General features: G+C 48.3%; 58 protein-coding genes, 1 other RNA gene, 1 pseudogene and 1 other annotated feature (2 of these 61 only partly in view). Of the genes and pseudogenes, 18 read left to right on the top strand and 42 right to left on the bottom strand.

Annotated elements, in window-relative coordinates:
• From holB to tadA, 9 genes are all read right to left on the bottom strand, one after another.
• Positions 1-660 carry the 5' portion of a DNA polymerase III subunit delta' gene (gene holB, locus C1710_RS05635; RefSeq protein ID WP_102280951.1) on the bottom strand. Its footprint begins 339 nt before the window's first position, so only the first 660 of its 999 coding nucleotides appear in the window; it begins with the start codon at positions 658-660; its stop codon lies off the left edge, out of view.
• 19 nt (positions 661-679) lie between these two features.
• Positions 680-1,000, bottom strand: coding sequence for a cyclic-di-AMP receptor (locus C1710_RS05630; protein WP_102280949.1), 321 nt, complete (start codon positions 998-1,000; stop codon positions 680-682).
• A 17-nt stretch (positions 1,001-1,017) separates the two neighbouring features.
• Positions 1,018-1,662 carry a dTMP kinase gene (gene tmk / locus C1710_RS05625; protein WP_102280948.1) on the bottom strand — a complete coding sequence of 215 codons (645 nt, stop codon included), beginning with the start codon at positions 1,660-1,662 and terminating at the stop codon, positions 1,018-1,020.
• Between the two features lie 10 nt (positions 1,663-1,672).
• Positions 1,673-1,927, bottom strand: coding sequence for a YaaL family protein (locus tag C1710_RS05620; protein WP_102280945.1), 255 nt, complete (start codon positions 1,925-1,927; stop codon positions 1,673-1,675).
• Positions 1,928-1,940: 13 nt separating this feature from the next.
• Positions 1,941-2,540, bottom strand: a complete 600-nt coding sequence (gene recR / locus C1710_RS05615; protein ID WP_102280943.1) for a recombination mediator RecR — start codon at positions 2,538-2,540, stop codon at positions 1,941-1,943.
• Between the two features lie 3 nt (positions 2,541-2,543).
• The gene (locus C1710_RS05610; protein WP_102280942.1) at positions 2,544-2,852 is read right to left on the bottom strand and encodes a YbaB/EbfC family nucleoid-associated protein; all 309 of its coding nucleotides are present in this window, start codon (positions 2,850-2,852) and stop codon (positions 2,544-2,546) included.
• Positions 2,853-2,864: 12 nt separating this feature from the next.
• Positions 2,865-4,619, bottom strand: a complete 1,755-nt coding sequence (gene dnaX / locus C1710_RS05605) for a DNA polymerase III subunit gamma/tau (RefSeq protein ID WP_102280940.1) — start codon at positions 4,617-4,619, stop codon at positions 2,865-2,867.
• Positions 4,620-4,734: 115 nt separating this feature from the next.
• An RNA gene (ffs, locus tag C1710_RS05600) (signal recognition particle sRNA small type) lies at positions 4,735-4,821 on the bottom strand.
• A 47-nt stretch (positions 4,822-4,868) separates the two neighbouring features.
• Entirely contained in the window at positions 4,869-5,384 is a 516-nt protein-coding gene (tadA, locus tag C1710_RS05595) for a tRNA adenosine(34) deaminase TadA (RefSeq protein WP_268874819.1), read from the bottom strand.
• Between the two features lie 279 nt (positions 5,385-5,663).
• Here tadA and nrdH point away from each other — a divergent pair, with 279 nt between their 5' ends.
• The 3 genes from nrdH (at position 5,664) to nrdF (ending at position 9,200) form a co-directional block, all read left to right on the top strand.
• A complete protein-coding gene (gene nrdH, locus C1710_RS05590) occupies positions 5,664-5,885 on the top strand; it encodes a glutaredoxin-like protein NrdH (RefSeq protein ID WP_102280939.1) in 222 nt (73 codons plus the stop codon).
• A gap of 93 nt (positions 5,886-5,978) precedes the next feature.
• The gene (gene nrdE, locus C1710_RS05585) at positions 5,979-8,156 is read left to right on the top strand and encodes a class 1b ribonucleoside-diphosphate reductase subunit alpha (protein WP_102280936.1); all 2,178 of its coding nucleotides are present in this window, start codon (positions 5,979-5,981) and stop codon (positions 8,154-8,156) included.
• 63 nt (positions 8,157-8,219) lie between these two features.
• Entirely contained in the window at positions 8,220-9,200 is a 981-nt protein-coding gene (gene nrdF / locus C1710_RS05580; protein WP_102280933.1) for a class 1b ribonucleoside-diphosphate reductase subunit beta, read from the top strand.
• A gap of 51 nt (positions 9,201-9,251) precedes the next feature.
• Here nrdF and C1710_RS05575 read toward each other — a convergent pair whose 3' ends face one another.
• A complete protein-coding gene (locus tag C1710_RS05575) occupies positions 9,252-10,553 on the bottom strand; it encodes an ISL3 family transposase (protein ID WP_102280930.1) in 1,302 nt (433 codons plus the stop codon).
• Positions 10,554-10,791: 238 nt separating this feature from the next.
• Here C1710_RS05575 and C1710_RS05570 point away from each other — a divergent pair, with 238 nt between their 5' ends.
• A complete protein-coding gene (locus C1710_RS05570) occupies positions 10,792-11,355 on the top strand; it encodes a TIGR01440 family protein (RefSeq protein ID WP_102280928.1) in 564 nt (187 codons plus the stop codon).
• Between the two features lie 101 nt (positions 11,356-11,456).
• On the opposite strand, the gene C1710_RS05565 is transcribed toward C1710_RS05570, so the two are convergent.
• From C1710_RS05565 to C1710_RS05530, 8 genes are all read right to left on the bottom strand, one after another.
• The gene (locus C1710_RS05565; RefSeq protein WP_180961312.1) at positions 11,457-12,095 is read right to left on the bottom strand and encodes a pyridoxamine 5'-phosphate oxidase family protein; all 639 of its coding nucleotides are present in this window, start codon (positions 12,093-12,095) and stop codon (positions 11,457-11,459) included.
• Between the two features lie 59 nt (positions 12,096-12,154).
• The gene (thiD, locus tag C1710_RS05560; RefSeq protein ID WP_102280924.1) at positions 12,155-12,967 is read right to left on the bottom strand and encodes a bifunctional hydroxymethylpyrimidine kinase/phosphomethylpyrimidine kinase; all 813 of its coding nucleotides are present in this window, start codon (positions 12,965-12,967) and stop codon (positions 12,155-12,157) included.
• A gap of 131 nt (positions 12,968-13,098) precedes the next feature.
• The gene (rplL, locus tag C1710_RS05555; RefSeq protein ID WP_102280922.1) at positions 13,099-13,464 is read right to left on the bottom strand and encodes a 50S ribosomal protein L7/L12; all 366 of its coding nucleotides are present in this window, start codon (positions 13,462-13,464) and stop codon (positions 13,099-13,101) included.
• Positions 13,465-13,538: 74 nt separating this feature from the next.
• Positions 13,539-14,039 (bottom strand): 50S ribosomal protein L10, encoded by a 501-nt coding sequence (gene rplJ / locus C1710_RS05550; RefSeq protein WP_102280920.1) that lies wholly within the window; start codon positions 14,037-14,039, stop codon positions 13,539-13,541.
• 29 nt (positions 14,040-14,068) lie between these two features.
• Positions 14,069-14,185 (bottom strand) — a sequence feature (ribosomal protein L10 leader region).
• Between the two features lie 109 nt (positions 14,186-14,294).
• Positions 14,295-17,501 (bottom strand): carbamoyl-phosphate synthase large subunit, encoded by a 3,207-nt coding sequence (gene carB, locus C1710_RS05545; protein WP_102280918.1) that lies wholly within the window; start codon positions 17,499-17,501, stop codon positions 14,295-14,297.
• Entirely contained in the window at positions 17,485-18,585 is a 1,101-nt protein-coding gene (locus C1710_RS05540) for a carbamoyl phosphate synthase small subunit (protein ID WP_102280916.1), read from the bottom strand. Before C1710_RS05540 ends, carB begins: the two co-directional genes overlap by 17 nt.
• Positions 18,582-19,886: a dihydroorotase gene (locus C1710_RS05535; RefSeq protein WP_102280913.1), complete on the bottom strand. Its 1,305-nt coding sequence runs from the start codon at positions 19,884-19,886 to the stop codon at positions 18,582-18,584. Before C1710_RS05535 ends, C1710_RS05540 begins: the two co-directional genes overlap by 4 nt.
• Positions 19,887-20,843, bottom strand: a complete 957-nt coding sequence (locus tag C1710_RS05530) for an aspartate carbamoyltransferase catalytic subunit (protein ID WP_102280910.1) — start codon at positions 20,841-20,843, stop codon at positions 19,887-19,889.
• Positions 20,844-21,094: 251 nt separating this feature from the next.
• On the opposite strand from C1710_RS05530, the gene C1710_RS05525 reads away from it, so the two are divergent.
• Positions 21,095-21,589, top strand: coding sequence for a GNAT family N-acetyltransferase (locus tag C1710_RS05525; protein WP_102280907.1), 495 nt, complete (start codon positions 21,095-21,097; stop codon positions 21,587-21,589).
• Positions 21,590-21,644: 55 nt separating this feature from the next.
• Here the strand turns inward: C1710_RS05525 and rplA are convergent, their stop codons facing one another.
• Both rplA and rplK read right to left on the bottom strand, forming a co-directional pair.
• Complete coding sequence (gene rplA, locus C1710_RS05520; RefSeq protein ID WP_102280904.1) at positions 21,645-22,337, bottom strand: 50S ribosomal protein L1; 693 nt, start codon at positions 22,335-22,337, stop codon at positions 21,645-21,647.
• Positions 22,338-22,425: 88 nt separating this feature from the next.
• A complete protein-coding gene (rplK, locus tag C1710_RS05515) occupies positions 22,426-22,851 on the bottom strand; it encodes a 50S ribosomal protein L11 (protein ID WP_102280902.1) in 426 nt (141 codons plus the stop codon).
• A gap of 449 nt (positions 22,852-23,300) precedes the next feature.
• Here rplK and C1710_RS05510 point away from each other — a divergent pair, with 449 nt between their 5' ends.
• Positions 23,301-24,602: an ISL3 family transposase gene (locus C1710_RS05510; protein ID WP_102280900.1), complete on the top strand. Its 1,302-nt coding sequence runs from the start codon at positions 23,301-23,303 to the stop codon at positions 24,600-24,602.
• A 47-nt stretch (positions 24,603-24,649) separates the two neighbouring features.
• Here the strand turns inward: C1710_RS05510 and C1710_RS05505 are convergent, their stop codons facing one another.
• From C1710_RS05505 to pdhA, 15 genes are all read right to left on the bottom strand, one after another.
• Positions 24,650-25,465 carry an immunoglobulin-like domain-containing protein gene (locus C1710_RS05505; RefSeq protein ID WP_102280897.1) on the bottom strand — a complete coding sequence of 272 codons (816 nt, stop codon included), beginning with the start codon at positions 25,463-25,465 and terminating at the stop codon, positions 24,650-24,652.
• 117 nt (positions 25,466-25,582) lie between these two features.
• The gene (gene nusG, locus C1710_RS05500) at positions 25,583-26,131 is read right to left on the bottom strand and encodes a transcription termination/antitermination protein NusG (protein WP_102280895.1); all 549 of its coding nucleotides are present in this window, start codon (positions 26,129-26,131) and stop codon (positions 25,583-25,585) included.
• A 108-nt stretch (positions 26,132-26,239) separates the two neighbouring features.
• The gene (secE, locus tag C1710_RS05495; RefSeq protein ID WP_102280893.1) at positions 26,240-26,410 is read right to left on the bottom strand and encodes a preprotein translocase subunit SecE; all 171 of its coding nucleotides are present in this window, start codon (positions 26,408-26,410) and stop codon (positions 26,240-26,242) included.
• Positions 26,411-26,415: 5 nt separating this feature from the next.
• On the bottom strand, positions 26,416-26,565 hold the full coding sequence (gene rpmG, locus C1710_RS05490; RefSeq protein ID WP_102281770.1) for a 50S ribosomal protein L33: 150 nt from the start codon (positions 26,563-26,565) through the stop codon (positions 26,416-26,418).
• A 62-nt stretch (positions 26,566-26,627) separates the two neighbouring features.
• The gene (locus tag C1710_RS05485) at positions 26,628-27,209 is read right to left on the bottom strand and encodes an RNA polymerase sigma factor (RefSeq protein ID WP_102280891.1); all 582 of its coding nucleotides are present in this window, start codon (positions 27,207-27,209) and stop codon (positions 26,628-26,630) included.
• 280 nt (positions 27,210-27,489) lie between these two features.
• Positions 27,490-28,251 carry a 23S rRNA (guanosine(2251)-2'-O)-methyltransferase RlmB gene (gene rlmB / locus C1710_RS05480; protein ID WP_102280889.1) on the bottom strand — a complete coding sequence of 254 codons (762 nt, stop codon included), beginning with the start codon at positions 28,249-28,251 and terminating at the stop codon, positions 27,490-27,492.
• Complete coding sequence (locus tag C1710_RS05475) at positions 28,241-28,657, bottom strand: Mini-ribonuclease 3 (protein WP_102280887.1); 417 nt, start codon at positions 28,655-28,657, stop codon at positions 28,241-28,243. The genes rlmB and C1710_RS05475 overlap by 11 nt, the downstream gene beginning before the upstream one ends.
• Position 28,658: 1 nt before the next feature.
• A complete protein-coding gene (cysS, locus tag C1710_RS05470) occupies positions 28,659-30,074 on the bottom strand; it encodes a cysteine--tRNA ligase (RefSeq protein WP_102280884.1) in 1,416 nt (471 codons plus the stop codon).
• 68 nt (positions 30,075-30,142) lie between these two features.
• Positions 30,143-31,495 (bottom strand): flavocytochrome c, encoded by a 1,353-nt coding sequence (locus tag C1710_RS05465; protein WP_102280881.1) that lies wholly within the window; start codon positions 31,493-31,495, stop codon positions 30,143-30,145.
• 19 nt (positions 31,496-31,514) lie between these two features.
• Positions 31,515-32,645, bottom strand: coding sequence for an SGNH/GDSL hydrolase family protein (locus C1710_RS05460; RefSeq protein ID WP_102280879.1), 1,131 nt, complete (start codon positions 32,643-32,645; stop codon positions 31,515-31,517).
• 51 nt (positions 32,646-32,696) lie between these two features.
• Positions 32,697-33,716 (bottom strand): lipoate--protein ligase, encoded by a 1,020-nt coding sequence (locus C1710_RS05455; RefSeq protein WP_102280877.1) that lies wholly within the window; start codon positions 33,714-33,716, stop codon positions 32,697-32,699.
• A gap of 26 nt (positions 33,717-33,742) precedes the next feature.
• Positions 33,743-35,149, bottom strand: coding sequence for a dihydrolipoyl dehydrogenase (gene lpdA / locus C1710_RS05450; RefSeq protein WP_102280875.1), 1,407 nt, complete (start codon positions 35,147-35,149; stop codon positions 33,743-33,745).
• A gap of 16 nt (positions 35,150-35,165) precedes the next feature.
• Positions 35,166-36,452, bottom strand: a complete 1,287-nt coding sequence (locus C1710_RS05445; RefSeq protein ID WP_102280873.1) for a dihydrolipoamide acetyltransferase family protein — start codon at positions 36,450-36,452, stop codon at positions 35,166-35,168.
• Between the two features lie 15 nt (positions 36,453-36,467).
• Positions 36,468-37,445, bottom strand: a complete 978-nt coding sequence (locus tag C1710_RS05440) for an alpha-ketoacid dehydrogenase subunit beta (protein WP_102280870.1) — start codon at positions 37,443-37,445, stop codon at positions 36,468-36,470.
• 1 nt (position 37,446) lies between these two features.
• Complete coding sequence (gene pdhA, locus C1710_RS05435; RefSeq protein WP_102280867.1) at positions 37,447-38,538, bottom strand: pyruvate dehydrogenase (acetyl-transferring) E1 component subunit alpha; 1,092 nt, start codon at positions 38,536-38,538, stop codon at positions 37,447-37,449.
• Between the two features lie 254 nt (positions 38,539-38,792).
• On the opposite strand from pdhA, the gene C1710_RS05430 reads away from it, so the two are divergent.
• Both C1710_RS05430 and C1710_RS05425 read left to right on the top strand, forming a co-directional pair.
• Entirely contained in the window at positions 38,793-40,193 is a 1,401-nt protein-coding gene (locus C1710_RS05430; protein WP_102280864.1) for a DUF2252 domain-containing protein, read from the top strand.
• Between the two features lie 135 nt (positions 40,194-40,328).
• Positions 40,329-41,030 (top strand): Bax inhibitor-1/YccA family protein, encoded by a 702-nt coding sequence (locus C1710_RS05425; protein ID WP_102280862.1) that lies wholly within the window; start codon positions 40,329-40,331, stop codon positions 41,028-41,030.
• Between the two features lie 61 nt (positions 41,031-41,091).
• On the opposite strand, the gene C1710_RS05420 is transcribed toward C1710_RS05425, so the two are convergent.
• Positions 41,092-41,733, bottom strand: a complete 642-nt coding sequence (locus C1710_RS05420) for an NAD(P)-binding oxidoreductase (protein ID WP_102280859.1) — start codon at positions 41,731-41,733, stop codon at positions 41,092-41,094.
• Between the two features lie 153 nt (positions 41,734-41,886).
• Here C1710_RS05420 and C1710_RS05415 point away from each other — a divergent pair, with 153 nt between their 5' ends.
• The gene (locus C1710_RS05415; protein WP_102280857.1) at positions 41,887-42,525 is read left to right on the top strand and encodes a pyridoxamine 5'-phosphate oxidase family protein; all 639 of its coding nucleotides are present in this window, start codon (positions 41,887-41,889) and stop codon (positions 42,523-42,525) included.
• Positions 42,526-42,592: 67 nt separating this feature from the next.
• Here C1710_RS05415 and C1710_RS05410 read toward each other — a convergent pair whose 3' ends face one another.
• Positions 42,593-43,585 (bottom strand): LacI family DNA-binding transcriptional regulator, encoded by a 993-nt coding sequence (locus tag C1710_RS05410; RefSeq protein ID WP_102280854.1) that lies wholly within the window; start codon positions 43,583-43,585, stop codon positions 42,593-42,595.
• A 259-nt stretch (positions 43,586-43,844) separates the two neighbouring features.
• Between C1710_RS05410 and C1710_RS05405 the strand changes: the two genes are divergently transcribed.
• The 7 genes from C1710_RS05405 to C1710_RS05375 are packed head-to-tail and all read left to right on the top strand — an operon-like array spanning position 43,845 to position 49,009.
• Entirely contained in the window at positions 43,845-44,102 is a 258-nt protein-coding gene (locus tag C1710_RS05405) for a hypothetical protein (protein ID WP_102280852.1), read from the top strand.
• Between the two features lie 13 nt (positions 44,103-44,115).
• Positions 44,116-44,865: a sugar phosphate isomerase/epimerase family protein gene (locus C1710_RS05400; protein WP_102280850.1), complete on the top strand. Its 750-nt coding sequence runs from the start codon at positions 44,116-44,118 to the stop codon at positions 44,863-44,865.
• 35 nt (positions 44,866-44,900) lie between these two features.
• Positions 44,901-46,190: a transporter permease gene (locus tag C1710_RS05395; RefSeq protein ID WP_102280848.1), complete on the top strand. Its 1,290-nt coding sequence runs from the start codon at positions 44,901-44,903 to the stop codon at positions 46,188-46,190.
• A gap of 17 nt (positions 46,191-46,207) precedes the next feature.
• Positions 46,208-47,173: a sugar kinase gene (locus C1710_RS05390; protein WP_102280845.1), complete on the top strand. Its 966-nt coding sequence runs from the start codon at positions 46,208-46,210 to the stop codon at positions 47,171-47,173.
• The gene (locus tag C1710_RS05385; RefSeq protein ID WP_102280842.1) at positions 47,173-47,796 is read left to right on the top strand and encodes an orotidine 5'-phosphate decarboxylase / HUMPS family protein; all 624 of its coding nucleotides are present in this window, start codon (positions 47,173-47,175) and stop codon (positions 47,794-47,796) included. Before C1710_RS05390 ends, C1710_RS05385 begins: the two co-directional genes overlap by 1 nt.
• Entirely contained in the window at positions 47,796-48,338 is a 543-nt protein-coding gene (gene hxlB / locus C1710_RS05380) for a 6-phospho-3-hexuloisomerase (RefSeq protein ID WP_102280840.1), read from the top strand. Before C1710_RS05385 ends, hxlB begins: the two co-directional genes overlap by 1 nt.
• Positions 48,339-48,355: 17 nt before the next feature.
• Positions 48,356-49,009, top strand: a complete 654-nt coding sequence (locus C1710_RS05375; RefSeq protein WP_102280838.1) for a bifunctional 2-keto-4-hydroxyglutarate aldolase/2-keto-3-deoxy-6-phosphogluconate aldolase — start codon at positions 48,356-48,358, stop codon at positions 49,007-49,009.
• Positions 49,010-49,150: 141 nt separating this feature from the next.
• On the opposite strand, the gene C1710_RS05370 is transcribed toward C1710_RS05375, so the two are convergent.
• On the bottom strand, positions 49,151-50,320 hold the full coding sequence (locus C1710_RS05370; RefSeq protein WP_102280836.1) for an MFS transporter: 1,170 nt from the start codon (positions 50,318-50,320) through the stop codon (positions 49,151-49,153).
• Between the two features lie 120 nt (positions 50,321-50,440).
• Complete coding sequence (locus tag C1710_RS05365) at positions 50,441-50,752, bottom strand: hypothetical protein (RefSeq protein WP_235857976.1); 312 nt, start codon at positions 50,750-50,752, stop codon at positions 50,441-50,443.
• Between the two features lie 249 nt (positions 50,753-51,001).
• Between C1710_RS05365 and C1710_RS05360 the strand changes: the two genes are divergently transcribed.
• Positions 51,002-52,021: a zinc-dependent alcohol dehydrogenase family protein gene (locus C1710_RS05360; protein ID WP_102280834.1), complete on the top strand. Its 1,020-nt coding sequence runs from the start codon at positions 51,002-51,004 to the stop codon at positions 52,019-52,021.
• Positions 52,022-52,099: 78 nt separating this feature from the next.
• On the opposite strand, the gene gtfA is transcribed toward C1710_RS05360, so the two are convergent.
• The 3 genes and pseudogenes from gtfA to C1710_RS05345 all read right to left on the bottom strand — a co-directional run bounded on the left by gtfA (position 52,100) and on the right by C1710_RS05345 (position 55,854).
• Positions 52,100-53,557, bottom strand: a complete 1,458-nt coding sequence (gene gtfA / locus C1710_RS05355) for a sucrose phosphorylase (protein WP_102280831.1) — start codon at positions 53,555-53,557, stop codon at positions 52,100-52,102.
• A 53-nt stretch (positions 53,558-53,610) separates the two neighbouring features.
• Positions 53,611-54,824 (bottom strand): annotated as a pseudogene (locus C1710_RS05350) (MFS transporter).
• A gap of 130 nt (positions 54,825-54,954) precedes the next feature.
• Positions 54,955-55,854 carry a GIY-YIG nuclease family protein gene (locus C1710_RS05345; protein WP_102280829.1) on the bottom strand — a complete coding sequence of 300 codons (900 nt, stop codon included), beginning with the start codon at positions 55,852-55,854 and terminating at the stop codon, positions 54,955-54,957.
• Positions 55,855-55,954: 100 nt separating this feature from the next.
• On the opposite strand from C1710_RS05345, the gene C1710_RS05340 reads away from it, so the two are divergent.
• Positions 55,955-56,344 carry the 5' portion of a nucleoside 2-deoxyribosyltransferase gene (locus C1710_RS05340; protein WP_102280827.1) on the top strand. The gene runs 69 nt beyond the window's last position, so the window shows 390 of its 459 coding nt (coding positions 1-390); the start codon lies at positions 55,955-55,957; its stop codon lies off the right edge, out of view.

Below are 56,344 nucleotides of genomic sequence, written 5' to 3'. Positions count from 1 at the left end.
TACTACAGCCTGATACGCATTGAGCAACCAGTCATCAGCCAGCCACTCCTTCGCCTGGTCAACCGAGTCAGTCAAGCCGCTGACCACCGGACGAAGTTCCTTTGCAATGCCTGCTTTTTTCAGGGATTGTTGCAATTTTGCCGGTGCCAGCGGTTGCAACTCTAATAGCTGCGTTCGCGACTGAATCGTCGGCAAGATCGCATTGCGATTAGTAGTCAGCAGCAAGATGTAGATTCCTTCACCCGGTTCCTCGATGAATTTCAATAAGCTATTGGCGGCGCTAACGGTCATTTTGTCAGCGTCTTTAATAATGAAAACTTTTTGGTTTCCTTCGAGCCCACTTTTGGTGAACTCTGATTTCATCTGCCGGAGCGTGTCAACCTTAATCTGCCTGCCAGTTGGTGCTGCAACGAGGACGTCTGGATGGTTCCCACTAATAATTCGCTGGCATTCTGGACACGTTCCGTCCGGTTGCCCATCATGCACATGGGAGCAAAACAATCTCATTGCCAGCCAGCGAGCGAGGGCTGTTTTTCCACTCCCACTGGGCCCCGTTATCAGGTAGGCATGCGCCAGCTCATCTTGTTCAATTATTCGCTGCAATCGCTCAATAATTGCCGGCTGCAGCTCGCTAGCTCTTTGGACTGCTGCTGACGTCATGCCGTTTCCTCCTTATTGGCTAGAACTGAACAAACTTATCGACGGGAAGAACGAAGACCGTCGCCCCACCAATTGTTACCTTAATAGGAATTGCCGATGCGTTTGTCCCCACCGTCTCCTGAGCAGTAATATACTCCTCACGTGTTTTGGCGTTGTTATCGATAATGCTGAGCACTTCATCGACTCGTTCATCTTCGACCCCCATCATAAAGGTTGTGTTGCCTTCACGGAGAAAGCCACCAGTTGAGCTCAACTTGGTTGCCCCGATGTTGGCCTTCACAAATGCTCGGAGTAAGCGACTGCTATCTTTTGGTTGAACAATTGCTAAGATCAGTTTCATAAGTATGTTCCTTTCTGTCAATTGCTAAACAAGTCAGCGAAGCGGTGATTAATCACTCGCTTGGTGTCCGCAATAACTTCCGGTAATGGTTGGTTGGCATCGATTATTCGAATTCGTTGTGGATGCTGATGATAAAGCCTTAAGTAAGCCGCATGAACCCGGTGGTGAAAATTCATTGTCTCTTCATCCAGCCGGTTAATCTGGTCAGTCCGGTGTGATTCAATCCGTGAAATTCCCACCTCTGGTGGCAAGTCAAAGTAGATCGTCAACTGGGGCATCGTTCCGTTAGTTGCAAAGGTATTAATGTCCCATACTTCCTTTTCACCCAGTTGACGGCCGGCACCCTGGTAAGCCACCGAACTATCAACGTAGCGATCACACAAGATCGTTTTATCGGCTGCCAGTGCAGGTTCAATAGTGCTGACAACATGGTGGCGCCGGTCAGCCGCAAAAAGAAGTGCCTCCGTACGCCCATCCATTCCCTTATTGGCATCGTCAAAGAGAATCTGCCGCAGCTTCGCGGAGAAGTGGTCACCGCCCGGCTCACGGGTAACTACCAATTGATCACCCAAAACGGGCTGTAATTCAGCTACCAAGGCATCGATGACGCTGGTTTTCCCGGCACCGTCAGGACCCTCAAATGAAATAAACTTACCTGCCATTATGTTCCTCCTACTGGCTAATGACTCCCTGGTTCAACTGACCATGGGCTCCCCGGCGACGCGCTTTGGCGTACAAGTACAGGTACTTTTTTTCCTGCAGCTTGGTGCGGTAATAAAGCTCACTATTGACTTTCCCTTCATAAACCGCTTGTTCAGTCTCCCTTGCGTGGTCCCAACTAGCCTTCGTTGCGTAAATCAGTTCCATCAACTGGTAATTGCCAATTTTTTGCACTTGATGGCGATTTTTGTTCGTATGAAAGAACATCTTACATCCCTCTCTAGAGTTCAGTCCGGCCCTGCACTGCCTTGGTTAAAGTCATCGCGTCAGTATAATCGATATCAGCACCAGCAGACAAACCATGAGCAAGGCGGGTAACCTTAATCCCCGCCGGCTTGATTAACTTAGCCAAGTACTGGGCGGTCGTCTCACCATCAACCGAGGCGTTCGTTGCCACAATAACTTCTTTAACCTCTTTTTTTGTCTTTAGTCGTTCCAGCAACGAAGGAATATTAATATCCATCGGTCCTGTCCCGTTAGCTGGAGAAATGGTCCCGTGCAGAACGTGATAGAGACCATGGTAGCTGTTCATACTTTCCATGGCCATGATATCACGAGAATGTTCAACAACAATGATCTGCGACTGGTCGCGCGACGGGTCACGACAAATTTCACAAGGTTCCTCTTCAGTAATATTACCGCAAACATGACAATAGTGAAGATCCGCTTTAACTGCCAACAGCGAGTCAGCAAAGCCCTTCACATCTTCTTCCTCCATGCCCAGGGTATAAAAAGCCAAACGAGTAGCCGTTTTTTGACCAATCCCTGGCAACTTCATATAAGAATCGATCAATTTAGCGATTGGTTCTGGATACTGCATTCACTACATCCCCAGGCCTTTGGTGTACTTGCCCATCGATTTTTCAGTTGCATCATTCACCTTTTTTAAACCGTCGTTGACTGCCGCAACTACCAGGTCAGCCAGCATATCAACATCGTCTGGGTCAACGGCTTCCGGTTTGATTTGCAAATCAACCAGCTGACGGCTGCCATTAAAGGTGGCTTTAACCATCTCATCCGGCGACTCACCTACGAACTGCTGCTCAGCTAACGACTGTTGTTCTTTCATCATTTGCTTTTGCAGTTTTTTAGCCTGTTTCATCATCTGTTGCATATTCATTCCGTTCATCATTTGAAAATCTCCTTAATCATCTTCCACTTTAACAATGTCGCTGCCAAACAGTTGCTCAGCTTTACCTACCACGCCGTTATCAGCACTCTTCTTTTCTTCTTGAACCGCTACTTGCTGACTGGCTTTTGGCTGGTGCTGACTTGGCGATTGCTTCTGTTTACCCTTTAGATAACCATGAGCTACCAGGAAATCTTGTCGGATCTGTGGCCACTTATCAGTAGGGACAAATGTCACGGCAAAGTCCCCACCCACCAGCTTGCTGAAACACTTGCTAATGGAATCAGCTAATGAACTGTCATTAGCCCGTTCCAGCAAAAAGGCTTGGTCGAAGGAGAGAACCACCCCGTCAGCGCAGGCCGCCACCGGTTTTGTAAATTCCACCAGTCCCTGGTCGATCGGTTGCAGCATTGAAAGCATATCCGGCCACAGGTCAACCACCCTGTTAAGGTTATCTCGCGAAGCCTTTTCCAGAATCGGATAAATCTGGTGAACATTAAATTGTCGTCCTTTGTTGCTCTTGTGGTGGTGAACCTGGTTAGTTGCGGGGTTAACCGGAGCTTGCTTGGTAGTGTTTGAATTCTCTAGACGGTTGAGTTCCTGCTGGAGCTGATCCACTTGCTGTTTGAGCTGGTCGACCTCCTGGCTATCTGCTGCCGGCGCAGATTGCTGGGCAACAGGGTGCTGGTCCACCTGACTTAATTTAACAGTCATTACCTCTAAGTAGACATTGGGGTGCGTCGTAAAGCGCATTTCCTGTTCAGTCTCATTGAGGACGTCAATCATCGCATAAAGCATTTCTGGAGTGGTATCTTTTACCATTGATGATAGCTGCTCATCAGTCAGTCCCGTCTGCTCAACCTTCAACAATTCTGGCGACTCGCGATATAACAGCAAGTCACGGATTAAAGTGATGAGGTCTTCAATGAGCCGGTGACCATCCTTCCCGGCGGCCAGCAGATCAGCCAGCGATTGCAAGGCAGCACCACTATCGCCCTTCGCCGCTTGACTAAAGTAGGCGGTTAATTGCTGTTTTTCAACGCTCCCGGTAACCAGCAGAGCATCTGCCAATTTGACGTGGTTATCCGAAAAAGACATCACCTGGTCCAGGATACTCAAAGCATCACGCATTCCACCTTCAGCAGCGTTTGCAATAACCCACAACGCCTTTTCTTCATAGGTTACCTTCTTCTGGTCGAGGATGTATTTCATCCGCTCGAAAGCATCCTGAGCAGAAATTCGGCGAAAGTCAAACCGCTGCACCCGTGAAATAATCGTTAACGGAATCTTGTGCGGCTCGGTCGTTGCTAAAATAAAGATCACATTAGCCGGTGGTTCTTCCAGGGTCTTTAAGAGGGCATTAAACGCCCCAGTGGATAGCATGTGAACTTCATCAATAATGTATACCTTATAGTCGGCCTGGGTTGGTGCGTATTTCACCTTGTCACGAATATCACGGATTTCGTCAACGCTGTTGTTTGATGCCGCATCAATTTCAATCACGTCATTTAACCGTCCGGCAGTAATTGCCCGGCAAGTCTCACATTTATTACACGGTTCCCCATCTTTTTGGTGATGGCAGTTGACGGCCTTGGCAAAAATTTTAGCAGCCGACGTTTTCCCCGTTCCCCGCGGGCCCGCAAACAAGTAGGCGTGACTAATTTGCTTGGTAATAATTGCGTTTTTTAAGGTGGTGGTAATCAGCTGTTGACCAACAAGCTCGTCAAACCGCTGCGGCCGCCACACACGATACAATGCCTGATAACTCATCGCGCTGCTCCTTTTATATAGTCTTTATCATTATACTAGGTTTTTTCAGTCGTCCAAGAGTTTAACCCGGTAAAAAAGAAAAACCACCTGCAAAGACAGGTGGAGTTAATTATCATCATACTTAGGACACAAGGAATAACTAGCTTAGTGCTGCTTCCTTCCGGACCTGACACGGTTCACTAGCACTCCCTTGTCCTAAGGCCTTACGGCAAGTACTATCATACACTATCTTCAAGACATTGACCAGCACTACTTCTGCTGATCCATGTAGTGGCCGTAGCGACGCGCTCGTTTTTCTGCTTTTTTGCGCTGGCGAACTCGTTTGAAAAATGTTTTTAAAAGCCGACTGCACTGGTCACGATCGACACCACTCGTCACCGTTACCTGGTGATTTAATCGTTGGTCAGCTAGAAGATGATACAGGCTCTCTACCGCTCCCGCCTTCGGGTCTGCAGCCCCAAAGTACAAATGCCTGATACGTGAGTTGATAATGGCTCCACTACACATGATGCACGGCTCCAACGTAACATACAGGTCGCATTCCGGCAGGCGCCAACTGTGCAATGTGGAACAAGCTTCATCTAAAGCCATCATTTCGGCGTGGTAAGACACGTGCTGAAAATGCTCGGTGAGGTTGTGCCCCCGCCCAACAATTTGACCACGCCAAACGACAACCGCCCCGATTGGCACTTCATCAATGGTCATCGCTAACCGTGCTTCTTCAAGGGCAGCATCCATAAATTTTTGCTGAAATTCGTTTGCCAAAAGTTTCTCTCCGTTATCTTTAAATATCAATTTGTTTCTTTTTTAGTGTAACCGATCGTCCCTTCTGCGGCAAAATGATCTTCCTTTCATATCAGCTAGCAGTCGTTTTCTTTTAATCGGCCGATAGAACAATAAATAAGCCTGTGCCACTATATGTAGTGTTTATGACAAATTTTATAGCCATATCTTGTGGCTCTTTCTGCTTGATTTTCCTCTCCAGCTCGCTATACTATAAGCATCACTTAAAGCATTGATTGCATTAACGGGGAGGTTTTATAAATGGTTGAAGTATTTTCCAAAAATAATTGTATGCAATGCCGGATGACCAAAAAGTTCCTTAAACAACATAACGTGCCCTTCGTGGAGCACAACATTGACGAGCAACCCGAGTTCATTAAGACCCTCAAGTCGGAAGGCTTCTTATCCACGCCGGTTGTTAAGACTCCGGATGGTTCCGCTTTCTCTGGTTTTCGGCCAGACAAGCTGCAGGCGCTCGCCTAAGCGAGACACTGGAGTCAGAATGGACCGATCCTTCTTCGGTCTTTTTTTATTGTCTTAACTAACCCACCAAAGTAAGAAAGAGAGTATTTTATCATGGCCCTGTCAGATATTGATATCACGAAGACAAAGTACTATGACCTGAATAACCAAGTCAACATCCCAAAAGACGGTCAGATTCAACTGGATAAAGACCGCGAAGCCCTGGACAACTTTATTGAAACCAACGTTCGCCCTAATACCAAACGTTTTTCTTCATTAAAGGAGCGTTACTCCTGGCTGGTGGAAAATGACTACGTTGAAGCGGGTTTTTTAGCTAAGTATAGTGATGACTTTATTGAAAAGCTTTATGCCTACCTGCGTGACCAACACTTTCATTTCCATTCCTTCATGGCCGCCTACAAGTTTTATGCCCAGTACGCAATGAAGACTAATGATGGTGAATACTACCTGGAAAACTACATTGACCGGGTGGCTATGAATGCACTATTTTATGCTGACGGCAACGAAGACCTGGCAATGGACTTGGCCGATGAAATTATCCATCAGCGTTATCAACCAGCCACACCAAGTTTCCTCAACGTTGGCCGTAAACGGCGGGGTGAATTCGTTTCCTGCTTTGAAATTCAAACCACGGATAACATGAACACCATCGGTCGGACAATTAATTCTGCCCTTCAATTATCAAAGATCGGTGGCGGGGTCGGTATTAACTTATCTAACCTCCGGGCTGCTGGCGACCCGATCAAGCGGATCGAGGGAATGGCGAGTGGTGTCGTTCCCGTAATGAAGTTGCTGGAAGATAGCTTTACTTACTCCAACCAGCTGGGGCAACGGCAGGGTGCCGGAGTCGTCTATCTCAGCGTCTTCCACCCCGATATCGTTGCCTTTCTCTCTTCGAAGAAGGAAAACGCCGATGAAAAGGTCCGGGTGAAGACCCTTTCCCTCGGTGTAACGGTTCCAGACAAGTTCTATGAATTAACCGAAAAGGGGCTGCCAATCTACCTCTTTAGTCCTTACGATGTGGAGAAAGAATACGGCGTGCCGTTCTCTTACGTCGACATCACTGAGGAATACGATAAAATGGTTGCCAACCCGAACATCCGCAAAAAGAAGATGGATGCCCGTGAACTGGAAGATGAAATCAGCAAACTCCAGCAGGAATCTGGCTACCCGTACGTTGTCAACATTGATACTGAGAACCGTGACAACCCAATCGACGGGAAGATTGTAATGAGCAACCTCTGTTCTGAAATTGCCCAGGTTCAGACCCCGTCCGTTGTGGCTAACGACCAGTCTTACGAAACCCTGGGGACGGATGTCAGCTGCAACCTAGGATCAACTAACATTGCGAATATGATGGAAAGCCCCCACTTTGGTCGATCCATTAAGGCAATGATGCGAGCCCTCACCCACATTAGCGACATTGAACACTTGGACATCGTGCCGTCAATTGAAAAGGGCAACCAGGAATCACATGCCGTTGGTTTGGGTGCCATGGGACTTCACAGCTTCCTAGCCAAAAACCAAATTGAATACGGGTCACCAGAAGCCGTTGAATTTACCAGCGTCTACTTTATGATGCTGAACTACTGGACACTGGTAGCTTCCAACGAGATCGCCCGGGAACGTCACGAAACCTTTAAAGACTTCGGGAAGAGCGACTACGCCGATGGCTCATACTTTAACAAGTACGTCAGCCAGGATTGGGGACCACAATTGCCGCGCGTCAAACAATTATTTGCCGACGCTAAGATTAGCATTCCAACGGTCGATGATTGGAAACAGCTAAAGGCTAACGTGATGGCTGACGGCCTCTACAACCGTTACCGGCTCGCCGTCGCACCAAACGGCTCCACTTCCTACATTGGCGATTCTACTGCTAGCCTTCAGCCAATTATTAACCGCATCGAAGAACGTCAGGAAAAAATGATTGGTAAGATCTATTACCCGGCGCCTTACCTGAGCAATGAAACGATGAAATACTACCAATCCGCTTACGACATCGATATGCGGAAGGTAATCGACACCTATGCTGCCGCTCAGCAACACGTCGACCAGGCACTCAGCATGACCCTCTTCATGCGGTCCACCATTCCAAAGGGAATGTACGAGTGGAAAGACGGACGAACAGATAAGATGACCACCCGTGACCTCAACATCCTGCGCCACTACGCCCACCAAAAGGGTATTAAGTCTATCTACTACATCCGGACCTTTACCGATGATAAGGATGAAATTGGTGCAAACCAATGTGAGAGTTGCGTAATCTAGCAATTTGATTGATAATAAGTAAGCTATGTTTCGTTTCACAAGCTTGGAGGAGAACAACAAATAATGGCACTGAAAAAATACAAAGCGATTAACTGGAATGAAGTTTCCGATATGATCGATAAGGCGACCTGGGAAAAGTTAACCGAGCAATTTTGGCTCGATACACGGATTCCCGTCTCCAATGACATGGATGACTGGCGCAAGCTCGACGACGACCACCGTTGGGTTGTTAGCCACGTCTTTGGTGGTTTGACTTTACTGGACACGGTTCAGTCTGAAGCCGGCCTTACTGCCCTCAAGGAAGATGTCAAGACACCACACGAAACGGCGGTGCTGAATAACATTCAGTTTATGGAGTCAGTTCACGCTAAGTCCTACTCAACCATCTTTTCCACTCTGAACTCGGCTGAAGAAATCCACGAGATTTTCCACTGGTCGGATTCTGAAGAATTCCTCCAGAACAAGGCCGTCCGGATTGCCAACCTCTACTTAGACGATAGCGTTAACCCTCTGAAGAAGAAGATTGCCAACGTCTTTTTGGAAACTTTCCTCTTCTACTCTGGTTTCTACACGCCACTGTACTACCTGGGTCACAACCAGCTGAACAACGTTGCCGAAATCATTAAGCTCATCCTGCGGGACGAAAGCGTTCATGGTACCTACATTGGCTACAAGTTCCAGGTGGGGATGCACGACCTGACGGAAAAACAGCAGCAAGACATGAAGGACTGGATGTACGACTTCTTGTACGAACTGTACGACAACGAAGAAAAGTACACCCACACGCTGTACGATACCGTTGGCTGGACGGACGATGTTTTAACATTCATTCGCTACAACGCCAACAAGGCGCTGATGAACCTTGGTCAGGAACCACTGTTTCCGGACACGAGTTCTGACGTTAACCCGGTTGTGATGAACGGGATTTCAACGACAACTTCCAACCACGATTTCTTTAGCCAGGTCGGTAATGGTTACCGGCTCGGGGCTGTCGAAGCCATGCACGATAATGACTACCACGTTAAGGATCCTAACGAAAAATAATGAATTAAAAGCTGCTCTTTGTCAAATCCTGTTGACAGGTAAGAATCAAGCTTAAGCGGCTTGATTCTTTTTTTGTGCCATTTGGCGGAAATGAATGCGATATACCAAGTGATTGTAATTTCTGAAACCAAAGGCGGTGCGTTGAATTTGTTTAATCATCCGGTTGATCCCCTCAATAGTCCCGTTACTGTAGTCAAATCGTGAGGCGTTAAGGACGTACATGAGATTATGTCTGAGGGTGTGTAAAACAGCGGTCATTTGCGGACTAAGCTCGGTGCCCGGATAGAGACTTTCGGTCAGTTGATCGAGATTACGTTGTTTGAGGTTTTGCATAACATTTTGGAGAAACTGATAGTCGGCTCGTAAGCGATCATTAATAGCCAAACCTAAATCCACGCGTTCACCACTGGTAACCTTCTGACGAAGGTGACGATCATAATATTCATGCTCGTAAGAAAGATTCGTCGCAGATTTGAGATAGAGTTGCCAGCTAAACTTTAACAGTCGGTACTGGCGACTGGTTTTCGGGAATTGTTTCATGGCTTGGGCCCGATACTGATTGAAAGCACGAGTCATCATGGCAATAATATGAAAACGATCGATGATAATTTCGGCGTGGGGAAACAAGCGACGAGCGATGTCTTGGTAGTAACTGCTTAAGTCCACTGAAATGGTATATAGCCGGGATCTTTCCGCAGGGGTGAAGGTTAGAAAATAGTTCTCAATCGTCCGCTTAAAGCGATCCGGCAGGATCGTTTGAATGCGATGGTGATCGTTGTCAATACAGATAAAGTGCAGTTGACGATGAACACCGCGAAATTCGTCCATCGCGAGGTTAGTAGGCAACTGGCGTTGGTATAAGGGAGCGATGGAGCGACTAGCGTCTAAATAACGCAGGACCGTGCTTGGAGAGATCGTATTGTCACGGGCAATACTTTCTAGCGAGCGATCGTCTTGAAAACTCATGGTGACCTTAGCTCTGACCTTATTAGCGATATGGCAGTATTTACGGACCACATTCGATTGAGCCATAAAAGTTCGTCGACAATCTTTACAACGCAGGCGCTGCTTATGGATTCGTAGAAACACCGGATGACTGGCGTCATCGGTGGTAAAAACAGTTTGTACCGTAGAATACCCAAACTTTACCAGGCGGCGGTGATGACAGTTGGGGCAAGAGATTAGCTGATTGCGCAGTTTAAATTCGTAAATCCGACATTTACGAATATCGGGATAAAGCTTTTTGCGAGTGCCCTTAGCCAAATTGATAAAGGCATAGAAATAATCCATCCAAATCAGATTGGAGTCTTTCATTCCTAGTGCAAAACAGATAGAATCATTATTAGGAGTCATCCTGAATCATCCTTTCGATAGAAGCTATTTGGTCGTAGATTTTTCCTGAAGGGAGTCAGTGATGGCTCCCTTTTTGTACGAAAAAATCCCATTAACAGATTACCACGTTGGCAATCCATCAACAGGATTTAGTGTAGAGCCTTAAAAGCGAGATCGGTGTTAGTCCACCGGTCTTTTTTCTTTCTTGCTAGACAACGCTTTGATTCGTCGTTTATACTAGGAAAAAAGGGGTGAAATCATGACAGTTGATCTTACAACGGTTAAGGAGCAGGTCGCTCAAGGAGCTCACGAACTGCTTGAGCAGGCACAACTGCAAGCCGGCGACATCTTTGTCCTCGGCATTTCAACTAGTGCGATTGCTGGTGCGAAAATGGCGAGTGCACCGTCTGCCGAAATTGGCAAGGCAGTCGTTGACACGCTTTATGACATCCTCCATCCCCAGGGGATTGAGTTAGCTGTCGAGGGCTGTGTGGAAATTAACCGGGCGCTGACCGTCGAACGACGGGTGGCTGAAAAACACCACCTGGAAATCGTGACGGTTTACCCGTCAATGAACGCCAGTGGTGCCGCCCAAATTGCGGCTTTTCAGCGATTTAACGACCCGGTAGAAGTTGAACACATTACCGCAGATGCCGGAATGGATATCGGTGATTGCGACATCGGCATGCATATTCGTTTCGTCCAAATTCCGGTCAGGACTTCCGTCAGCACGGTGGGGGCAGCCCATACCCGTTACCTGCGTTGCCGACCGAAATTAATCGGTGGTGCCCGGGCAAAGTATACGTGGGACCCGTTTAACTAACCGTCATTACCTACTAAATTCAGCAAAACCGGCAAGTAAGGAAAAATCCCTGCTTGCCGGTTTTGTTATTAATTCAAATCATACTTATAGGACAACGACGCCTAGTCTTTCTTCTCATTAGATTTTTTATCATCTTCGCCGTCCCGGTAAACATCCGAATAATCAGCATTAACCGAGGCACTAGCCAGGGCGTCCAAGTCGACCTTCGTATTCGGGTCGCCGTAAACTATTTCCGTCCCACTCAGTTGGCCGTCATTGCTGCCATCCTTGATGGCTGCTGGGATATGGATCCGGGCAGAAATCTTATTAGCGTCGAGCCGCCAAACAGCGACCTTGCCCAACATTTTGTCAGTATATTGCGGGTGATTTTTAATGTAATGGTCAGTCATGACTTCTAGTCCGTGGATCATTTCGGCGTGATCAGTGACCTTGGTGACAATTCCCTGACCAATGACACTCTTAAACTTGGCACTGTAATGGAACGGTTTTGGCACTAACATGAATTCCTGACCGCCATCAAGTTCAAAACCGACATGCGGATCAGCTGCCAGTAAACGGCCAGTCGTGTGCGAATCATCACCATGGAACCAGAAAGTATACTGTCCATCGACTTCTTCATAGCCGAAATGAACTGGTGTCTGATAAATACTCTCACCATCATGCATCCCAATTACTAGGACTTCCATCTCATCTAGTACTTGGCTGATATGTTCGTGATCAAAATATGTATCTGCTTTCATGAATAACAACTCCTTGCTCATGCTTACTAACAATTCTTATTTTATCAGAAACTAGTCGGTTAATCATCCCCGCGCAACCAGTCCTGCCCCGCCCAGTGGTTGAGTGGTCCAAACTGCTTGCCAACTCCCGTGGGATGCCTGATGGCGGCGACCACAAAGTCGTTAGCACGTTCAATGGCTTCCATGACAGACCGCCCCTTAGCCAACTCGGCAGCGATAATTGCTGAGAAACTATCACCGGCGCCATTAGCTTTTTGGGCTTTAATGAAGGGATTATTAACCCAGAAACTTTCGCCGTCAGCTAACAAGACTAAGCTGGAAATCACCGGCTCCTCCCCAGTTTGCGGGTGTTTACCCTTGATAACAACGTTCTTGGCTCCCATCTTCTGAAGATAAAGAGCCGCATCAAGCAGCGCTTCCGGAGTCGCCAGGGTTTCGCCCACCAGGGTTGCGGCCTCAATAAAATTGGGTGTTAAAACGTCTGCCTGCGGGAGCAGACGCCGACAAAAAACCTCAAAAGCATCATCAGGAACTAAGCGGTCACCCTGTTTGGTGACAATCACCGGGTCGACAACTAGGGGCACTCCCTGAACTTGTTGAGCGGCATCGGCTACTGCCTCGATAATCCCCCGGTTAGCCAGCATCCCCGTCTTGGCGGCACCAATCGGAAAATCTGTCAAGGCATTTAACTGGTCCTTAACGAAGTCGACGGGCATCGTCTGCGTAGCCGTTATTCGTTTGCTATTTTCTGCCACCGCCGCCGTCAGGACCCCGTGACCATATACACCGTCAGCAAAAAAAGCGTGTAGGTCTGCTGCTAAACCCGCGCTACCATTTGAATCAAAACCAGCAATGGTTGCCACCTGTTTCATTAAAAGCACCCTCTTCGTTCATGCTGTTTTTACGATATCATATTCGCGCCTTTTCCGCAGAATTAATGCAAACAAAAACCGCGTGAGCATGATACTCACACGGTTTGAAAAGTGGTTAATTGCCAGCCTGATTACTTCAGGGTAACAGTAGCACCGGCAGCTTCCAGCTTTTCCTTGATGTCGTTTGCTTCGTCTTCCTTGACGTCTTCCTTAACAGCCTTAGGAGCACCGTCAACGAGGGCCTTGGCATCCTTCAGGCCAAGACCAGTGATGTCCTTAACAGCCTTGATAACCTTAACCTTGGCTTGGCCAGGTTCAGTCAGTTCAACAGTGAAGCTGTCCTTAGCAGCAGCGTCACCGCCAGCAGCACCAGCAACTGCAACTGGAGCAGCTGCAGAAACGTCAAATTCGTCTTCGATAGCCTTAACCAGGTCGTTAAGGTCAGAGATTGAAGCTTCCTTCAGGGAAGCAATGATAGCATCTTTATCAAAAGCCATGTTAAATTTCCTCCAATATTATTGGTTTATTGTTTTTGATTTGGTTAAATCCAAGGTAAAAACTAATGACCAGCTTATGCGGCTTCGTTTTCCTTGTCGGCAACCGCCTTGACGGCCCGTGCAATCTTCCGCATTGGGTCGGACAGTGCAGATGCAAGCATGGAAAGCAGTTCGTCGCGGCCTGGCATCGTTGCAAAGGTATTGATTTCATCGAGGGTCTTAACTTCCTTTTCGATGAACCCACCCTTGATGGACAACTGGTCGTGATCGTCAGCAAACTTCTTCAGAATCTTTGCTGGAGCGATTGGGTCTTCGTCAGAGAAGGCCACGGCAGTAGGACCAACGAAAGTATCCCGCAGGTCTTCGTAGTCAGTGCCTTCAACAGCCCGGTCCAGAACCTTGTTCTTGATAACGTGCATGTGCACATCAGCATCACGCAGTTGCTTACGCAAATCGGTAATTTCGGCAACTGACAAACCACGATAGTCAACAACAATAGCTGATTCAGCGTTGTTCAGCAGTTCAACCGTTTGCTTAACGATTTCCGCCTTTTTAGCAATAGCAGCTTCACTCATTGATTTCACCTCCTGAACGCAAATTGAAGATTAGGATTAAAAAATCCCTATGACCGCAGACATAGAGAAGGAATTTTATTCTTCCTCGGCAGGCAGAAGATTAAGGCTTGCGCCACCTGAGTCTTAGGCAGAGTCATATTTAAATCAACTACTAGACTTTACCATATTATCCGGTCCCTGACAAGGGAAAAGAAAAGGAATTTGACTCTGTCCCATAACGGAGTCAGATTCCCAGTCTTTAGTTTCAATTAGTAACTATTTTTCACCACGGTTAGTCTGGACTGGGTGAACATAAAAGCTACGTGATTCCAGCGCCTTAAGCAGCGCATCAACAGTGTCAAGCGCGGTCAGCAACGGTACATTGTAAGAAATTGCGACCTGCCGGATGATAAAGCCGTCCGATGTTTTTTCTAGGTCATGTCCCATCGTGTTGATGACCAAGTCAACCTTGCCATCTTCAATAGCCTGCAAGATGTTGTGGTGGCTGGTCCGATCTTCATGAACTTTTGTGACCATCTCGACATGCAGGCCGTGTCCTTGCAAGAACTTAGCAGTCCCTGCTGTGGCCATGATCCGGTAGCCGATAGTAGCAAAACGCTTAGCTAATGGCAGAATCTTCTGTTTGTCGTTATCTTCAATCGTCAGAAGAACCGTACCGTTGTCCGGAATTTGCATCTTTGCGCCAGCAAAGGCCTTCATCAGTGCTTTCTGGAAAGTCTGGTCAGCTCCCATGACTTCCCCAGTCGACTTCATTTCCGGTCCCAGGTATGAGTCAACGTCAGCTAGTTTATTAAAGCTGAAAACCGGTGCCTTGACATAAACATCAGCCGGCTCTGGCGCCAACCCATTCGGGTAGCCTTGTTCAGCCAGCGATTGACCCAGGATCACCCGGGTGGCAACTTGTGCCATCTCGATCCCAGTAATCTTGCTTAAGAACGGCACCGTTCGACTAGCACGTGGGTTAGCTTCAAGAACGTAAACCTGGCCGTGACTGACGATAAATTGGATGTTCATAATCCCGATGCACTTTAGGGCAATCGCTAACTTGCTGGTTGCTTCCACGATCTGTTGTTTAACGTCGGCGCTCAGTGTCTGCGAAGGATAAACGGCCATTGAGTCCCCAGAGTGGACCCCGGCATGTTCGATATGTTCCATAATGCCTGGCAAGAGGACCTGTTCCCCATCGCAAATAGCGTCAACTTCACATTCCGTCCCGTCAAGGTAGGAGTCAATTAAAATCGGGTGGTCAGTGGCAATATTAGCATTTTCCGCCAAGTATTCCTCTAACTCACTGTCGCTGTAAACAATTTCCATTGCCTTCCCACCAAGAACGTAGGATGGTCGAACCAGAACCGGGTAGCCAATCTGGTGAGCCGCATCGACCACCCCCTGGTGGGTAGTCGCGGTCATCCCAACTGGCTGATGAAGGTGCAGCCGTTTAATCGTTTCATCAAATTCTTCCCGGTCCTCGGCCTTATCAAGGTCTTCTACCGTCGTTCCCAGGATCTTAACGCCGTGAGCGTGAAGACCCGCCGCCAGGTTGATTGCCGTTTGACCGCCAAACTGGACGATGACCCCCAGCGGTTTTTCAATGTCAATAACGTTAAGGACCTCTTCCAACGTCAGCGGTTCAAAGTACAGCTTATCCGAAATAGAGAAGTCCGTTGAAACAGTTTCGGGGTTGGAGTTGATGACGATCGCCTTGTAACCTAGTCGTTGAATTGCCCGAACACTGTGGACGGTTGCGTAGTCAAATTCCACCCCTTGACCAATGCGGATAGGGCCGGAACCAATTACCAGGACGGACTTGTCAGATAGTTGCTGACTTTCGTTTTCCCGGTCGTAGGTACTGTACATATATGGTGTCTTCGATTCAAACTCAGCCGCACAAGTATCAACCATCTTGTAAACCGGCGCCAGTTGGTGCTGCAGTCGGAAGCGCCGCACATCATCGGCGGTCTGTCCCCATAAGTTAGCGATCGTCTGGTCGCTAAAACCGTAACGCTTAGCCTGCTTCAGCACATCCAGGTCGTTGGTCTTAGCAGCAATCTCTTTTTTGAGTTGGACCAGGTGGTCAATAATATCGAGGAAGTATGGCGTGATCTTGGTCAGCTCATGAACTGTCTCCAGAGAATAATTACGGCGGAAGGCTTCCGCAAGATAGAAGAGCCGGTCGTCTTGCGCGTGAACCAGCTTGTCTTCCAGGTCAGTATCCGAAGCAGCGTGCGCCATTGGTGAAAAGAGGTCTTTGACGTCGATTTCCAGTGAGCGAACCGCTTTTTGCAATGCTTCTTCAGCACTGCGGCCAATCGCCATTACTTCACCGGTCGCCTTCATTTGACTGCCCAGCCGACGGTTAGCACGGGTAAACTTGTCAAACGGCCAACGAGGGATCTTGCAAACAACGTAGTCCAGGGCCGGTTCAAATTCTGCATAGGTCGTCCCGGTAACCGGGTTCTTAATTTCATCCAGAGTGAGGCCCACCGCGATCTTTGCCGCCATCTTGGCAATCGGGTAGCCAGTCGCCTTGGAGGCCAGTGCTGAAGAACGGGATACCCTTGGGTTTACTTCAATCACGTCATAGTGGTAGCTTTGCGGATCAAGGGCCAGCTGAACGTTGCAGCCCCCCTCAATCTTTAAGGCACGAATCAATTTCAGGGCGCAGTCGCGGAGCATCTGGTATTCACGGTCAGACAACGTCTGTGATGGTGAGAAGACAATAGAATCACCAGTATGAATGCCAACCGGGTCGAAGTTTTCCATGCAGCAAACCACCATCGCGTTGTCGCTGGCGTCGCGCATCACTTCAAATTCAATTTCCTTGTAACCAGCAATCGACTTTTCGATCAAACACTGGGTCGCTGGCGAGAGGTCGAGTCCGTTTTCAGCAATCCGTGACAGTTCCGCCTTATTCTTGCAGATACCACCACCAGTTCCGCCCATCGTGAAAGCTGGACGAACAATGACGGGGTAGCCGATCTGGTCGGCAAATGCTAGGGCCTCATCCACGGTATTCACTGTTTTGGAAGCTGGTACTGGCTCATCCAGCTTTAGCATCAGTTCCTTAAACTTTTCGCGGTCTTCGGCTTCGTCGATCGAATCAAGCTTGGTTCCCAGCAACTCAATGCCTAATTCGTCGAGAATCCCCGACTTGGAAAGTGACACGGCCAGGTTCAGGCCAATCTGGCCCCCCAGCGTCGGCAGAATCGCATCGGGATATTCCTGACGGAGGATCCGGGATACTGATTCCGTCGTCAGCGGTTCGATATAAACCTTGTCGGCAATTTCAGTATCAGTCATAATTGTTGCCGGATTGGAGTTGACCAGCACTGTTTCATAACCTTCTTCGCGCAGGGCCAAGCATGCCTGCGTCCCTGAATAGTCGAATTCTGCTGCCTGGCCGATAATGATCGGTCCGGAGCCAATCACCATAATTTTGTGAATATCAGTTCTCTTCGGCATCGTGAGCTTCCTTTCTCCGTTGGTCAACCATACTCATAAAATCATCAAAAATTGATACTGCATCGTGTGGCCCTGGTGCAGCATCCGGGTGGAATTGAACCGAGAATGCCGGATATTGACGGTGCTGGAGACCCTCCACGGTATTGTCGTTAATCTCCACCCGCGTCACCATCAATGGTGTCTTTTCAACCGATTGCGGGTCCACCGCGTAACCATGGTTCTGTGAAGTAAAGGCAATTATTCCGGTTGCCAGTTCCCGGACCGGGTGGTTAAAGCCCCGGTGCCCAAACTTCATTTGGTAAGTATCGGCCCCGTTAGCCAGGGCGAAGACTTGGTGCCCCATGCAAATTCCAAATAACGGCAAGTGCTTTTCCACCTCGCGAACCATCGGAAAGGCCACTGACATCTCCTTAGGATCGCCAGGTCCGTTGCTGAGTAAGACCCCGTCTGGTTTCAAGTTCAAAACCTGGGATGCGGGAGTGTCGTACGGTAAAACGATCACGTTGCAATCGCGTTTTGCTAGTTCACGTAAAATACTGTTCTTCAGCCCAAAGTCGATGACCACAATGTTGCGTTTAGTTCCAGGGTTAGGGAATGGTGTCTTGGTAGAAACCTCCTGAATAATGTTGGCCGTTGGGTTAACTTTCTTCAGCTCTGCAACAATTGCCTCAACGTCTTCTGCCTTATCGGTCAGCTGGCCACGGAGCGTTCCGTGAACTCTCAACTGGCGGACAAGTTCCCTGGTATCAATCCCCTTGAGGCCGGGAATATCATTTTGTTCCAAAAAATGCGGCAGGGTATCTTGCATCCGCCAATTACACGGGTGGTTAGCCACCTCGCGACAGATCACGCCCTTGATATGTGGCTGTAAGGATTCATAATCATCTAGCGTCACTCCGTAGTTACCAATTAACGGGTTGGTAAACACGAGGATCTGGTTGGCATAGGACTGATCAGTAATTGCCTCCTGATAACCAGTCATCCCGGTAGTAAAGACGACTTCTCCCGTTGTCGACCGGTTAGCCCCGAAAGATTTCCCCTCAAAGACTGTTCCATCCTCTAAAATCAGGTATCTTTTACTCATTTACGATCCTCCCTTTGGTAAACCACGTGACCGTCAACCATCGTCATCACTGTTGTCCCGTAAACGGTGTCACCAGTAAACGGGGTATTCTTAGCCTTGGATAGGTATTCACTGTTGCTTAAGACGTGCGGCGTCTTCAGATCAAAAATCGCAATGTCGGCTGGTTCACCAGGTGCCAACCGGCCAGCTTCCTCGATCTTAAACACGTCCGCCGGTGCATCAGTCAGCCAGTGCAACAGCTGCTCGAGGCGAAAAATTCCTGACTTCACAAACTCGGTATAGAGCTTATTGAAACAAGTTTCGCTACCAGTAATCCCGTTAGCTGCGTGCAGTAAGTCGTCATGGGGCTTTTCATTGGCAGCGTGTGGTGCGTGGTCAGTGGCGATCATATCAATGGTGCCATCCAAAAGACCACCAATTAATGCCTGACGGTCCTCTTCGTGACGCAGCGGCGGGTTCATCTTATAGTTTGAATCGCAGCCGACAATCTCGTCGTCATTCAGTAGTAAGTGGTGGGGCGCCACTTCACAGGTAACGTTAAGCCCCATCTCCTTGGCAATGCGGACGAGCTCCAGGCTTTCCTTAGTTGACACATGACACATATGGTAGTGACCGCCGGTGGCCTGGCAAAGGATGAGGTCACGAGCCAGCTGAGAAGTCTCGCTTGCGCTGATCTTTCCCGGTACTCCTAGTTGTTTGGCTTTATCACCGGCGTTAATTACCCCGCCAAAGGTCAACGAGTTATCTTCAACGTGAGCGGCGACGATGCTATCCGTAGCAGCGGCTTGCTGAAGGGCCCGATACATCACACCAGCCGTTTGGATTCCGCTCCCGTCATCCGAGAAAGCAAAGGCCCCTGCTTGTCGTTGTGTTGCAAAGTCAACTACTTCTTTGCCTGCCCGGCCAACAGTTACCGGTGAATACTGTTTAACGTGGATAACACCTTCTTGAGCATTACGCTCCAACATTTCATTCATCTTCTCCGGCGTATCAGGTGTAGGATCTACGTTGGCCATGGCTCCAACAGTGGTAAAACCGCCGTGAGCTGCTGCCAGTGACCCGGTATGAATGGTTTCCTTGTAGGTTTGACCCGGTTCGCGGTAGTGAACATGAACATCAACCAGTCCAGGTGTCACTAGTAAGTCGCTCGCATCAATCACTTTACCAGACAGCTGTTCGTCAACCAGGCGGCGCCCCACCGCTGAAATTTGTCCGTCGGTAATCAGCACATCAGCGTGAACCAGTTCGCCCATGACGTCAACTAGACCGCCCTTAATCAAAGTTTGCTGCTGGGTTGTCATTTACTTCAAACCTCCTAGATTGCGCCCGCGCATGACACTCTCCAGCATTGCCATCCGCATGAACACCCCGTTTTGAACCTGGGTCACGTAAGCTGACTTCGGTGATTCTACCAAGTTACCAGCTAACTCGACCCCGTGGTTAATCGGACCCGGATGCATAATAATCGCGTTCTCTTTCATGGCGTCATAGCGTTGCTGGTTGATTCCGTACTTGGCGAAGTATTGCTCCGTGTCAAATGACTTTTCGTTAGGATCACCTGCATGGCGCTCATGCTGCACCCGCAATAAGTTGAGCACGTCAACTTGGCCCACCAGTTCGTCGATTGGCAAAAAGGTTCCATAGGCGTCAAACTGATGGTCATACCAATATGATGGACCAGAGAAGTAAACCTTGGCGCCCAGTTTGTTGAGCATTTCCATGTTGCTGCGGGCCACCCGAGAATAGTGGATATCGCCAACAATTGCGACTTTTAGTCCCGCAAAGTGGCCAAAGTGTTCGTGGATGGTCATCATATCCAACATGCACTGTGACGGGTGCTGACCGTTACCATCACCAGCATTGACAATCCCCATGTCCAGGTGTTGGTAAGGTTGTGGATGGATCAGCGGCTCGTAAAAGCCATTTTGTGAGTGCCGCATTACTGCAAGGTCAACTCCTAACGCATTGAGCATCAGCAGGGTATCATAAAGCGTTTCGCCCTTGCTCATTGAACTGTGAGCGGTATCTACCGGCAGTTCGGTCAAGCCTAGTTTGCGCTCGGCCATCCCAAAACTATTGTGAGTCCGGGTTGAATTTTCAAAGAATAAGTTGGCAACGTAAACCGGCTGAGTCAGTTTTTCTACTGCTCCGCCAGCCTTAAAGTACTCCGCCCGGTTAATCAGCTTCATCGCGTTCTGCGCATCCAGGTCTTTGACGGTCACAAAATTTTTCTTTTCTACCAGTTGCTGTGTTTTCATGAGATCCTCCTCTGGATTACTCCACAAAAAAACGCCTCCACCACCCGTGAAGGAAGTGTCGGCGTTTGGTTGGAGTTCACCTCTGGAACCCACTTTATCCGTCATCACCTTGCTAGCCTCACGGGACTAACGTTAAAGGTTTGTTGAACATAATGTACCCTCTCCGCAGATAATTGTCAAGTTCCCCCAAGCTCTCCCCTTGTTGAATTTCCCACAAAACATCATAATGGAGAAGTTAAGGAGATGAAAATATGGCAGAAATTATTTGGCGTCGTGCCACTGCTGCCGACCTATCGCGGATAGTGGAGATCTATAACCAGGCAGTTATCCACGGAATCGCAACCGATGATGATAAACAACAAACTGTTGCTAGTCGACAAAGATGGTTCAACTCGTTTGACAACCACCATCCGTTATGGGTGATTGAAAAAGGTGGCCAGGTAGTCGGCTGGGTCGGCTTACCAACTTTTTGGCCGCATCCCAACTTTTCTCAGTCAGCCGAGATCTCACTCTACATTGATAACCACTTCCAGCATCAGCACCTCGGGACCACTACTTTGCACTTTATTGACCGTCAGGCACCCCAGCTGGGTATTAAGACGATCGTTGCCTATATTTATGAACGCAACCAGCCCAGCCAGCAGCTGTTCAAGCAAAATGATTACCATTATGCCGGCGAATTAACAAACATTTCTCACATTCGGGGTGAATTTCGCTCACTTGAGACTTACCTGAAAAACTTCTAGCCACAAAAAAGGCCGCTTCACAAAAGAAGCGGTCTTTCATCTGTTTAGAACACTATTAGAATGTGTCCAGATCGATTTCAACGCTCGGGCCGAACGTTGAGGCAATCGAAACATGTTGAATGTAAGTGCCCTTAACTGATGCTGGACGAGCCTTAATGACGATGTCTGCCAGCGTCTTCAGGTTTTCAACCAGCTTGTCAGTGTCGAATGAAGCCTTCCCAAACGGAACAGCAACGTTACCGTCGCGGTCAGTCCGGTAAGTAACTTGACCAGCCTTGGCATCAGAAACAGCCTGAGCAACGTCCATCGTTACCGTCCCAGTCTTTGGGTTTGGCATCAGACCCTTAGGCCCGAGGATGCGGCCCAGACGACCAACAGTTGGCATCATGTCTGGCGTAGCGATTGCCACGTCAAAGTCCAACCAGCCATCTTGAATCTTTTCTGCCAAGTCAGCGTCACCAACAAAGTCAGCGCCAGCTTCCTGAGCAGCCTTAGCCTTTTCACCCTTAGCAAACACGATAACAGTCTGGTCCTTACCAGTCCCGTTTGGCAGCACAACAGCGCCACGAAGCTGTTGGTCAGCCTGCTTAGTGTCCAGGTTCAGCTTAAATGCTACTTCAACAGTTGAGTCAAAGTTAGCAAAATCAATATCCTTAACTAACTGCACTGCATCCTTGACAGCGTAAGCTTTGCTGCTGTCAACCTTCTTCAGTGCATCTTGGTACTTCTTACCACGTTTTTTAGCCATCTGTAGTATTCCTCCTTGCAATTGTGGTCGAACGGAGTTACCTCCCACTTGAGACAGTTACACTTTCGTGAAACCGTCCGGTATCGCTTTAGCCTTCGACTTCGAAGCCCATGCTACGAGCAGTACCTTCAATCATGCGCATCGCTGCTTCAACGTCAGCTGCGTTTAGATCTTGCATCTTAGTTTCGGCGATTTCCTTAACTTGGTCCTTGGTTACCTTGGCAACCTTCTTCGTGTTAGGTTCACCGGAACCGTGTTGAACACCAGCGGCCTTCTTCAACAGAACTGATGCCGGCGGAGTCTTAGTGATGAAGTCGAATGAACGATCCTCATAAACCGTAATAACAACCGGGATCAGCATCCCCTTTTGATCAGCAGTCCGGGCGTTGAATTCCTTCGTAAAGCCCATGATGTTGATACCAGCTTGCCCTAAAGCAGGACCAACTGGCGGTGCAGGAGTAGCTGCACCAGCAGGGATTTGCAACTTGACAATGTTTGCAACTTTCTTTGCCACGAGACATAACCTCCTTAGTCTGTGATGTGGTCATGATGGGGTCTTGAAATTTACCCCTCCCACAGTATGTCAAACACATACTTTAGTAGACTATCACATTTTTACTTAAAGAGCAATCATCTTCACTGGAAAAGAAAACCGGTGGGGAACCCACCGGCACTCATAATTCAGGCTCTACACTAAATCCTGTTGATGGATTGCCAACGTGGTAATCTGTTAACGGGATTTTTTCGTACAAAAAGGGAGCCATCACTGACTCCCTTCAGGAAAAATCTACGACCAAATAGCTTCTATCGAAAGGATGATTCAGGATGACTCCTAATAATGATTCTATCTGTTTTGCACTAGNATCTGTTAATGGGATTTTTTCGTACAAAAAGGGAGCCATCACTGACTCCCTTCAGGAAAAATCTACGACCAAATAGCTTCTATCGAAAGGATGATTCAGGATGACTCCTAATAATGATTCTATCTGTTTTGCACTAGGAATGAAAGACTCCAATCTTATTTTGATGGATTATTTCTATGCCTTTATTAATTTGGCTAAGGGTACTCGCAAAAAGCTTCAACCTGATATTCGTAAATGTCGGATCTACGAATTTAAGCTTCGCAATCAGCTAATCACTTGCCCCAACTGTCATCACCGCCGCCTAGTAAAGTTTGGGTATTCTACGGTACAAACTATTTTTACCACCGATGACGCCAGTCATCCGGTGTTTCTACGAATCCATAAGCAACGCCTACGTTGTAAAGATTGTCGACGAACTTTTATGGCTCAATCGAATGTAGTCCGTAAATACTGTCACATCGCTAATAAGGTTAGGGCTAAGGCGATCATGAGTTTTCAAGATGATCGCACCCTGGAAAGTATTGCCCGTGACAATACGGTTTCATCAAGTACGGTCCTGCGTTATTTAGACGCAAGTCGCTCCATCGCTCCATTACACCAACACCAGTTGCCTACTAATCTCGCGATGGACGAGTTCCGGGGTGTTCATCGTCAACTGCACTTTATCTGTATTGACAACGATCACCATCGTATTCAAACGATCCTGCCGGATCGCTTTAAGCGGACAATTGAGAACTATTTTCTAAGCTTCACTCCTGCGGAAAGATCCCGGGTAAAAACCATTTCAATGGACTTAAACAGTTACTACCAAGACATCGCTCGTCGCTTGTTCCCCCGCGCCGAAATTATTATCGATCGTTTCCATATTATTGCCATGATGACTCGTGCTTTCAATCAGTATCGGGCCCAAGCCATGAAACAATTTCCGAAAGCCAGTCGCCAGTACCGACTGTTAAAGTTTAGCTGGCAACTCTATCTCAAATCTGCGACGAATCTTTCTTACGAGCATGAATATTATGATCGTCACCTTCGTCAGAAGGTGACCAGTGGCGAGCGCGTGGATTTAGGTTTGGCTATTAATGATCGCTTACGAGCCGACTACCAGTTTCTCCAAAATGTTATGCAAAATCTTAAGCAACGTAATCTCGATCAACTGACCGAAAGTCTCTATCCGGGCACCGAGCTTAGTCCGCAGATGACCGCTGTTTTACACACCCTCAGACATAATCTCATGTACGTCCTTAACGCCTCACGATTTGACTACAGTAACGGGACCATTGAGGGGATCAATCGGATGATTAAACAAATTCAACGCACTGCTTTTGGTTTCAGAAATTACAATCACTTGGTCTATCGCATTCATTTCCGCCAAATGGCACAAAAAAAGAATCAAGCCGCTTAGGCCTGATTCTTACCTGTCAACAGGATTTGACAAAGAGCCATAATTCACTAGTTATTTGATAGGTTGTCCAACCAGTCCTTCACCTGACTCGTCAACCGTCCCCACAAACCATCAAAGCGGGAATCTTGCTTTAACTGCTGAACGTCCTGCTTAGCCTGACTAGGGTTTTGGGAAATATTACGCGCCGTATCAGTAATCACTTGAACCTTTTCTTGACCTGACTGGCTCAGTTGGTTTTTCAAGTCGTTATTTTGCTGTTCCAAGTTGCTGAGGCGGTCTCTCAGATTCTGCTGATTGTGATCCTTTTCGTACTGGGCCACCGCACCCGTTAGTGCTGCTAACTGTTTAGCCAGCTTTGCATTCTCACTGCTCAGGTGCTTGATACTACTCGAGTTTTGCTTAAGCTGGCTCGAATTTTGCTTCAGTTGACTCGATTGAGACTCGTTCGTTCGTTGCTGAGCGACATTGCGCTGGTGGCTGCGAACGCCAAAGAAGACTGCCAGCAAGATGATGATAATAACAACGACCGCGATAAGGCCCTTGTGTCCCTTTTTCTTCTTTTGGTTGTTCTTCATTGTCTGCTCCCCACTAGTCTGACTGCCGCTTCTCATTGGCGCAACATCAGCTTCAATGCTTTTGGTGACCGTGTTCCCATGTTGGTCCACCGCCGTGAGGACTACCTGGTAGGTCCCCTTTTGCCGAAAGTTAACCTGTGTCCGGTTAACAGAAATACTCTCCGTAATGTCCTTACCATTTTCGTCAGTAGCATATACTCCCAGACGTTGAATAATTTCTACGTCGGTGAGGTCGCGATCTAGCGGCCAGTCCAGAATATTACGCTGAGTACTAATGTTTGGTTTCATAACTGCACCTCCATCAAAGTCACGTTCAGGTTACCCTTTTCGTACTAAAAAAGCAATGACCTTAAAAAAGATTTATTATATCTAAGAAAAGCGGGCTTTAAAGCCCGCTTTGTCAGCTTAGTCACTTACACTGTCAATCTGATTAAAGCCCAATTCAGTAGAAGTCGAGCGGCCAAACATGTCGATGTCAACCCGTAATTTCATCTTTTCGTGGTCCACTTCAGTGACTTTCCCAGTTAAGTCAGCAAATGGTCCGGCAATGATCTTCACCTCATCACCAACGTTAACATCAATATCGGTTTGTGGAACGTCTTCACCCATCCGTTTCATAATCCGGTCAACTTCTTCTGGCAGCAGTGGTGTTGGCTTAGACCCACCACCGTGTGAACCCAGAAAGCCGGTGACACCAGGAGTGTTCCGCGCAATGTACCATGCCTGATCCGTCATAATCATTTGAACCATCACGTAACCAGGGAACGTCTTTTCAACAGTTTCCTTCGCTTCGCCGTCCTTGACGGAGCGAACCGTTTCTTCCGGAACGACTACGTCAAAAATGTAGTCCTGCATGTTCATCGACTGAACACGAGACAAGAGATTGCTTTTGACACGGTTTTCATAACCAGAGTACGTGTGTAGCACGTACCAACGCTTTTCATTTGTTTCCACTATTTTCTCCTCGTTATTTTCGTAAACTTTACCAAAATAAAAAACTTCGCATCACACGAAGTTTCGACCTGCCATGATTATAGCAGATAACGGCGTTCACTGCCACCGCTACTTGACAAATAGTAACATACCGCTCTTAATGATCCAGTCGACCAGCGCAAAAAAGAGAATGAAAAAGATCGTTAAGGAAATGACGATCGATGTGTCTCTCCGGTTTTCCTTTGCTGTTGGCCAAACAACTAGGTGCATTTCATGAAAAACACTCTTGATAAACTTCAAGTTTCCTACCTCGCTTCACGGTGGATCGTATACTCTCCACAATGCTTGCAAAACTTTCGTAGCGTCAGACGCTGCGTCTCATTCGAACTGGTGGTTGTGACATAGTTATGAGCGCCGCACTTAGTACATTCCAGCGCTACTTTTCTTTTACTCATCATCCCACCTCCACACGAGAAATAGCTTATCACGTTTAGCCGGTCTTTTTCAACTATCCCCCTCATTCAGCGAGGTCGCGCGCCTTTTTACGGGCACGAGCCAGCGCGGCAGTTGCTTGGTTGGGCTGGCATTCTACTTTCACCGCAATTTCATTAATTGCGTAGCCGTGAATCCATAAAATGAAAACTTCGGCTTCCAGTTGAGAACAACTGGCCAGTAATTGGTGGAAACGTTCGCGTACCATTACTACTTTTCCTGGCTCACCGTAAGTTCCCCGTTCGTATAGGTACTGCTCTTCCGCTTCACTAATACTACTAGTAATTTCTGATGGTATCCGCTTGCTTGCTGACTGACTACGGTATAAATCACGAGCCCGGTTAATCAAGGCGCGCTTGTAAAACCAGCAGAAGCGAACCATCGTGTCAGCATGGTACTGGCTAACAACCCGCATCATGGTGATCCATGCTTCCTGCCGCCAGTCGTCATAGTCGTACGTGCAAATTTTATTGTTATGCCACTGTTTTTTTACCAGTGGTTCGTAACGCTCAAACAACTCCTTAATGCATTGGCGGTCACCAAACTTAGCACCGCTAATCAACGTCAACTCATCCTGATTTTCTTCGATGAAAGATCTCAAATTCATAATAAAAGACCAATCCTCTCCAATAAAAATTATTCATGGCTTGACTGGTCATCCAAAGAAATCCGTGAAAGGGTTTCATCACAACATCTCTTCATCAAAGACACTATTAAAGGTTCTCCGCATTGTAATCAAAGCAATGTGACCGCCTTCATGACAGTTATTAAAATAACAGATCATTGGTCTAGTTACAAGCTAAATTTTGTCATTGGGCCAAGTTGAATTGACTAAAAACTAACAAAAACACGGCCCTATTGAAACGGAGCCGTGTTAAATATTTTTCTTAATCCAAAGGGTGACGACTACTGAATCCCTGATAAATTAATAGACTGGCAGCCACACTCGCATTTAAGCTTTGAACGTGTCCGACCATCGGAATCGTCAGCATTTCATCACAGGTCTTCTTCATTAATGGGGAGATTCCCTTGCCTTCATTGCCAATAACTACAGCCGAGGCTCCCTTAGCATCCCAACGCCGGTAGTCCGTGCCCTTCATATCGGTACCGAACAGCCAGACGCCGCGCTCTTTAAGTTCTTCAGCAGCCTGCACTAAGTTATTAACCCTGGCTACCGGAACGTGTTCCAACGCGCCGGCAGCTGTTTTAGCGACAACTGAAGTCAAACCAACTGACCGCCGCTTCGGAATGATCACCCCGTGAACGCCGGCCGCATCCGCTGTTCGTAAGATTGACCCCAAATTGTGCGGGTCCGCCAGTTGGTCCAGAATGACGAAAAACGGTGACTCATCACGCTGTGCTGCCCGTTCAAACAAGTCATCAATGGTCGCATACTGGTAAGCGGCCACCGCTAGAACCACTCCCTGGTGGTTTTCGTGGTTGACCAGCCGGTCGAGCTTCGCTTTCGGCACATTAGTAACTACTAGGTGACGCTTCTTTGCCAGCTTAATAATTTCGCCAATCGCCCCGGCCCGCAGACCGGACTGTAAGAAGACTTTATTGATCTCCTGGTCAGTTGACTTTAATGCGGCGATCGCTGGATGACGACCAATAATAAAGTCATCTGTCCCTTCTTGCTTATTCTTCATGTTCAGTCCGCCCCGCTTCCACTTGATCAATACACCACTGCGCTAACTCATCAATCCGCGCCGCCTGTCCCGCTAACTTAAGGTAGCCAAACAAGGCTTCAAAGCCCGTCGAAATACGGTACGTCAAAACAGAGGTATGTTTAGCGTGAGTGTGGCTATTAGCATTGCGGCCACGCTTAAAATAGCGCCATTCTTCAGCCGACAGTATTTCATCTTGTTCCATCAGTTCAACAAGTGCTGCCTGGGCCTTAGCCGACACAAAGTGGGTAGCCCGCCGCTGCAGCTTAGTCGGTTTGGTCATCCCCTCGTGTAACAGGTGTTGACGGATGTAGACTTCGTAAACTGCGTCACCGAGGTAGGCAAGCGCAATTCCGTTAACTTGTTGGTAATCCTTTGCTTCTGGCATCTTATTCCTTCCTAAACCGCGTTCCTTGCGGTGTATCTTCCAGGATAATTCCCTTGGCCTTTAGTTCATCCCGGATTTCATCACTCCGCTGAAAGTCCTTTGCGGCCCGCGCGTTGTTCCGTTCTTCAATCAGGACCTTGATCTGGTCATCATCGATCGTCTCTTCGGTTGGCGAGCTTAGCTCAATTCCAAATACCGTCATCAATCGCTGAATTTCAGTTGTTAATTCAATCAATGCCGCTTTTTTCACGGTATTGTGCTCAGCATAAACGTTGGCAAATTTAACCAGTTCGTAGACCACAGCAATCCCGTTTTGAACGTTAAAGTCGTCATCCATCGCCGCAACAAACTGCTTTTCGAAGGATTTAACCTGCTGGTTAACCTGGACATCAGAACCAGAAACCGCGTCCTTTTGCCGGTAGGCCAAGTTGCGAATGGCTGTCTTAATGTGCTTCAGGTTATTCGCTGCATCCTGTAATGCCGTCCGGGAGAATTGGATTGGCCGCCGGTACTGGGTCGTAGACATACTGAAACGCAAAACTTGCGGATCAATCTTTTTCACCATGTCGTGAACGGTGACGAAGTTGTGGAGCGATTTACTCATTTTTTCGTTATCTTCACCAATCGTCACAAAGCCGTTGTGCATCCAGTAACGAACAAATTGCTGCCCCGTTGCGGCTTCACTCTGAGCAATTTCGTTTTCGTGGTGCGGAAATTCCAGGTCCTGCCCGCCCCCATGAATGTCAATTGTCTTTCCCAGGTACTTGGTGCTCATCACTGAACACTCAATGTGCCAACCTGGTCGGCCCTTTCCCCATGGCGAATTCCAGCTAATTTCACCAGGCTTGGCTGCCTTCCACAAGGCAAAATCCAGCGGATCTTCCTTTTTGGCCATCTCATCGGTAGTAACGTGATCACTGGCCCCCGCTTCTAAGTCATCCAGCGACTGGCCTGACAGTTCGCCATAATCGGCAAAGCGACGAGCACGGTAATAAACATCCCCGTCTGCCTCGTAGGCGTACCCCTTAGCTACCAAGGTCTTCACAAAGGCAATAATCTCAGCGATGTTGTCTGTAGCCCGCGGGTGCATAGTTGCTGGCTCGATGTTGAGGGCCTTCGTGTCTTCCATAAAAGCCGCAATAAAACGTTTAGCGAGTTCAGGGACGGTAATTCCCTCCGCCTTAGCTTCCCGGATCATCTTATCATCCACGTCCGTGAAGTTAGACACGTACTTCACATGGTAGCCTTTAAATTCCAGGTAACGCCGGACCGTATCAAAGGCGACAGCGCTTCGCCCGTTACCAATATGAATGTAGTTGTAGACCGTTGGACCACAAACGTACATGCTGACCTGACCGGGAACAAGCGGCTTAAACTCTTCTTTTTGACGGGTCAGCGTGTTATAAATCTTCAGCATTTGCGGTGCTCCTTTTCTTTGCTAGTAAGCTCATTTTAACACAACCAGTTATCTAGGCCGGTGACGGTTTAATGGCGCTGGTCAGCCACCGCTTGAATACCCGCTTGGCGACCAAAGACCAGCGTTTCAGCAATTGAATTGCCGCCCAGGCGGTTATTGCCGTGAAGACCGCCGACAACTTCCCCAGCAGCGTAAAGTCCGCCAATTGCCTGACCATTTTCGTTCAAGACCCGTGTTTGCGGGTCAGTGTGCAAGCCACCCATGGTGTAGTGAATGGCGGGAGCGACATGGATAGCGTAAAATGGCGCCTTCACTACTTGGTGACGCCCCGTTGTCCGCTGATACTCATCTGGTAAGTTTTTACCAACCGTTTGGTTCCACTCCTGAACTGTTTGAGTCAGCTGGGTTTCATCAGCGCCAATTTGCTGTGCCAAATTCTGAAGACCATCCGCCTGCTTTACAAGGCCAACCGAGCAGTAGAAGTCTACGGCCTTCACCCGCTGCCGGACTGCTTGGTCGAAAATCAGCCAGGCACTCTTGGTTAGCAAAGCGAAGATTGCTTCGCTTACTACCCGCCTCGTTGACATTTCGTTCACAAAGCGGCGTCCTTGCTGATTGACCAGGATCGCTCCTTCGCCACGCACTGCTTCACCAATCAAATAAGTGTGGGCCTGATCCTGTTGCACCGTCGGGTGGACCTGGATAAAGGACAAATCACGAACTGCTGCTCCTACCCGTTCTGCTAACCGTAAACCATCACCAGTTGCTCCAGCCTGGTTGGTAGTCTTTAAACCACTTAAATCAGGCCGCATCCAACTAATCAGGCGGGCATTGGCACCAAAGCCGCCGGTCGCTAATACCACCGCTTGAGCCTTGATCGATTGTTTTTGTCCGTGACGTTCCACTTCCACACCAGCAACCCGCCCTTCCGCGACGATTAATTTGCTAACGCGCGTACCAGTTAGCAACGGTACTTGCCGTTTTTTCAACTGGTCGGCTAAACCGCGGACCAGGTAGTTGCCGATGGGTGCCGTTGACTGGGGACGGTGGGTTCGTGGGCAGCTCATTCCCCCAGTAATAGTCAAATCCGTCAGTGGCAACTGTCGCTTGGCCAGCCACTCAACCGCTAGCGGCGCATGTTCGACGAAAAAGCGCAACATTTCAGGATCATTTAAGCGGCCACCGCCCTGAAAGGTCTCCTGATAAAAGGAAGTCATAGAATCCACGATGCCGTGCTGCAACTGAACATCAGACTCCGCCGCGTTCATCCCGGATGAGGCGCGGTTAGTGTTGCCGCCGATCTTGGGTTCTTTTTCGATAACCATTACACTGGCCCCTAATTCGCTGGCCTGCAGGGCCGCCGTCATCCCAGCGCCACCAGCACCAATTACCAGTACATCATACTGTTCTCCCTGATTCATTGTCCGCTCCTTTTCATCGTTAACCGTTATTTGATATCGTCATTTTATCATCAATCCAGTCGAAAAGTGCGCTTGCGACCAAAATTGCCCCTGCTGGCGAATAATGAAGCTGGTCACCGAAATCAGCTGACGGTCTCAAACGACCATTAGCACCCACCAGCGGTTCAACGTTGACCACAAATGGTCGTTTAACTAACTGTTGGTTAATATGGAAGCGCACTTCATCGAGGTGTCTGCTAACAGCCGCTTGACTGGCCGGCAAGTGAAGATCAAATGGCGGGATGGTGGTCATCACCAACCGACTTCCCTGTTGAGCTACCAACCGTGATAAATTATCAACGCCGTTTACCAGCTGTTGGCTCGTCGGCAAGTAGGCATCATGACTCCAGAAAGGCAAGACCAAGTCGTTGCTGCCAGTAAGGGCGACGGTAACATCCGCCATCCACCGTGGTTTCGCCAAACGGTGCAAGAGGCTCTGCCCAAAAGTTGCAAAGAGGGGTTCGTCTAACGGGGCATCGTTTAATAACCGACTACCGGATACAGCCGTATTAATGAGGACAACTGGCCGTCCGCTGCGTTTGTGAAGTTGGCTAACGAGGTTGGTCGCTACCATCCCCATTTCCGCGAGCGAATCTCCCGTCAGCTTAACTTTTAGTGGCAAATCATTACTAAAAACCTGCACTCCCTCCAGACAAAACCACCCCTTACGAGCAGCGTAACCAGTCGGCAGTAGCGGAAGGAGTTGGGCCGTCCTGCCATAAGTGCCGTTGACCATTCGGGGATCGTAAGTATTCGCAAAGTCTGCGTAAGTTTGCGCTCGCCTGGCCACCATCTGCACGTAAATGGGCTGGCCCGCTGTAGCACTATACGCGATTGAATCGGTGACCAAGACCTGGCCCGCGGGCACGACGATGGTCGAATGGCGGGCAGTAGTTACCACTTGCCCGTTAGTCATTTGCGGGTTATCAGCTACCAGTACCTGGTTGAATACCAAGTTGTTATCCCCATAGCGGTTAGCTAAGCTCAACCGAATTGATGAGCCGCTAATCCCTACCGTCAGCTTAACGAGCTGGCTCAACTGGGGAAGCTTAAATGGCAGGGATGAAAAATTGTCACAAGTCGATACCGCTGCCCATTGCCAGTTCTTCATATTTAACACCTTCAAAAAAGGCCGCGCTTTCACGCGACCCGTTGTTTATTTTTATTGTTGCTGAGAGAGCAAGCTAATAACTTGCTCGTCGGGAATTCCTAAAAAGTACCGTTGCAAGTCGAATTGCCGCAGGGCGTTGCTAATGGCTGCAGGTTCATAATCAAGCCCTACCAATGCCTGAGCAACCTCGTTAACGTCACCAGTGCCAAAAAAGTCACCATACAAGTGAGCCGCAACAATCTTACCGGCTTCTACTTGATAACGCGCATCGATTGTTCCGGCATCAAAGTGTTGCCGCTTTTTCACAGTAAATTCTGGCGACTTACCATAAACCCAGTCCCAGTTAGCATAACGTTGTTTGACCAACTGTTGAATAGCCGCTTTATCCTTATCCGTCAGTTGATACTCATTAACCCGGGCTTCCTCCAGCGTTGGCACCTGCCAAATACGCTTAATTAGTTCATCACGAAACTCGGCCGTCGTGAGATGCTGAAACTCTGGAGCAAGGTACTGGCGAATATTGGTAACCCGGGAACGAACTGATTTAATTCCCTTCGATGAAATCTTATCCTTAGCCACGTGAAGGGCGCCAGCAACCGCGTCAGTGTTGACGTCGTACATTAAGGTGCCGTGGGAAAAAGTTTTGCCTTGTCGTGAATACATCGCATTACCGGAAAACTTCCGCCCATCAATTACGATGTCGTTGCGACCAGTAACCGTCGCCGCCGTCGCGCCCATTTGGTTAAGCGCTGCTACCACCGGCTGAACAAGCTTTTTAAAGTCGCCAAAGCGCTGGTCCTTAGCCGGCACGACGAAACTGAAGCAGAGGTTGCCAAGGTCCTGGTACATTGCTCCGCCACCCGATAAGCGTCGGGTAACAGTAATATGGTGTTTCTCGCAGTACTGTTGGTTAATCTCCTCGAGAGTATTCTGGTTGCGTCCGACAATAATGCAGGGCTTTTCAATGTAGAACAGCATAAACGGGACCGGCATTTCATCGCTGTTCATTAGGTATTCTTCAGTGGCCAAATTGACCCGAATATCGTTCGACTTCATTGCAAGGTATTTCATCTTTTCTCCCCTTTATTTCTCGGCAGTTAGATGTTTGTTGGCATTCCTAAGCCGACATCAGCACAGTCCATCAAGGCCTCTGAGAGGCTTGGGTGAGGATGGATAGTTAACGCTACGTCTTCCACGGTGCAACCACATTCAATTGCTAACGTCATTTCACTAATGAGGTCAGCAGCATCCGGGCCGACAATTTGTGCACCAACAAGCTGCTTGTTTTCGTCGTCCTGGTAAACCATCCGGACAAAACCAGTAGCCTGGTTCATCGAAACCGCGCGGCCGTTGGCCATAAACGGGAACTGGGCAGTTTTAACTGTCATCCCCTGGTCAGTTGCTTGTTTGGCGGTTAAGCCGGTCGTCGCAATTGGTGTATTCACATAACAGACAGCCGGCATGGCATGGTAGTCTACGACTGACTTCATCCCCGCGATCGCTTCGGCAGCAACTTTTCCTTCATAAGAAGCCTTATGAGCCAGTGCCGCGCCCGGAACGATATCGCCAATTGCAAAGATATTAGCCTGGTTAGTCCTTCCCTGGGCATCAACCTTAATCAAGCCGTGGTCATCGACTTCAATCCCAGCTTGCTCCAGTCCCATGTCCTTCGTATTAGGCTTCCGGCCAACGGCAACCACTACGTAATCGGCGTTAATGCGGTGTTCTTGGTCATCCTTAGTATAAACTACTTCAACGTGATCACCAGCATCAGTCGAATTCTTGGCCATTGCACCAGTAACAATGTCAACATTATGGTCCGCAAAGTCTTTCTGGACCACCTTGACCAAATCAGACTCGTAGTTCGACATGATTTCTGGCATTCCTTCCAGAATCGTTATGTGGGAACCGTAGTTTGCATAGGCACCGGCCAGTTCACAACCGATGTACCCACCACCGATAATAACCAGCTCATTGGGGACAGTAGTCAAATCCAGGGTACCAGTGGAATCCAGCACCCGGCCACCAAACTGAAAGTGCGGTATTTCTACCGGATGACTACCGGTGGCAAGAATAAGGTGTTTAAAGGTGTAAGTTTGGGCCTTCTCATCCTTGATCACCCGTAAACTATGGTCGTCTTTTAAAAAGGCGTTGCCCCAGATGACGTCAATGTGATGTTTCTTGAACAGATAACCCACCCCACTAGTCATCTGGCGAACTACTTTGTTTTTAAACTCGTGGGCCTTCGCCATGTCAAAGCGGACGTCTTTTCCTTCAATCCCCATCGCAGCAGAATTAAGTGCCGTTTGGTAGTTATGACCGACCTGAATCAACGCCTTGGACGGGATACAGCCAACATTCAAGCAGACCCCACCGAGAAATTCTCGTTCAATCACGGTTACCTTCTGCCCGAGTTCAGCAGCGTGGATGGCAGCCACATAACCGCCGGGGCCTGCCCCGATCACCACGGTGTCTAAGTCAATTGCGAAATCACCAACAACCATCAACCATCACTCCTCACTAGGCTTCCATCAGTAACAATTCGGGATCGGCCAGTAACTCTTTCAGGCGGTTCATCGCCCGTTGAGCAGTCCCGCCATCGATAATTCGGTGGTCAACCGTCAACGATAGTTTGAGCACCTTAGCAACTGTCACGCGGCCATCCTTAGCTACCGGTTCGTCGGCAATCCGCCCCATTCCAAGAATGGCAACTTCCGGCCAGTTAATCAGCGGTGTAAAGAAACCACCACCGATTGAGCCAATGTTACTGATAGTCATCCCGGTATGGGCCATTTGGTCGTGACTCAGCTTACCATCCTTAGCAACCTGGGTGTTGTCCATAATCTCCCCGGCAATTTCAAAGAGGCTCTTCGTGTCAGCATGCTTGACATTTGGGACGTAAAGTCCGTGGTCGGTATCGGTGGCAATCCCCACGTTGACGTAGTCGCGGTAATGAATCTCGTGATTTGCCATGTCGACTTTGGCATTGAAAACCGGATATTCTTTCATGATGGCCGCCAATGCTTTCACCAGGTAGGCCATAAAGGTCAGGTGAACGCCGTGTTTCTTTGCCAACTGCTTATACTTCTTGCGGTGGTCCCACAGTTTATCAACGTCAACCTGATCGAAGATATTGATCATTGGAATCTCCGCGACGGACTTAATCATTGCCTTGGCAGTCGCCTTGCGAACTGGCGACATCTTCTCGGCATGCTCTGGCCAACCATCACCAGCTGCCGGAGCTGGCGTCGCCGTTGCGGTTGGCTTGGCTGGAGCTGTATCAACCACCCCGTCCTTGGCGAGGAAGTTGTCCACGTCAGCCTTCAGGATTTGCCCATGATGGCCGCTACCAGTAATTTGTGATAAGTCAACACTGTGGTCACGCGCGTACTTGCGGACTGCCGGCATCGCTAACACTGGTAACTGGTGGTCCTGTGTGGCTGGTGTCGAAGTTGCTGGCTGGTCATTTGTCGTCGAATGGTCACTTGTCAATGGGGTCTGGGATGGCGTTTCTTCCTGTTTCGCTTCAGGGGCAGCGCCTGCCTCAGCATTGCCCTGCCCATCAGCGACAGCCAGCTCAACCAGTACTTGACCGACTTCAGCCGTTTCGCCTTCTTTAACCAGAATTTTCGTTACTTTCCCGTCAACTGGCGATGGAATTTCTTCAACAGACTTATCGTTTTCAATCTGTACCAGGTCGCCATCTTCTTTTACCTGGTCGCCTACCTTAACGTGCCATTCACCAACCGTTCCCTCAGCGATTCCTTCGCCGATGTCTGGTAATTTAAATTGATATGTTTCACTCATAAGTACACCCCGCCTTTAAAACTGAACAGTTGCTTTAACCTGGTCGATAATGTCCTGCTTATTTGGCAGCCAGGATTTTTCTGCCTGAGCAAATGGGTATGGCGTATCAGGCGCAGCTACCCGGGCAACCGGCGCATCAAGTGAGAGGATCCCCTTTTCCGCAATTAATGCAGCAACACTGGCCGACACACCTGCCTGTTTCTGCGCCTCCTGGACCAGGACTGCCCGCCCAGTCTTGCGGACTGATTGTAGGATAGTATCTTCATCTAGCGGTGCCAGGGTTCGTAAGTCGAGCACTTCGGCATCAATTCCCTCCTTAGCCAACTGGTCAGCAGCCTGCAGAGACTCGCGAACCATGTAGCCGTAGGTAATGATTGTCACGTCCTTACCTTCACGCTTAATTGCCGCCTTGTCGAGCGGAAGGGTATAGGCATCGTCCGGAACTTCTTCCTTGAAGGAACGGTAAGCCTTCATGTGTTCCAAGAAGACGATTGGGTCATCAGAGCGAATGGAAGAGATTAACAGTCCCTTGGCATCATACGGGCCACTTGGGCAAACTACTCGCAACCCTGGCACTTGCGCTACCAGTCCTTCAAAGCTGTCAGAGTGCAATTCTGGGGTGTTGACACCACCACCGAACGCCGAACGAATCGTTACCGGCATCTTGCGGCTGCCACCCATCCGGAAGCGTTCGCGCGCCAATTGACCAGCGATTTCATCAAAGGCTTCAAAGACGAAGCCAAAGAACTGTAATTCTGGCACTGGGCGAAACCCTTGGAGTGCCAATCCGTTTGCCAGTCCAATAATCCCTGATTCGGCCAACGGTGTATCAAACACTTGGTCTTGACCATGTTTTTCTTGGAGCTTGTCCGTTGCCCGGAAAACCCCACCGTTTTTACCAACATCTTCACCAAAAACCAGCACTTTTGGATCGCGACTGAGTTCTTCATCTAAGGCGGCAGTAATCGCCTTTACCATTGTCATCCTGGCCATTTTACTTTGCCTCCTTTTGTTGGTAATCATCAATCTGTTTTTGAATTGCCGGCGGCGTCTCCACGTACTCGTTCTTCAAAAACTCAGAAACTTTCTGTTCAGGTTGACTTTCTACCTGTTTCATTGCTTCGTCTACTTCAGTAGAGACTTGATCGATGTAATCCTTCTCCTGCTGGTCATCCCAGAGCTGTTTATCCTCAAGGAATTTCCGCATCCGCACCAACGGATCCTTGGCATGCCATTCCTGCTCTTCTTCCTTTGTCCGGTAACGGTGCGGGTCATCACCAGAGAGAGTGTGCGGGCCGTAACGGTAGGTGAGTGTTTCAATCATCACTGGACCATTACCCGCCACAATCCATTCACGGGCCTGACGAGCCGCTTCATAAACGGCTAGCACATCCATCCCGTCAACCTGAAGACTAGGAATCCCAGCGGCCATTGCCTTTTGGGAAAGGGTCTTGGCTGCCGTCTGTTTACTCCGCGGTACTGAAATCGCGTAGAGGTTGTTTTGGACCATAAAGAGGGCTGGTGCCTGATAAGCTCCAGCAAAGTTCATTCCTTCGTAAAAGTCACCCTGCGAGGTCCCACCATCACCCGTGTAGGTGTAGGCGAGGTTGGCTTTGCCATTTTTCTTGATGCCTAGCGCAACCCCAGCAGTTTGCACGTACTGGGCCCCAATAATAATCTGTGGCGGCACGGCCTGAAAATCTTCGGGGTAGACATTACCAGCGACGTGACCCTTAGACCATAGGAAGGCCTTCCACAGTGGCAACCCGTGCTTAACTAGCTCGGGAACATCCCGGTAACCAGCTAGTAAAAAGTCATCCGGTTTCATCGCGTAGTTGGAGCCCATCTGACTTGCTTCTTCACCACTAGTTGGCGCAAAGAACCCCAGGCGGCCCTGCCGGTTCAGCTTAGTAGTCCGATCATTAACTACCCGTGACCACACCATCTGCTTAAATAAGTCTACTAGTTGGTCATCGCTTAAGCTGGGCATCAACTGGCTATCCACTACCTGGCCCTTTTCATCCAGGACTTGGAGCGGTTGGTCAGTTGGTGTGCGCTTCAACTTTTCAAAATCTATTTGTTTCATCCAAAAACATCCCCCTTTGACAGAGACGGCAAAAAGCCTCAAGTATAGCGCTTACATTATTTATTGTAATATCTTTTGAACGTGGTTCAACCATTGTGGTAATCTGCACGAAGTAAAAAGCACCTGGAGCGGTAATTATCAACCGACAAAAGAGCAAAAATATTTTTTCATGTGAAAAAACGATCAACATCGGTATTAGTTGACAGTTGCGCTAAAATACAAGTAACTATTGCTTGCAGAAAGGAACACCGTTTATGAATCGTCATCTTGATATTTTCAAGCTCAGCCAGGTTACCATCCGCCGATCGAAAAAGGAGTTGAAACAACAGGGCGAGCACCAGTGTCATCTGGTGAGTCCCCTGCTTCTTGGAGATTACGTTCCCGTGGATCGCGATCCTGTCGAACTTATTAAAATGACCGAGGCCAACATGATCTCGGAACTACTACCACTACGTCACCAGCGTATGTCCGCCAGCCTCTTTGCCTTTTATCGGGGAACCGCCGACTTGATGGAAGACGATTTAAAGAAGCAAAACCAGAGTATGATCCCCATCATCATTTGTGGTGATGCCCACCTCAACAACTATGGTTTTTACGCTTCACCAGAGAGAAAGTTACTGTTCGACCTTAATGATTTTGACGAAGCACGGATTGGCAACTGGGAATCAGATCTCAAGCGACTACTAGTTAGCGTCCTGCTAGCAGGTAGTGAAAATAATTTCTCAGCCGACAGTCTCCACGATTTGTGCCGTCGGGTGGTGAAAGTTTACCGCAAAGCCATCAAATACTCCTACCACCAGTCGTTAACTAGTCGCTTTTATTCTAGTTACGAAATCCACGACATGATGGAACAGCTGCACGAAGCCGACCACCTTACCGAATCGTCACATCTGGCCCACATTCTTCAGAAGATTGTGGTCAAAAGTTCTAAGTCGAATTCTGAAACCATCGTTGAAAAGAAAACCGTCAAGGAGAAGAATGGTCGCCGTCGTTTTATTGATAACGTTCCCCGGGCTAAACACGTTGACGAAAACACTTACACCGCAATTGTCAACGGTTTTTACGAGTATCGCAACCACTTGCCGGCCGACGTGAAGGTGTTGCTTGCCAACTACACGATTATTGACATCATCCGTTATAGCGTCGGGGTTGGTAGTTTTGGTACTCGTTGTTACCTGCTCTTGCTTGCCGGCAACGATGGTTCCCACCTCGTCTTACAAATGAAGGAATCGCTGCCGCTACGTTATAACCTGTTACAGTTGACGGTCGACGATGTCATCCGTCGTTCAGTTAACGCCGGCAACCGAATTGTCACTGCACAAAAAGTTCTACAGTCGGCATCCGATCCCTTCCTCGGTAGCACCCATTTTGGTCACCGTTCTTACTATGTTCGTCAGTTTCGGGACATGAAGGAATCGATTGATGTCGGTAAGTTAGATTGGGAAGGTTTTGCTCTTTACTCAGAAATCTGTAGTTTTCTCCTAGCTAAAGCGCATTTTCAAAGCCCGACTGCGCCAATGATTCGCGGTTACCTAAAGGGCCAAAAGAAGGTTGATTTAGCCATTGCTGATTGGGCAGCGCACTATGCCCAGCAAGTCAAAAAAGATTACGCAGCCTTCTTAGCCGGGCTTGATGACCATTTTCAACTACGTTAATTTGCTCCACCGTTTCTTAAAGAAGCGGTGTTTTTACGTTGATAACAAGTTTTCTTTTGAAAGCGATTTTACATTTCTTAGTTATCAAGCTATCATAAAGGTGTAACATCAACTTGCAGAAGGGAGCGACTAAAAATGGATTACTTTTCATCAGATAATTATTCTCGTGGCAATAACCTTAACCGTTTCCTCGCGAAGACCTATGGGTTAATGTGCTTAGCGGTCTTTATTTCAGCTGTTACGGCTTCTCTTGTCATGAATGTTTACGCTGATCAGTTTTCTGCATTTATTTCCAATAGTCGGTGGGGCATCTGGCTCATCATTTTATTGCCAATTGCACTCACCTTTATCATTAGCTTTGATGCAACCCGCAACCCTTTGTTGAGTCTAGTTCTCTTAGCAATCACCGCAATTGTTTATGGGATCACTTTTTCGTTCATTGCTGAAGCCTATACTGACGCCAATATTGCGACCGCCTTTATTTCGGCTGCAGGTGTCTTTTTGACCATGTCTTTAATCGGCACTTTCTCCAGTCGCGATTTCACGCGGCTTGGCGCCTATGCAAGTGCTGCTCTTATTGGGTTAGTGATCGCGATGATCATCAACTGGTTTTTCCGTAATCCAGCCGTGGACTACCTGCTTTCCTTTATTGCTGTCGGGATCTTCACCGCATTAACCGCCTGGGATGCCCGCCAGATGAAAAACATTTTCTTCCGTTATGGCAGTAGTCAACAAGTTGCTGGACTGGCCATCGTCGGTGCCTTGCAGCTTTACTTGGATTTCGTTAACCTCTTCGCTAACTTTTTAACCATCTTTAGCTTTGGCGATGATCGCTAATTTTATCGTATAACAAAGAAACTCCCGGCAAGGGCTCAAAACCACTGCCGGGAGTTATTGTTTATAGTTGTTTTAGTGCTTGGCCGATCGGTGTCTGTCCACTTCTCATCATAATGACTTGACCATACGCTGGCTTTAATGGCAACACATCGGCTAATACTCGGGCGACGTCAGGAATTGGATTGGTTGTATCATCACCTTCACCCAGCGTTACCTTACCAGTAGCCGGCTTTTCGGTCAGTGTGGCCGGCTGAATAATTGTGTAATCCAGTTGGGTATTATCGATCAGGTACCGGTCAGCAAAGAACTTAGCAATGTTGTAGTCGGTAATGTTGGCTAGTGCCGGATATTGTGACCACTTAGCTGGTTGTAAAGCGTACATCGAACTCAACATCACGTAGCGTTTAATACCTGCTGTTTCAGCAGCTTGCATCGTCTTCACCGCCCCCATTGCGTCGGTTTGTAAAAGATCTTTACCTCGTGAACCAGCGGTGAAGTAGACTGCCAATGAACCGTGCATCAGTTGAGCAAGTTGGTCAACACCGTCGTGAAGGTCCATTTTAACCGCAGACACACCTGTCAACTGGACCACCCGTTCCGGATGGCGCGCTCCTGCCACCACCGCGTAGCCACTAGCAACCAGGTACCTAATTAATTCGGTGGCAACGCGTCCAGAACCACCAGCAATAAATACTTGTTTCATCAGGGTTCCTCCTTTATTACTTCATTGCTAATATAGCTTATTTTTTGTAAGAACTAAAGCAAAAACGTTTTCTGGTAACCGTTTTCAAAAAACGCTCAATTCAGCTTTACCTTGCGTTATACTGATGATAAGAAATTAAGGAGGATAATCATAATGCGTCAAGATATTATTCATGATCCAGCGAAGATCAGCTGGATTCTCAACCAGTGCAACATCTTACACCTTGGATTAACCAACGACCACGGTGCCTACGTGGTTCCTGTTCACTACGGTTTTACCCAGCAAAACGATGGCAGCTTTGTTCTCTATATCCACGGAACCGGCGATGGCGAAAAGGCCGCTGCCCTCGATTCAGGCAAGGCCATCGGTTTTGAGGTCGACCACGGCCACGAAAACCTCGTCTACACCCCGCCTTCGCCAACAGAATTCAACCCCTCTTTTATGAGTGTCATTGGTAATGGTCTTCCTGAACGGATTACGGATTCACAGAAAAAGGCAAACGCCTTGAAGGCAATCATTCACCACTACGTCACCAAGAGCCCGGTCGCAATCATTCCTGATGAAGTGAAGGACATCAATGTTTGGCAAATCAAGGTCAGCAACATCACGGCCCGCGTCAGCAGCCCGACCAAGTCGTGGCAGCAGGCCCTTCACCTCAACCAGCCACTAAATCGTGGTAAACACTACGATGAAAACGGCGGTTTACTCTATGATGACTTTGCCGACCAACCGGTTGATAATGATAGTGAAGACAGCGACGCTTCGACGGGCGCTTCAACAACAAAAGATTAATAAATCCTAGTAAAAGCCACCAGCAGCTGACTATTCAATCAGGCTGGTGGCTTTATTCTACTTATTTTTACTGTTTATTATCTGCAAACGTTGCTTTAATCACGATATCATCGATTTCGCGGCTTTCGCCTTTCAACATCTTGAGGAGCACTTCTGCTGCCCGTTCTCCCATATAGGAAGGATTTTGTGAAATGACCTGGGCATATGGGCAAATTGCCTTAATTAAGCTAGTATCAGCAAAACCTGTCACCCTGGTACTTTCCTGGTTAATCAGGCCATCTTGCATTAGTCGCGGCAAGAATTCTAGCAGCCACCGTTCCTTGAGACTAAATAGCATGGTCTTTTGCTTCTGTTTCAGCAAGCTGACCAACTGATGATAAACCTGCTCACGGTCAAAGTGGTTTTCGTCAATTTCCACGACACTAACATCGTTTGCACTGTCAACGATTCCCTGATAGCGTTCCTGACGAGTTGATGCCTGCTTAATGGTTGAAGAAAGAACCACCACGTGTTTGAACCCTTCATCGACAAAATGCTGAGTAGCGTTGCTGGCCGCCTGGTAATTATCAGTGACGACTTGTGGCCATGGTGACCGCTTGAGTTCCCGGTCAAGGATCACAACCGGAAAATGACGGGTCAGCTCGCTTTGGATCAAAGCAGTATCACTGGTTAGCGGCTGAAACAAGAGCCCGTCGAACCCGTGGATATTAACTGAATTTAAAATGCGCTTTTCGTGGGACTGGTCCGCCCCGGAATCGAGCAATACCGGGACGTAACCCGCGGCTTCCAGTTTGCGAGAAGCACCCTTGAAGATCTCAGTGGAGAAGTAGTCGGCGACGTTAGCCACCACGATCACCACAATCATGCTTTTATTGTGTGACATTTCCCGGGCTGCCGGGTTAGGAATGTACTGTAGTTTGGCAATCGCTTCTTTAATTTTGGCCGCCGTTGCGGTCGTCATCTTATTGGTTTTGCCGTTAAGGTAGCGCGAAACTGTTGCTACCGATACGCCGGCTAATGCCGCCACGTCGCGGATGGTCGGCCTTTTTTTCTTTTTCATTATTTGCACGTTAACTCACTCCAATTTGCTTGAACATTTTACCTGACTTTCCAGACTGACGCACGTAAATTTTCCGCTTGACTGTCCTGTTATTTTTAGTTTTGGGTAACAGGTTAACCAAAAAATTAATAGTATAACGGTTAACTTGCCGCTATTATTGTATTCATCATTATTATACTACTTTTTTACCAGTTGCATTATTTTGGTTAACAGGTTACACTACTTCTTGTAAGCGATAACAACTATTGGAGGGGATTTAATGAATGATCGGACGTTGATTGACCCACAGAAGTTTGCCCTGCGCTTTGCCCAAACGGCTGTCGCGGAGGGGATGAAGAACGATCAGCTAGTCCATGAAGCAAAGAAGTTTTTGATGGGCTACCTGACCGCTTACTACCTCGTCGAAGACTTTAATTCGATTGAACGGCAGAACTTCGGCAAGGCTGACGCCAAGAAGTTTGAAGACATGACCTTTGAAGAACTGCTCGAACGGGTTAAGGAACTCAATAAGTATTAAGGAGAGACAAATTATGACTTTGATTTTAAATACCTGGATTTTTGAAAAAGACGTTCAAAACGGTACTAGTCAAGTTGACTTGGTTGACCGGGTTAGGAAGCTTGGTGCTGACGGGATCGAAGTACGTCGTGAATACTTCAAGAACTTTGATAGCGAACTGGACGGTGTCGCTAAAGCTGCCGCTGCCGACCACCTGATCGTCAACTACAGTGTTCCTGACGTGGTCTTTGAAGATGATGGTTCCATCAACCCAAAGCTGGGCCAGTACTTTGAAGAAGGCCAGAAGATGGGCATCAGCAAGATCAAGTTCAACACTGGTCACTTCGACAACTACCGTGGCAACCTGGCCGCTGACTTTGCTAAGTTCCCACTGGCTGCAATCAAGATGAACGTTGAAAATGACCAGACTCCTGTTTCTGGTACGCCTGATGCCATTTACACCTTCCTGGAAGCCGCTCGTGAGGCCGGCTTAAACAGCATTGGTTACGTTTATGACCTGGGTAACTGGGCATTTACTGGCTTTGACGCTGTTGAAGCTGCTAAGAAGCTGGCACCATTCTGTGACTACATTCACTTAAAGAACTCGATGCTGGATGCTGAAGGTAATATGACCACCACTGCTGATTTAAGCAAGGGAATGTTTAACTGGCAAATCATTGTCAGCTATTTGCCAAAGGATGTTCAATTTGCCCTTGAATTCCCAATGGACAACGACGAATTGATCGCTTCACAAATTAAGCTGTTCAATGACGCACAGAATTAAACAATTTTAAATTAGTTAAAGTAAGGTGAGTTAAATTGTCGTCAACAATTATTGCAATACTACTATTAATTACCTTTATTGCCTTTATTTTTTACATCATCAAGGGCGGTAACCTGATGATTGGTTTCTTCATCATGGCGATTCTCTGGTCGGTTATCGGCCTGGTACCATTCAACGTCGCCATTCAAAAGGTTTTCGCTGAACCAGCACTTAAGTACGGGCCAACGATTATCTACATTGCTTTCGGTTCCTGGTTTGGCCGGGTTCTGGTTGACAGTGGGATCGCCCCAGGGATTTCTGCCGCAACTAACAAGGTCGGCAAGAAAAAGCCGCTGCTGGCAGCTGTCTTAGTTGCCCTTGTTACCTGCCTGATCTTCGTTAGTGCTTACGGTGTCGGTTCCGTTATTGCCATCGGGGTTATCCTGTTGCCAATCCTGCTTTCAATCGGGATGCCACGGGACCTCGCCTTGTCACTGTTTGCTCTTTCCATTGGTGCGCCAATGTACATCAACGTTGTTTTGTACAACCAAATGAAAGCCTTTTTCCCGAAGTCAATCTACGGTGGGAAGTACCTGCAGTTTGGTGTCTGCGCGATGGTTGTCCAAATGGTCATCGTTTTACTCTTTCTTTTCTTCCACCGCAAGAAGATTAACCCGGCAAACGCCGAAAAGAATCTGGCAATCATTGGTGCCAACGACAATGCTGACGAGATTAAAAAGGTTTCGCCAATTACCTACATTGTGCCGATCATCCCGGTTGCGATGAACATGCTCTTCAAGTGGGACGCTGTTCCTGCACTGGTCTTCGGTGTGATCGTTGCCATGCTGCTGACGGGCCAGTTTAAGAACTACAAGCACATGGTTAAGTTCATGAACGATACCATTTCCCAGGCGATTAGTGATATTGCCGGTTTGGTAATGTTCTTGATGGCCCTGACATTCTTCAGCGGCGCTGCTTCAATTGACGCTGCTAAGTTCCGGCCAATTATTTCTGCAATCCTTCCCCACAATACCCTGGTACTGTGTTTAGCATTCGGGATTCTCTCACCATTAGCCCTCTTCCGTGGACCGTTGCAGGTTTGGGGTGCCGGTGCCGCAACTGCCGCCGTATTGGCTGGTACCGGGCTCTTCAGTGACGTCTTCATGCTGCCATTGATGTACACCGCAACATTGTTTGCGATTTCCACTGACATTACCCAATCATGGAACGTTTGGGGTCTTGATTACATGAAGGTTGAATCCAAGGACTTCTTAAAGCTCGGGGTTCCAGTAATGTGGATCGTATGTATCATCAACGAATTACTTGTTTACCACTTCTTTGGTTAGAAAGGTAGGAATATATCATGAGTGAAGTTATTACAATCGGTGAACCATTAGTCACTTTTTGTTCTGAAGAACCAGACGTTTCATTAGCAGACGCCCTTGAATGGCACAAAATCATGGGTGGCGCTGAACTAAACGTTGCTATCGGTGTTAAACGCCTCGGCCACACCGTTCAATACATTTCCCGGGTTGGTGAAGACCCATTTGGTGAGTTCGTTAAGAAGACCATTGCCAGCCACAAGGTCGGCACGGAATACGTTTCTTACGACCCTGACCACTGGACTGGTCACCAAATTAAGCAACGGGTAACCAAGGGTGACCCACAAGTCTTCAACTACCGGAAGAACTCTGCAGCCTGCTTCCTGACTAAGGACATCATCAACAAGGTTGACCTCTCCGACGTTAAGATTGCCCACATGTCTGGGATTTTCCCAAGCATTTCCGACACCGCCGAAGAAACTTTCCGGACCCTCTTCAAGCGTCTGAACGACAACAACATCCTGACCACTTATGACCCGAACCTGCGTGACACCTGGAAGAGTCATGACTACATGGTTAAGACCGAAAACGAATTAGCAGGTTACGCTGACATCGTTATGCCAGGGGTCGAAGAAGGTAAGATTCTGATGGGGTCTGATGATCCTGAAGAAATTGCCGACTTCTACTTGAAGGGTGAACGCACCAAGACCGTTATCGTTAAGATTGGTTCTAAGGGTGCCTTCGTCAAGACGGCTGATGGCGACAAGTACACTGTTGCCGGCTTCCACGTTGACCAAAAGGACATCGTCGACACTGTTGGTGCCGGTGACGGGTTCGCCCTCGGGGTTATTACTGCCCTGCTCGAAGGCAAGAACATGAAGACAGCCGTTATGCGTGGTAACGCCGTTGGCGCACTGCAAATTCAAACGCCTGGCGACAACGACGGCTACCCAACACCTGATGGTCTGAAGAAGTTCTACACTGAACAGGGGGTTACCGAAGAATAATGAAGCTGCAAGTCGCCATCGACCGGGTTAGCCTGGATTACGCCAAAGAAATTGCGTCCAAGCTCGACCCAATTGTTGATATCATCGAAATGGGGACGTCCCTAGTAAAAGATTACGGGTGCTATGCCCTGCAGAAAGATCAGTTAGGCATCCACCATGCTGAACTACTCCTTGATACCAAAACGATTGACGAAGGAAAATACGAGTTTGAACAGGGTTTTGCCATTGGCGCTGACATTCTGACGGTAATGGGTGCGAGTGCTATCGGCACCCTAACCACCTGCTACCAAGTTGCCGAAAAGGCTCACCGGCAAATGTTCATTGATTTGATGGAAGTTAATAAGGAAAAGACACAGCAATTACTAGGCTTTGACCACGCTATCTATGGCATTCACCATGCTAAGGACAGCAGTGCTAACTTTGATGCCGCCGCATCAGTTGCTCAGTTCCATGCTGACTATCCACAAGTTCAGCGGATTAACGTCGCCGGGGGAATCGACCTGGAGCAGGCAGCTAAACTCAGTCAGCAAGGAATTGCTGACACGGTGATCGTCGGCAGTAAAATCATGAAGAGTGACGACCCTGTTTCCGCAGCACAAAAATTCATGAAGGTGATTAAGTAATGGCATTAGTAGAGCAAGTAAAAGCAGAAATTGATAAAGTATTGGACCTTGTCGACGAAAGTCAATTGGACGACGTCGAACCACTGTTAACTAAGGATAAACGGATCTTCGTTCTGGGTGCCGGCCGTTCTGGACTCATGGCCCGCGCATTTGCGATGCGGTTGATGCACATCGGCTACACCCCTTACGTCATTGGCGAAACCATCACCCCATCAGTTCAGGCGGGTGATGTCCTGGTCGCCGTTTCCGGTTCCGGTAACACCAAAAGCATCGTTGAACTCGCCGAAAAAGCGAAGGATAACGGTGCCACCCTCATTGGTGTCACTAGTAATAGTGAATCCAAGTTGGCAAACCTGGCCGACAAGTCAATTGTCGTTCCCGGGGCTACCAAGGCTGGTGACGGAGTAAAGTCGATCCAGTTGTTGAGTACTCTCTTTGATCAAACCGTTCACATTACGCTTGATGTTTTATGCCTCAAGCTGAGCCGGCGCGACCATACTTCAAATGCTGCTGCTGCGCACACTCACAGCAACATGGAATAATCAAAGAAGGTTAAAATATGCTAAAAAAGTTTCAAGCCCTAAAGGCTGTCCAAGAAGCCGGTGTCCTGGCCGTTGTCCGGGGAACCAGCGAGGAGAATTCTTATCAAACCGCTGTGGCCAGCATCAAGGGCGGTGTTAAGGCAATTGAACTTGCCTTCACTTCGCCAAATGCCGACGTGACTATCAAGCGGTTGTCAGAAGACTATGCTGACGATCCGGAAGTCGTTGTTGGTGCCGGGACCGTGCTCGATGGTCCTACTGCCCGGATGGCAATGGTCGCTGGTGCCCGCTTCATCGTCAGCCCGTCATTCAATGCCGAAGTCGCCAAGCTTTGCAACCTGTACGCAATCCCTTACATGCCAGGTTGCTTTAGCCCAACCGAAGTTCAAACTGCGCTGATGAGTGGTTCCGATGTCGTCAAGATCTTCCCTGGCGCAATTGCTGGCACCAAGATGATCCACGAACTGCACGGTCCATTCCCGCAGGCCAACTTCATGCCAAGTGGTGGTGTTTCGCTGGCTAACCTGAAAGACTGGTTGGTAGCTGGTGCCTTCTGCTGTGGTGCTGGTGGCAGCTTGGTCGGCCCTGGTTCCAAGGGGGACTACGAGCAAGTTACCAAGAACGCCCAACAATTCCACGACGAACTGGCACGGATTCGTCAAGAACACTAGTTATCTAAACAGACAAAAAGGGAGCAACAATGGCCTCTAACGTTCTGGTAGTCCCGAACGCTAGAGGCCATTGTTGTACCGCCTGTTAACTTTTAGTGTGAATAAGAGGGATTATGTCGCAACGCTTTTTCTGTTTCTGTATTAAAATTCTTTCATCCCTTGGTACTGACGATGCAGGATTAGCACCAGGATAGTTGCAATAGCCCCGTAAACTGCCCCGACATAGCCCAGGTTTTTCATTGCGGTGAAGCCCACTGCTTGAGAAGCGGTAAACGACCCCAATGAGATCCCAATATTAGCAAAAATGGAGTTCAGCGAAGAAGCGAGGTCTAGTGACTGTGGGTACTCTTTTTCAGCAATGTCTAAGAACATCAACTGCGTCGACGACCCATAGCAGGAAAAGGCAATACATAACAAGGCAATGAGGACAATTGCCACCCACTTGAGTGTTAAAACACTGGCGAAAGCCAAGTAAAGCACCGTCATAGTAGCATAAATTGACCACAGCTTATGCACCCCACCACGGTCTGCCAAGTAACCACCAAACTTGTTGCCGATGATAAAGAAAATCCCCATGCCAAACAATAACCAGTTTAGCCAAGAATAGTCAAACCCCATCCCATCAGTAATTAACGGCCGAATATAGGTGTAAATGCTGTAATCGGCAGCGCAGACACAGACAATAAAGCAAACTCCCAACAGAACACGAATGTCTTTCAAGAGAACAAATTGTTTATTGAAGGAACTTTTTACCTGCGGCGTATCGCGCGGCACCAGCCAGACAAGCAGAGCAAAAACGATGATTGTCAACCCGGTAATCATCCAAAAACTATCATGCCAGGTCAGCGTATGACTAATAATTGTCCCAATCGGAATCCCCACAACCGATGCAATACTGAAGCCGGCAAAGACCCATGAAACCAGGCTGGCCCGTTTTTCGCGCGGTGCCACGAAGCTAGCCATTACCAACACTAGTGAGATAATCGCTCCGGCTACTGACGCAGTCAGGATTCGTGATAATAGCATCGAGATAAAGTTTGTTGCTAGGGCCGTCCAGGTGTTGCCAATAAAGAAAATCACCATGAGGACCAGCAGCACCCGGTGCCGTTTCCAACGGTTAGCCAGTGAGGTAATCAACGGCGTACAAATTGCGTAAACCAGCGCAAACACTGTTACCAGTAATCCAAGCTTCGAAAGAGAGTCGTGGTACTGGTGCGCAATGTCGGGAAGGACACCAACAATCATGTACTCGTTACAACCGAGCATAAACGCTACGAAGACAAAAAGAATTGCTTGAAGTCGGTATTTCATTTTGATTTAATTAGCAGATCATGCTCTGCCTTGTCCTTTCTTCAGATTGTCGTAACCAAAGTATTTTAACAAAGGTTCCCTCTTGTCGGAAGACCCCCATGCTAAGTTTTATTATTAAAATTAGTTAACAAACGCTGTTCCCGCGGTCAGCATCCCAAAAATAATCCCCGGAAAGTTGGCAATGATCACCGGCCAGTCCTTTTGGTGGGGCTTACTCCACCCGTAAATGACCCACAAAAGTGCGTTGATGGCCGCAAATAACGGCTGAACTGGGGAAACAGGTTTTCCCGCCAAGTTAGTACTAACCTGACCGACATACGACGAATACATCAGTAAACAAGCCACAGTTGCTACCCGCCCTGTCAAGCGGCGCTGCATTGCTTGCCGTTTCTGTTGCTGAAGGTCTGGGTTAACTTGTACTGTTTTTTTCATCGTCATTCCTCCCCTTCCCAATCTCGGAAGCCATGATAAGACCAGTCATCACGATATTCAACCGGTTGACACGTTAAAGTTCAGAATGTACGATGTTTTTGAAGAAAGTAAGTGGCCGAAAACCACGGTCCTGCTTACTGGACGAGGCTTAGTCATAGGTCTCTTAGTTGTCACTAATGGATGATCACTAACGATTAATTAAGTTACTGATCAACAACGTTGCTATCTGTAATCAAAGGAGGAATTTTGATGAAAGCTTTAGTCATGACTGGCGTCAAAAAAATGGAAGTCCAAACGGATTACCCCAAACCAACGCCGAAGCCGAATGAAGTGCTGATTCACACCGCCTACGCTGGGATTTGTGGGACCGACAAGGGACTCTATAATGGTTTACCGGGGTCAGCTGACGCCGTTCCGCCAATTGTCCTGGGTCACGAAAATTCCGGGGTGGTTGCCGCCGTTGGTTCAGCTGTTACCGGCTTTAAACCGGGTGACCGTGTCAGCATCGACCCAAATATCTACTGTCACAATTGCTTCTACTGCCGGACTTCCCGTCCAGAGTTCTGTGAACACCTTGATGCTGTCGGTGTCACCCGCGACGGGGGCTTTGAGGAATTCTTTACCGCGCCAGCCGAAGTGGTTTACCACATTCCTGACAACGTTTCGCTGAAAGCTGCAGCCGTTATCGAACCCATTTCATGTGCAATGCACGCCATTGACTTATTGGAACTCCACCCCTACCAAAATGCCCTGATCATTGGGGCCGGTTTTGAAGGGATCCTGATGGGACAGATCCTGCAGTCCAGTGGTGTTCGTGAAGTCACAATGGCGGCCCGCAACCAGAAAAAGCTCGACATGCTCCACGATAAGTTTGGCTTCCAGGTAGTCAACAACAAGACTCACCCAGAAGATATCAAAGCAGAATCGTATGACATCGTGATCGAAGCTGTCGGCCTGGCTGCAACTCAGGAACAGGCAGTTGAAGCTGCTCGTCGTGGCGGTCAGGTACTGATGTTTGGTGTTGGCAACCCAGACTCCACCTTTACGATTAACTCCTACAAGATCTTCCAAAAGCAGCTGAAAATCCAGGGTTCATTCATCAACCCTTACACCTTCGAAGATTCCATCGGTCTTCTCCAGTCAGGTGATGTTGATCCCCTTCCGCTGATGTCTCACGAACTCGACTTAAGTGAGGTCGAAGACTTCGTGAGCGGCAAGTTAACTGGCGTTACCAAGGCCATTGTCAAGGTCGGCGGTGAAAACGCCTAGTTGATTTGATTGACATAACATCGCAAAATCCCCGTGGCGTACGTTTCGCCACGGGGATTTTATCGTCTTCGTAATAAATTACTTTTGTTCCATCACGGTTTCACCGTTAGCGGTAATCGTGAAGGTCTTGTTAGCAGCGTCAGCGTCCAGGACAGCGACGTTGTTGCCATCTTTATCTTGGCGAGTGATCTTGATCGTCGTCTCAGATGGCGTTTCAACCTTGATGGAACCGTCGAGGTCAAAGGCTGCAAACTTGTTACGCCACGACAACAGATTCAGCAAGTTCTTAACCACTGGCCGTTGAACTTCCTCGGACACTTCTTCCTTGCTGTAGTAGTGACGGTTGATGTTTCGCCCTTCCTTGGTCTTTTCCAGCAGCTCCAGGTCATTGGTTCCGGCTAGTAAACCAACATAGTAAACCATTGGAATACCAGGAGCAAAGATCTGGAATGCCCGGGCCAGCAAGTAAGCCTTGTCGTTGTCACCCAGAGCTGAATAGTAAGTCGAGTTAATCTGGTAAATATCCAGGTTGTTGTATTCAGCACTGGAGTACTTCCGCTTAACGTTGGCCCCGACCTTGTAGAGCTCGTTAGAAGCATACTCAATTTCGTCGTCAGTCAGAATATCCTTCGCATCCACTACCCCAATCCCGTCGTGGGTGTCGAGGGTGGTAAACTGCTTCATCGGGCTCATCTTCAACCACTTAGCTAACCGGTTGGTCTTTCCGGAGTACAGAGTGTAGAGGGTGGTCATTGGTAAAGTGAAGTCGTAGATAAAGAAGTTGTGTTGCGAGATCTTCTGCGGAATAGTGTAGTGTTCGTGAATTTCTGGCAGAATGATTGCCTTGTATGGTGCCAGGATATCTTGAACCTTGTTCAGCAGGTCCCAAATTTCTGGTTCAACGAAGAAGTCGTTAGTGCCGACCTTCTTAACCGCGTAAGCAAAGGCGTCCAGACGGATCATGTCGGCCCCGTGCTTAATCATGTCGATCAGTGTTTCCTTGAAGAACTCGTTAGCCACCTTGCTCTTCACGTTAATATCAATCTGCTCTTCGCCAAAAGTATTCCACAGGTGTTCCGTCGTTCCGTCGGCAAAGTCGATTTCCTGCTCAGGAGCCTTGTCCTTCCGCTTGTAGATCATATCAATATCATGCTGAGTTGGCCGCCCTTCGCCAGCCTTTTCCCAGAACTTTTCCCAGCGGATAAAGAAGTCATTGTACTTGGAATCATCGTGCTTAGCCTTGAAGTCCTGGTACATCTCTGACTTCTTTGAAATGTGGTTGATCATGAAGTCGAACATCAGGTAGTAGTCTTCACCTAATGCTTCAACGTCTGACCAGTCCCCAAAAGCAGGATCCACAACGTCGTAACGGTAAGGGGCAAAACCACGGTCCCCGGTTGACGGGAAGAACGGTAGCAGGTGCACACCACCGATCGCATCCCCAATATACTTATTCAGTACTTCGTGGGTTTCCTTAACATTCTTACCCATTGAATCAGAGTAGGTAATGAGCATTGCTTTGTTTTGAATTGGCATGGTTAAAATCCTCCTCGGAAATAATTAATAATGACAAATCACGACAAACAACATTACTTAGTGGCGTGGCGGCGGGTTGCCAAGAAAATAATCAAGGCAATCAGCAACAAGACCACCCCGTAAATCGGGAACGGTGCAGCTAATCCCATTCCGCTCATCGGCTTGCCAGTCAAATGATTAGTCCATTCGGCAATCGTCGGCGAGAAGAAGGAGCCGAAGTTAAACCCGATCAAACACAGTGACGTTACCAGTGGCTGCCGGTCAGCTGGCGCCAAATCAGGTAACAGGTTGAAAATCAGTGGTGACACCAGCTGCAGCGGGAACCCGATTAACAGTAGGCCGAGAACCATCAACCAGTAGTTGTCCCCTGCAAAGCCGAACAGGAAGTTAGCCAGTGCCATCAGTCCCAAGCCGAGATAAACGGTCCCAAAACCGAGTCGGTCCTGTATCCACCCGTAGGTAATCCCCCGAGAGTGGCACCGATCAGCATCAGGGACAAAAACATCGAAGCTCCCGTGTAGTGCTCACCGTTGATGGCAACGGCCAAGCCCGGAAAACGGTTCTCCATCCCGACATAGTCAACGACCAGCAGGAACGCGAATAACACTAGCAGACCAACCACCGGACTAATCTTTGTAATTGGTCCGTTTTCGTCGGTTAATTCTTCTGCAAGGTTGTCTTCATCCACATGGTCGTCTTGTGCTTGACTTTCTTCCGGCACACGCAGTGCAAAGAAGAAAAGCACTGCAAAAGCCAGGAAGTATACCGCAAACGACGACCGCCAGCCCAGGTAGCTCAGTAGGAGTCCGGCAATCGTTAGCGTCAACGCCTGGCCGACTTGTTCGGCGGCAGCCCGCCAACCGAGCATTTGTGCCCGCTCCTGTCCATCGTACCATACCGAAATAACGGAGATGGCCTGCGAATTATAAAGACCGTAACCAGCGCCTAAAATCAAACGCGACAACAGGATGGTCGTGTAGTTATCAACAAACATCGGGACAATCCCGGCCAAGCCGACGATCGTGACCCCGGCCATAATGATCTTCTTATCCGAAATATGGAACCATTGCTGAATCAACGGTGAGAGCACCACGAAAATCATCACAGCAAATGACGGCGTCGTGACTAAGTATTCCGACTGCGTCTGGGTGATGTGCATTGCTGCTTTTAACTGCGGCAGTGAGCCTTGAATGGCATAAGCACTAGTCACCATCAATGAAACCGACAGGAAAGCCAGCTTCGTTATCATCGAATGCTTCTTGCTCATAGTATCCGGTCGCTCCTTGAATATAATAGTTTGATCAATAGTGATCAAAGTTCTTCGGATAAGTTGCACTGATAGCGGTTAATTGTCAACCCCTATGCATAACCAAGCATTTTGAATTCATGGTTAGCACTTACTTATTATCAACGACATTGAGGCCGGACTGCTGGGCGTTGAACCAAACGTCAGTAAGACGCATATTTGGTCCTACTTTAATACCGTTAATCTCTGTGACCGGTTGAACATAATCGTTGGTTGCCAGTGGTTGCCCTTTTTCGGTCGGCGAATCACGCCAGTAGATCTTGCGTCGCTGGTATTTCACCGGATTGTCAATAATGTTGCCAGGCTTAACAATCCGGAAAGCGCCGACGATCACGTAATCACCATGGGTCACAACCAAGAGGTACTTAATTTTATCTTCATTTTTACCAATTACCCAGTTCCCAAAAGAACGGCGGGCTACCTTATCGGAATTAAAGGCCGCCCTACCAAGAAGCTGATAGTTATTAGCATCTTGCGGATCGCTTGAGCCGCCGAGAGTCACTAAACCAATATGCTGGTCTTTTAAGTCCTGTAGTGAGACAGGCGGCATGGCTAGTCGATCATTAATCTCTTCGACTGTTGAATATGGTAGGTGGGCTTGGTCCTGATCGTCATTGTGGTATCCGGGCATCCTGTTGTTCCAAACAGCGCCATAGCTGCCCTGATCCAGAATTTTTAGGAAGTCGATCATTGCTCCCTCAACCACCTGGGCCTCGCTCGTGGTCAGCCCCCACGAAATAATCATTCTCTTCACGTGGTAGCCGTCCCGTTCAATCGCCAAAATACGTTCCAGCTTCGCATATTCACCATGAGCCTTTCCCCTGTGAGCCTCGGCCTCGTGTTGAAAGACCCGGTCGCCATTGCCCCGACCAATATAAAAGACGGTCCCTTTTAATGCATGCTGCTTATCCGGGCGTGGATCAATTAACGCGTAAACATAGTTTTGCAGTTTCTTTTGCACATCTAACGAAAAATGGTTCAATTGAGTCATGTTGTACCACCTATACTTTATTGCTGCGACTATCATACCAAATATCACCTGCCGATGTTGTTTTCGTTGTATAATAAGCCGCAAAAAGGAGAGAAACATCATGAAAATTTACTTTGCTGCCGCTATCCGTGGCGGTCGCCAGGATCGTCAGCTTTACCACCAGCTGATTAACTTTCTGATTATGAACAAGCACCAGCAAGTCCTGACTGAACACATCGGTTCTGACCAGCTAACGGCCGCTGGTGAGAAAAAGTTGTCTGACAAGCAAATTCGCGATCGCGACGTCTCATTTCTGGAAGAGGCCGACGTGGTCATCGCCGAAACTACACAGCCGAGCCTGGGAGTTGGCTACGAACTGGCCTACGCTGAAAAAATCGGCACTCCCGTAATTATTCTTCACCGTCAGAAAGAAAGCCGCTTATCAGCAATGATTAACGGTACGACGTTCTTTAACAACATCAATTACTATTCTTCCATTGAAGATGCAAAG

The sequence above is a fragment of the [Lactobacillus] timonensis genome (assembly GCF_900240275.1).
Lineage (GTDB): Bacteria > Bacillota > Bacilli > Lactobacillales > Lactobacillaceae > Limosilactobacillus > Limosilactobacillus timonensis.
This window is presented reverse-complemented; position numbering and strand designations above follow the sequence as displayed.

Coding starts and splice junctions, on each gene's coding strand:
- C1710_RS05345 (WP_102280829.1), bottom strand. CDS start 55,854: ATGACTCAATTGAACCATTTTTCGTTAGATGTGCAAAAGAAACTGCAA.
- C1710_RS05540 (WP_102280916.1), bottom strand. CDS start 18,585: ATGAGTAAAAGATACCTGATTTTAGAGGATGGAACAGTCTTTGAGGGG.
- C1710_RS05455 (WP_102280877.1), bottom strand. CDS start 33,716: ATGAAATACCTTGCAATGAAGTCGAACGATATTCGGGTCAATTTGGCC.
- C1710_RS05360 (WP_102280834.1), top strand. CDS start 51,002: ATGAAAGCTTTAGTCATGACTGGCGTCAAAAAAATGGAAGTCCAAACG.
- C1710_RS05390 (WP_102280845.1), top strand. CDS start 46,208: ATGAGTGAAGTTATTACAATCGGTGAACCATTAGTCACTTTTTGTTCT.
- C1710_RS05410 (WP_102280854.1), bottom strand. CDS start 43,585: ATGAAAAAGAAAAAAAGGCCGACCATCCGCGACGTGGCGGCATTAGCC.
- C1710_RS05425 (WP_102280862.1), top strand. CDS start 40,329: ATGGATTACTTTTCATCAGATAATTATTCTCGTGGCAATAACCTTAAC.
- rplL (WP_102280922.1), bottom strand. CDS start 13,464: ATGGCTTTTGATAAAGATGCTATCATTGCTTCCCTGAAGGAAGCTTCA.
- C1710_RS05525 (WP_102280907.1), top strand. CDS start 21,095: ATGGCAGAAATTATTTGGCGTCGTGCCACTGCTGCCGACCTATCGCGG.
- cysS (WP_102280884.1), bottom strand. CDS start 30,074: ATGCTGAAGATTTATAACACGCTGACCCGTCAAAAAGAAGAGTTTAAG.
- rplJ (WP_102280920.1), bottom strand. CDS start 14,039: ATGAGTGAAGCTGCTATTGCTAAAAAGGCGGAAATCGTTAAGCAAACG.
- C1710_RS05535 (WP_102280913.1), bottom strand. CDS start 19,886: ATGACAACCCAGCAGCAAACTTTGATTAAGGGCGGTCTAGTTGACGTC.
- C1710_RS05620 (WP_102280945.1), bottom strand. CDS start 1,927: ATGTTCTTTCATACGAACAAAAATCGCCATCAAGTGCAAAAAATTGGC.
- C1710_RS05610 (WP_102280942.1), bottom strand. CDS start 2,852: ATGATGAACGGAATGAATATGCAACAGATGATGAAACAGGCTAAAAAA.
- C1710_RS05430 (WP_102280864.1), top strand. CDS start 38,793: ATGAATCGTCATCTTGATATTTTCAAGCTCAGCCAGGTTACCATCCGC.
- dnaX (WP_102280940.1), bottom strand. CDS start 4,619: ATGAGTTATCAGGCATTGTATCGTGTGTGGCGGCCGCAGCGGTTTGAC.
- rpmG (WP_102281770.1), bottom strand. CDS start 26,565: ATGAGTAAAAGAAAAGTAGCGCTGGAATGTACTAAGTGCGGCGCTCAT.
- thiD (WP_102280924.1), bottom strand. CDS start 12,967: ATGAAACAGGTGGCAACCATTGCTGGTTTTGATTCAAATGGTAGCGCG.
- C1710_RS05440 (WP_102280870.1), bottom strand. CDS start 37,445: ATGGCCAGGATGACAATGGTAAAGGCGATTACTGCCGCCTTAGATGAA.
- C1710_RS05375 (WP_102280838.1), top strand. CDS start 48,356: ATGCTAAAAAAGTTTCAAGCCCTAAAGGCTGTCCAAGAAGCCGGTGTC.
- lpdA (WP_102280875.1), bottom strand. CDS start 35,149: ATGGTTGTTGGTGATTTCGCAATTGACTTAGACACCGTGGTGATCGGG.
- C1710_RS05405 (WP_102280852.1), top strand. CDS start 43,845: ATGAATGATCGGACGTTGATTGACCCACAGAAGTTTGCCCTGCGCTTT.
- C1710_RS05505 (WP_102280897.1), bottom strand. CDS start 25,465: ATGAAACCAAACATTAGTACTCAGCGTAATATTCTGGACTGGCCGCTA.
- carB (WP_102280918.1), bottom strand. CDS start 17,501: ATGCCGAAGAGAACTGATATTCACAAAATTATGGTGATTGGCTCCGGA.
- C1710_RS05575 (WP_102280930.1), bottom strand. CDS start 10,553: ATGACTCCTAATAATGATTCTATCTGTTTTGCACTAGGAATGAAAGAC.
- C1710_RS05460 (WP_102280879.1), bottom strand. CDS start 32,645: ATGAAGAACTGGCAATGGGCAGCGGTATCGACTTGTGACAATTTTTCA.
- C1710_RS05385 (WP_102280842.1), top strand. CDS start 47,173: ATGAAGCTGCAAGTCGCCATCGACCGGGTTAGCCTGGATTACGCCAAA.
- C1710_RS05475 (WP_102280887.1), bottom strand. CDS start 28,657: ATGCCAGAAGCAAAGGATTACCAACAAGTTAACGGAATTGCGCTTGCC.
- C1710_RS05370 (WP_102280836.1), bottom strand. CDS start 50,320: ATGAAATACCGACTTCAAGCAATTCTTTTTGTCTTCGTAGCGTTTATG.
- C1710_RS05570 (WP_102280928.1), top strand. CDS start 10,792: ATGACAGTTGATCTTACAACGGTTAAGGAGCAGGTCGCTCAAGGAGCT.
- recR (WP_102280943.1), bottom strand. CDS start 2,540: ATGCAGTATCCAGAACCAATCGCTAAATTGATCGATTCTTATATGAAG.
- C1710_RS05630 (WP_102280949.1), bottom strand. CDS start 1,000: ATGAAACTGATCTTAGCAATTGTTCAACCAAAAGATAGCAGTCGCTTA.
- pdhA (WP_102280867.1), bottom strand. CDS start 38,538: ATGAAACAAATAGATTTTGAAAAGTTGAAGCGCACACCAACTGACCAA.
- rplA (WP_102280904.1), bottom strand. CDS start 22,337: ATGGCTAAAAAACGTGGTAAGAAGTACCAAGATGCACTGAAGAAGGTT.
- gtfA (WP_102280831.1), bottom strand. CDS start 53,557: ATGCCAATTCAAAACAAAGCAATGCTCATTACCTACTCTGATTCAATG.
- C1710_RS05400 (WP_102280850.1), top strand. CDS start 44,116: ATGACTTTGATTTTAAATACCTGGATTTTTGAAAAAGACGTTCAAAAC.
- nrdF (WP_102280933.1), top strand. CDS start 8,220: ATGGCACTGAAAAAATACAAAGCGATTAACTGGAATGAAGTTTCCGAT.
- rlmB (WP_102280889.1), bottom strand. CDS start 28,251: ATGAAGAATAAGCAAGAAGGGACAGATGACTTTATTATTGGTCGTCAT.
- hxlB (WP_102280840.1), top strand. CDS start 47,796: ATGGCATTAGTAGAGCAAGTAAAAGCAGAAATTGATAAAGTATTGGAC.
- nrdH (WP_102280939.1), top strand. CDS start 5,664: ATGGTTGAAGTATTTTCCAAAAATAATTGTATGCAATGCCGGATGACC.
- C1710_RS05465 (WP_102280881.1), bottom strand. CDS start 31,495: ATGAATCAGGGAGAACAGTATGATGTACTGGTAATTGGTGCTGGTGGC.
- C1710_RS05565 (WP_180961312.1), bottom strand. CDS start 12,095: ATGAAAGCAGATACATATTTTGATCACGAACATATCAGCCAAGTACTA.
- C1710_RS05420 (WP_102280859.1), bottom strand. CDS start 41,733: ATGAAACAAGTATTTATTGCTGGTGGTTCTGGACGCGTTGCCACCGAA.
- C1710_RS05415 (WP_102280857.1), top strand. CDS start 41,887: ATGCGTCAAGATATTATTCATGATCCAGCGAAGATCAGCTGGATTCTC.
- tmk (WP_102280948.1), bottom strand. CDS start 1,662: ATGGCAGGTAAGTTTATTTCATTTGAGGGTCCTGACGGTGCCGGGAAA.
- C1710_RS05485 (WP_102280891.1), bottom strand. CDS start 27,209: ATGAATTTGAGATCTTTCATCGAAGAAAATCAGGATGAGTTGACGTTG.
- C1710_RS05530 (WP_102280910.1), bottom strand. CDS start 20,843: ATGAAAACACAGCAACTGGTAGAAAAGAAAAATTTTGTGACCGTCAAA.
- C1710_RS05365 (WP_235857976.1), bottom strand. CDS start 50,752: ATGAAAAAAACAGTACAAGTTAACCCAGACCTTCAGCAACAGAAACGG.
- C1710_RS05445 (WP_102280873.1), bottom strand. CDS start 36,452: ATGAGTGAAACATATCAATTTAAATTACCAGACATCGGCGAAGGAATC.
- nrdE (WP_102280936.1), top strand. CDS start 5,979: ATGGCCCTGTCAGATATTGATATCACGAAGACAAAGTACTATGACCTG.
- C1710_RS05510 (WP_102280900.1), top strand. CDS start 23,301: ATGACTCCTAATAATGATTCTATCTGTTTTGCACTAGGAATGAAAGAC.